Origin of the sequence: Streptomyces sp. NBC_00344 (assembly GCF_036088315.1) — a bacterium.
GTDB lineage: Bacteria > Actinomycetota > Actinomycetes > Streptomycetales > Streptomycetaceae > Streptomyces.
The window spans coordinates 3,796,481-3,854,151 of the sequence record NZ_CP107996.1 but is presented as its reverse complement, the minus strand read 5'-3'; the positions used below and the strand labels follow the sequence as shown (position 1 = coordinate 3,854,151).

Here is a 57,671-nt window from a genome sequence, read left to right as displayed (position 1 = left end):
CGCGCCACCGCCGCCGCGATCCTGCCTCTCGTGGGCGGCGCGCAGAACGTCACATCCGTCGCTCACTGCATGACGCGGCTCCGGCTCGGCCTGGCCGACCGGTCGCTCGTACAGGACGAGAGGCTGAAGGCGCTGCCCGCCGTCATGGGCGTGGTCGACGACGACACCTACCAGATCGTGCTGGGTCCCGGCACGGTCGCCCGCGTCACTCCTGAGTTCGAGGCCCTGGTGGCAGAAGGCGGGGCCGCCGCTCCGGCAGCCCCCTCGGCCCCCGCCGCCGCCACTTCCGCTGCGACTGCGACTGCCGAAGACCTCGCCGCTCAGGGCGCGGCGATGCGGGCCGAACGCAAGGCGAAGAACGCCACCCCCTTCAAGCTCTTCCTGCGGAAGATCGCGAACATCTTCGTCCCGCTGATCCCCGCCCTGATCGGCTGCGGCATCATCGCGGGCATCAACGGCCTGCTGGTCAACGCCGGCTGGCTGACCGGCGTCACCCCGGCGCTCGCCTCGATCGCCTCCGGGTTCATGGCACTGATCGCCGTCTTCGTCGGTTACAACACGGCGAAGGAGTTCGGCGGCACCCCGATCCTGGGCGGCGCAGTCGCCGCGATCATCGTCTTCCCGGGCGTCGCCAACGTCTCCGCCTTCGGCGAGAAGCTCTTGCCCGGGCAGGGCGGGGTGCTGGGCGCGCTGGGCGCCGCGGTACTGGCCGTGTACATCGAGAAATGGTGCAGGCGATGGATGCCCGAGTCCCTCGACGTCCTGCTCACCCCCACCATCACGGTTCTGTTCTCCGGTCTGGTGACCCTCTTCGGCCTGATGTACGTGGCCGGTGAGATCTCGACCGGCATCGGCGACTTCGCCACCTGGCTGCTCGCCCACGGCGGCGCGGGCGCGGGCTTCGTCCTGGGCGGTCTGTTCCTCCCGCTGGTGATGCTGGGGCTGCATCAGGCCCTGATCCCCATTCACACCACCCTGATCGAGCAGCAGGGCTACACCGTTCTGCTGCCCATCCTCGCCATGGCGGGCGCGGGCCAGGTCGGCTCGGCCGTTGCGGTCTATCTGCGGCTGCCGCACAACCCGTCGATCCGCAGGACCATCAGGTCCGCGCTCCCCGCGGGTTTCCTCGGGGTAGGCGAACCGCTGATCTACGGCGTCTCGCTCCCCCTCGGCCGCCCCTTCGTCACCGCCTGCGTGGGTGGCGCGTTCGGCGGCGGCTTCGTCGGCCTCTTCAACCAGCTCGGTGACTCCATGGGCTCGACCGCCATCGGGCCGTCGGGCTGGGCCCTGTTCCCTCTGCTCAAGGGCGACCACGGCCTGGGCACATCGGTCGCGATCTACGCGGGCGGGCTGGTGGCCGGCTATGTCGCGGGCTTCGTCGCCACGTACTTCTTCGGCTTCAGCAAGTCGCTGCTCGCGGAGTTCAACGCCGACCCGGCGGCGGTCTCCGCCCCTCTCCCGGCCACGGGTCCGGTCACCGGCCCGGCCACGGGTCCGGCCCCCGCGCCGTCCCGGGATGCCGGCCCCACCACGGGTGGCCCGGCCCAGGAACCGGCCGGTGTCTGACGTGTCCGACCCCGCGCGGGTGTCCGCCGGAACCTGAACCGGCTGCGCCACGGATGCGCAGCACGTCCGACCACCGCACGTCGCTCGAGTCCGCCCCGTGGCTGGAGCGACGGGCCGCTGCTCCTCCTTCCAGCGCCCCTTGCCCGAAACGCGTGAGCAATCACCACCGAAGTGTCATCCGTCGGCTCACCTGAGACGCCGGATGGCACTTCACGGCGGAACGTTCACGCTTTCCCGAAGGAGGTGCCCCCGCACACCCACGCCCCTCGAGCACCCGCGCCCGCTCAAGCCACGCCCACCGCATCCACACTCACGCGGCCAGGCCGGGAAGTCCCGCGAAGGCAGCTCTCCGGGTCCGCCGCCGACAGCGGAGCGTGACCAAAACGTCCCGAACCGGCGCAGCACTTCGCATGCGCACAGTCACCGCGGTTCGACCCCTTGTCTTCTTACTTACTAGTAAGTAAGTTCCGGGTGTCCTGCATCACAGGTCTCATCGTGGAGTCCCACATGCATGCCACAAAACGCCTGGTGGCCACCGCCCTGGTCACCGCCGCCTGTCTCGGCGCGTACGCGGTACCGTCGGTCGCCGCCACCGGATCGGACCATGAGGTGTCCCGAGGGGTCACCATCCCGTCCTTCTACAACCCGCCGGCCGAACTCCCGGCCGCCAACGGCGCACTGATCCGCACGGAGCCGCTGCCCCTGGATCTGAGCCTGCCCGGTCTCGACGGCCCGCTCCCGGGCAGGGCGACCCGGCTGATGTACAAGTCCACGGACTCCAACGGCAAACCGGTCGCAGTGACCGGCGCCTACATCGAGCCGTCGGCCGCCTGGTCCGGCGGCGGGGCGCGCCCGCTCGTCGCCTTCGCCTCGGGCACGATGGGCCAGGGCGACCAGTGCGCCCCCTCGATGGCGCTGCAGCACCCGCTGACGATCGGCAGCAACACGGTGTCCATCGGCTACGAGGACCTGGCGCTGTACCGGCTGCTCGCCAAGGGCGTGGCCGTGGTCGTCACCGACTACGCCGGACTCGGCGCGACGGACAGGCTGCACACCTACGTCAACCGCGTCGACTCCGCCCACGCCGTTCTTGACGCCGGCCGCGCCGCGCACACCGTGCCAGGAGCGTCCGTCGGCCCGGACTCGCGCGTCGGTCTCTACGGTTACAGCGAGGGCGGCGGAGCCACCGCCGCAGCCGCCGAACTCCAGCCGTCCTACGCTCCGGACGTCCCACTCTCGGGCACCTACGCAGGTGCGCCGCCCGCCGACCTCTCGGTGGTCATGAAGGGCATCGACGGCAGCGGTCTGGCCGGTGCGCTCGGCTGGTCCATCAACGGATTCATCCAGTCGGACCCGTCGCTCGCCGAATTCGCCGACACCCAGATCAACGCCACCGGCAAGGCCGCCCTCGCCGACCTCTCCACGATGTGCGTGGGGGACGCGGTCCTCGGCTACGGCTTCAGGAAGAGCACGTCCTGGACGACCAGCGGGAAATCCCTATCCGAGGTCATAGCGAACGCCCCGAACGTCCAAGCGGTGCTGGACGCACAGCGCATCGGATCGCTGAGGCCGGCCGGCCCGGTGCGGGTGGTGACCGGGGTCGCGGACGACATCGTGGTGCACTCGCAGGCACGTCAGCTGGCCGTGGACTGGTGCCGCAAGGGTGCGGACGTCACCTACAAGCCGATGAATCTGCCGAACCTCGGCAACGGCACGCTCCTCAACCACCTGGCCCCGGCCATCGCCGACCAGGGCTCCGCCATCTCCTGGCTGGCCGACCGGCTGTCGGGCAAGCCGACCTCGTCCAACTGCCCGACGATGCCGCTCCAGCCCTGAAGGACCGCATCCAGCCGAGCCGCGGAACGCCCGAGGGCGGCACCCCGCAATGGGGTGCCGCCCTCGGTCGTACAGCGAGCCGTGGAGCTACTGAGCCGGGGCTCAGAAGTCCATGTCACCGCCCGGCATGCCGCCCGGAGCGCCGCCGGCAGCGGCCTTCTCCGGCTTGTCGGCGATGACGGCCTCGGTGGTGAGGAACAGCGCGGCGATCGACGCGGCGTTCGCCAGCGCGGAACGCGTGACCTTCGCCGGGTCGATGATGCCCTCGGCGATCATGTCGACGTACTCGCCGGTCGCGGCGTTGAGGCCGTGACCGATGGGAAGGTTGCGCACCTTCTCGACGATGACTCCGCCTTCGAGACCACCGTTGACGGCGATCTGCTTCAGCGGGGCCTCGAGCGCGAGCTTCACGGCGTTGGCGCCGGTCGCCTCGTCACCCTCGAGGTCGAGCTTCTCGAAGACCGAGGAAGCCTGGATGAGCGCCACGCCACCACCGGCGACGATGCCCTCCTCGACGGCCGCCTTCGCGTTGCGAACGGCGTCCTCGATGCGGTGCTTGCGCTCCTTGAGCTCCACCTCGGTCGCGGCGCCGGCCTTGATGACGGCCACGCCGCCGGCCAGCTTCGCGAGACGCTCCTGGAGCTTCTCACGGTCGTAGTCCGAGTCGGAGTTCTCGATCTCGGCACGGATCTGGTTGACACGACCCTGGACCTGGTCGCTCTCTCCGGAACCGTCGACGATCGTGGTCTCGTCCTTGGTGATGACGACCTTGCGGGCGCGGCCGAGCAGGTCCAGACCGGCGCTCTCGAGCTTGAGGCCGACCTCCTCGGAGATGACCGTGCCGCCGGTGAGGATGGCGATGTCACCGAGCATGGCCTTGCGGCGGTCACCGAAGCCCGGAGCCTTGACGGCGACGGACTTGAAGGTGCCCTTGATCTTGTTGACGACCAGGGTGGAGAGCGCCTCGCCCTCGACGTCCTCGGCGATGATCAGCAGCGGCTTGCCGGACTGCATGACCTTCTCCAGCAGCGGGATGAGGTCCTTGACGCTGCCGATCTTGGAGTTGACGATCAGGATGTACGGGTCGTCGAGCGACGCCTCCATACGCTCCATGTCGGTGGCGAAGTACGCCGAGATGTAGCCCTTGTCGAAGCGCATGCCCTCGGTGAGCTCCAGCTCCAGACCGAAGGTCTGGGCCTCCTCGACCGTGATGACGCCTTCCTTGCCGACCTTGTCCATCGCCTCGGCGATGAGCTCACCGATCTGCGTGTCGGCGGCGGAGATGGAGGCGGTCGAAGCGATCTGCTCCTTGGTCTCCACGTCCTTGGCCTGCTCGAGCAGAGCGGCGGAGACGGCCTCGACGGCCTTCTCGATGCCGCGCTTGAGGGCCATCGGGTTGGCACCGGCTGCGACGTTGCGCAGGCCCTCACGGACCAGCGCCTGGGCGAGAACGGTCGCGGTGGTCGTACCGTCACCGGCGACGTCGTCCGTCTTCTTGGCGACTTCCTTGACCAGCTCGGCGCCGATCTTCTCGTACGGGTCCTCGAGCTCGATCTCCTTGGCGATGGAAACACCATCGTTGGTGATCGTGGGGGCGCCCCACTTCTTCTCGAGGACGACGTTACGGCCCTTGGGGCCGAGGGTGACCTTGACGGCGTCGGCGAGCTGGTTCATCCCGCGCTCGAGACCGCGCCGTGCCTCCTCGTCGAACGCGATGATCTTGGCCATGTGAAGTGGTCCTCCCGGACAGGGGTGGATACGTCGGACCGTTCGGCGCCCGCGACGGACGGCCTGCGAGCCTGATGGTTCCTTGCCCCACCTGGCCTGCGGGCCTCGCCAGCCCGGTCCTTCTGTCACTCTCACCAGGAGAGTGCTAAGCCCAATGATTAGCACTCGACCCCCTCGAGTGCAAGCGCCTTCGGCGAAGGCCGGGTGCCGGGCGGGCGGACGGACAGGCAGGTGGACGGGCCCGGCTCCCGCGGATCCGCGGGGCGGCCGCGGACGCACGAGAGGCCCGTACCCCACTGCGGGGTACGGGCCTCTCGGCGTGAGTGCGTCGGTGGCCGATCGCGCCGAGAATCAGACGGCGAGCTTGACCATGTCCGCCTGCGGACCCTTCTGGCCCTGCGAGATTTCGAACTCCACCCGCTGACCTTCTTCAAGGGTGCGGTATCCGTCCATCTGAATCGCGCTGTAGTGGACGAAAACATCCGCACCACCGTCGACCGCGATGAAGCCGTACCCCTTCTCCGCGTTGAACCACTTGACGGTGCCCTGAGCCATGCCTAACTCCCCTATTACTGGCCCTTGCACGGGCCCGCACTTCGCGGGACCCGGGTCAGACCTTGCGCCGGAACGCGTCGACCGCGGCTGAATGTATCTGCCCAACTGCCCTCTGCAACAGGTCAATCGGACGAGAATTCTGGGATTGGCCGAACGCCCCATTGGGCGGATTCCTCAGGATTCTCGGGCAAGTCGGGCCGGGCAAACGGCACTTACGACGCAAAGGGCTTCACTACTTTGTCCGCACCTTGTCGCGATCTCATATGCACGGGGCATGAACAGCGAAGGGGACTACCCCAACTCTACCGCGCTCAACCACACAGAATTACCCCCTCCGCTTCTCTTGCGGAGGGGGTAATCAGGGTGACCGTGCGGCGCCGGAAGAGCACCAGGAGAGGCTGTCAGCCGCCGGCGACGGCCGGAATGATCGAGACGCCCGCACCGTCCGGCGTTGCCGTCTCCAGACCCTGCTCGAAGCGCACGTCGTCGTCGTTGACGTACACGTTCACGAAGCGGCGCAGCTTGCCCTGGTCGTCCAGGACGCGGGCCGCGATGCCGGTGTGGTTCTTCTCCAGGTCGGAGATGACCTCGGCGAGAGTGCCGCCGTCGGCGGCGACCTCGGCCTGGCCGCCCGTGTAGGTGCGGAGGATGGTGGGGATACGGACCTTGACGCTCATACGGATTACCTTCCAGGAGACCGGGGAGTGGGCGGGACGGGGGGATTCAGCTCGCGGCCAGTCCGGCCTCGCGGAACGCGTCCAGGGTCGGGCGGATCGTCGCGGTGGGACCGGACGTCGGCGCGACGGCGTCCAGGGTCTTGAGGCCGTCACCGGTGTTCAGGACCACGGTGGACAGCGCCGGGTCCAGCAGACCCGCCTCGAGCAGCTTCTTGGTCACTCCGACGGTCACACCGCCCGCGGTCTCCGCGAAGATGCCCTCGGTACGGGCCAGCAGCTTGATCGCGTCGACGATCTGCTCGTCGTTGACGTCCTCGACCGCGCCGCCGGTGCGCCGGGCGATGTCCAGGACGTACGGGCCGTCCGCCGGGTTGCCGATGGCGAGGGACTTGGCGATCGTGTTCGGCTTCTGCGGCCTGACGACGTCGTGCCCGGCCTTGTAGGCGGTGGAGACCGGGGAGCAGCCCTCGGCCTGCGCACCGAAGATCCGGTAGGGCTTGTCCTCGACGAGACCGAGCTTGATCAGCTCCTGCAGACCCTTGTCGATCTTCGTCAGCTGGGAGCCCGACGCGATGGGGATGACGATCTGGTCCGGAAGCCGCCAGCCGAGCTGCTCGCAGATCTCGTAGGCCAGCGTCTTGGAACCCTCGCCGTAGTACGGGCGGAGGTTGACGTTGACGAAGCCCCAGCCCTCTCCGATCGGGTCGCCGATGAGCTCGGAGCAGAAGCGGTTCACGTCGTCGTAGTTGCCCTCGATGCCGACCAGCTCACCGCCGTACACCGCGGCCATCACGACCTTGCCCTGCTCCAGGTCGTGCGGGATGAACACGCAGGAGCGGAATCCGGAGCGGGCGGCGGCGGCGCCGACGGCGCCGGCCAGGTTACCGGTGGAGGAGCAGGAGAGGGTGGTGAAGCCGAAGGCGCGGGCGGCCTCGACGGCGATCGCGACGACACGGTCCTTGAAGGAGTGCGTCGGGTTGCCGGAGTCGTCCTTGATGTGCAGACCACCGGTGATACCGAGCTCACGGGCCAGGTTGTCGGCCTTGACCAGCTTGGTGAAGCCCGGGTTCAGATTGGGCTGGGACGCCACGTCGGCGGGGACGGGCAGCAGCGGGGCGTAGCGCCAGATGTTGTCGGGCCCGGCCTCGATGCGCTTCTTCAGCTCGTCGGGAGAGCCGCTCGGCAGGTCGTAGGCGACTTCGAGCGGCCCGAAACAGGAGGCGCAGGCGAAGATCGGTCCGAGGGCGAAACGCTCTCCGCACTCGCGGCAGGAAAGCGCCGCGGCGGGTCCGAGATCGACGGATCCGGCGGTGCTGGTGGTTTCGGCGACAGTCTGAGCAGCCATGGTGGCGAGGTCCCTTTCTCCTCATCTTCCTCGCGACGTACTTCGCCGCGAGACGGAATTGGCACCTTCCCCACCATGACCTCGCGGTCGGCGGAAGGTTGCCGGGACTTCAACGGGCCGTTCCCTCAGTCCCTCTGGATGAGCGCTGTGACACCGGCCAGGAGGCCCGTGTATTTGTTGTCGTACTCAACCGCGTACTGACCCCCGGCATGCGACGGTCATCCGCGTTGTTCAAGACTGTAACCGAAGGCCGGAACGATTGAGAGAGTCGTCCGCACCGCGAGATGACAGTCGGACAAGCCGCTGCCGCGGCGGGCACACCGAGGAGACACCCCGTGCTGGATGAGGTGGAACGCTGGCTGACCAGGCGTTCCTGGTCAGCTGCCGACCGACCGCTGGACCAGCTGGCTGCCGCCAAGCGTGGCACCAAGGTGAGTGTGGTGCTCCCGGCGCTGAACGAGGAGGCGACAGTCGGTGAGATCGTCGCGACCATCAGGCGGGACCTGATGGAGGCCGTACCGCTCGTCGACGAACTGGTCGTGATCGACTCGGGCTCCACCGACCGTACGGCCGAGGTCGCCGCGGCGGCGGGCGCCCGCGTGGTGCACCGGGACACCGTTCTGCCCCGGATAGCGGCGGTGCCGGGCAAGGGCGAGGTGCTGTGGCGCTCCCTCCTGGTGACAAGCGGTGAGATCGTTTGCTTCATCGACGCCGACCTCAAGGACTTCTCGGCGGATTTCGTGTCCGGCATCGTGGGGCCACTGCTGACCGATCCTGATGTGCACTTCGTCAAGGCGATGTACGACCGTCCGCTGGGCGAGACCCCCGGGCAGGGCGGCCGGGTGACCGAGCTGGTGGCCCGTCCGCTGCTCAATCTGCACTGGCCGCAGCTGGCCGGATTCGTTCAGCCGCTGGGCGGCGAGTACGCCGTCCGGCGTGAGCTTCTCGAACAGCTGCCCTTCCCTGTCGGATACGGCGTGGAGCTCGGCCTGCTCGTCGACGCCCTGCACACGGTGGGTCTCGACGCGCTGGCCCAGGTCGACGTCGGCTCACGCCGGCACCGCCACCAGGACGGTCTGGCGCTGGGCCGGATGGCTGCCGCGATCTACCGGACCGCGCAGCTGCGGCTCTCCCGGGGCCATCTGGTGCGTCCCGCGCTCACCCAGTTCGAACGCGGACCAGGCGGGTTCGTGCCGCGCACGCATCCGGTGGACACCGAGGAGCGGCCGCCGATGCGGGAGCTCGCGGAGTACGAGGCCCGCCGCGCCGCCTGAAAATCCGGGCCGTCCGGCGTTTGAGGCCATCTTCGAGCCGCACGTTTATGCGCCGCGGCCACGGGCTAAGTTCGCCCCATGGCCTCTCCGCACCGTGCAAACGTCCTGGTCGCCTCCAACCGGGGCCCCGTTTCGTACAGCCTGGACGAGGACGGCGGTCTCGAAGCAAAACGCGGCGGGGGCGGGCTGGTCTCGGGGCTTTCGGCGATCGGGGCCGACGCGGACTCGCTGTGGGTGTGCGCCGCGCTCGGCGACGGTGACCGCGAGGCGGTGCGGCGCGGGGTCGGTGAGACGGGTGTGCGGATGCTCGACATCGACGCCTCCGTGCACGCCGCCGCGTACAACGGCATCGCCAACTCCGTGCTGTGGTTCGTCCATCACATGCTGTACCAGACACCGCTCGAGCCGGTATTCGACGCGGAGTTCCGGCAGCAGTGGGAGGACTTCCGCACCTACAACAGGGCGTTCGCCGACGCGCTCGCCGCTGAGGCCGCCGACGGCGCTTCGGTGCTGGTGCAGGACTACCACTTGGCGCTGGTGCCCGGAATGCTGCGCGAACTCCGCCCCGACCTGCGGATCGGCCACTTCTCGCACACCCCCTGGGCACCCGTCGACTACTTCCGGCTGCTGCCCGACGACATCGGCGAGGAGTTGCTGCGCGGCATCCTGGGCGCCGACCGGGCCGCGTTCCTGACCCGGCGCTGGGCCGACGCCTTCACCGGCTGCTGCGCGGAGGTGCTCGGAGGTACCGGCAGCACGGCCATCGGGGTGCACGGACTGGGCGCCGACGCGGACTTCCTGCGGGCGCGGTCCCACGAAAAGGACGTGGACGGGCGCATGGCGGAACTGCGCGAGCAGATCGGCGGCAGCGGCGACCGGCGGACCATCGTCCGGGTGGACCGCACGGAACTCTCCAAGAACATCGTGCGCGGTCTGCTCGCCTACCGGGAACTGCTCGACACCCGGCCGGAGTGGCGCGGCCGGGTGGTGCACATCGCCCTCGCCTACCCGTCGCGCCAGGACCTCACGGTCTACCGCGACTACATGGCGGAGGTGCGGCGGGTCGCCGACGAGATCAACTCCCGCTACGGCAGCGCCGACTGGACCCCGGTCGTGATGCACCTCAAGGACGACTTCGCCCGCTCGCTCGCCGCCTACCGGCTGGCGGACGTCGCCCTGGTCAACCCGATCCGGGACGGGATGAACCTGGTCGCCAAGGAGGTCCCCGTGGTGTCGGACCTCGGGTGCGCGCTGGTGCTCTCCCGTGAGGCGGGCGCATACGAAGAGCTCGGCCGGGACGCGGTCACGGTGAACCCGTACGACGTGTCGGGCACCGCTGCCGCTCTGCACGAAGCGCTCACCATGCCGGACGCGGAGCGCGCCGAGCGCACCGAGCGGCTGGCCGCGGCCGCCACCGCGCTGCCCCCGCAGCAGTGGTTCATCGACCAGCTGCACGCACTGGCCGGGGCTACGGACTGACCACGCGCGCCAGCTCCGCCAGGAACGCGGCGACCGCGCCGGGGCCCGGCAGCGGCAGGTCGGCCCTGGCCGCGAGTTCGGGGACCTCATTGTCCCCGCTGCACACCAGCAGCCCCGGTACGCCCTCCGAGCGGAGCTTCCCGACCGCGTCGAACGCGGGCAGGTCGCCGAGGTCGTCCCCGGCGTAGACGACTGATCCGGCGCCCACCTCGCGCACGTACTCGGTCAGCGCGACGCCCTTGTCGACGCCGGGCGGCCGCAGCTCCAGGACCATCCGGCCCGGCTCCACGATCAGCCCGTGCCGTGCGGCGAGTACGGCCAGCGGCTGCCGGAGGGCTTCGAAGGCGGCCCGGGGGTCGGTGGCCCTGCGCGTGTGGACGGCGATCGCCTGGCCCTTGTCCTCGATCCAGGTACCGCGCCAGGCACCGATGCCGTCCAGGTACCCGGGAAGTCCGGCGCGGACCGCCGCGACGCCCGGATGCGGCGCCGGGGCGTTGACGGCGCCGCTGACGGCGTCCCAGCGCTCGGCACCGTAGTGGCCGAGGACCACGAGATGTTCCAGGCCGGACACTCCGGCGAAGCCGCCGTACCGTACGGCGACCCCTGCCGGGCGGCCCGTCACCACAGCGACGGATGCGACCCGCGGGGCGAGCGCGGCGAGGGCGGGGACCACATCCGGGTGGGCACGGGCCTGCTCGGGGTCCGGCACGATATCGGCGAGGGTTCCGTCGAAGTCGAGGGCCACGACGGCTTTTTCCGGCCTGGCCAGAAAAGCGGCGAGGCCTTCGCGGCCCGCTGCGGTGGCGGGGGTCGGCAGGGTGTTCGATGGGCTGCCCATGGTGCGACCTTAGCCGTGCGCGGCGGGCCCGGCACGGGCAACGGGGCAGCCGCCCGCCGGAGCTACCGCCGCTCGCGCCGCGCGTCCCGCACCCGTCGCAACCGGTTGACGGTGACGGGATCGTGCGCCAGCGCCCTCTCGTCGTCGAGGAGGGAGTTCAGGAGCTGGTAGTAGCGGACCGGCGAGATGCCCAGCTGCTCGCGTATCGCGCGTTCCTTGGCGCCGGGCCCGGGCCACGCCCGCCGTTCGACGGCGAGCACCGCTCGGTCCCGCTCGGGGAGCGGCGCGGGGCCCCGGGTCTCGTCGCCAGTCATATCAGTCAACGTACTGGGGAGCCGCCGGAGCGGGCTACTCCGCGCTCTGTGCGGCCGATGCGGTGTTCTGGATCTGGTTGAGGACGCTCTCGGGGTTGCCGTCGGGCTGGACGGCCTTGCCGATCTGCTTCTTGATCGTGTCGCTGACCTGCGCCCAGGACGTCTTGCCGACCGGCGGCAGCTGCGAGGTGGGCAGCTCGTCCAGGAACTTCTTCAGCTCCTTGTGCTTCGGGTCGTCGGAGAGCTTGTCCGACGCCGAGACGGTCGGCGGCAACAGGTCGTATGTGGTGGCGAACTCCAGGACGTTGCGGTCATTGAAGACGTAGTCGAGGAACTTCCCGATCTGCGCACGGTGGCCGTTCTGCCTGAACCCCATGATCCAGTCGGAGACGCCCATGGTGGTCTTGGCCGTGCCGTTGATGCCGGGCATCGGGACCTTGCCGACCTTGATGCCCTTGTCCTCGGCCTGCTGCATCAGCTGCGGGTGACCGTTGAGCATGCCGACCTGGCCCTTGGTGAACGCGGCGAAGGCGTCCTTGCGGTCGAGTTGCCCGGGTGTCACCGGACCGACCAGATCCTTGCCGACGAGGTGCGTCTTCAGCCAGTCGAGGGTCTTGATGTTCTGCGGCGAGTTGATGGTGTACGTGCCGACACCGTCGGTGTAGCCGTCACCGCCGCTGAGCAGCCACATCTGCGTCTCGGCCTGGGCCTCTTCGCTGCCGAGCGGGAGCGCGTACGGGTACTTCACGCCGCGCGCCTTGAGCACCGAGGCGTCCGACGCCAGCTGGTCCCAGGTCTTCGGCGGGGTGAGGCCGGCCGCGTCGAACAGCTTCTCGTTGTAGAAGAGCAGCCGGGTGGACGCGACGAACGGCATGCCGTACTGCTTGCGGTCCTGCTCGCCGGCGTCGGCGAGCGGGCCGAGGAAGTTGGCCTGCACGGGTATGGAGAGCAGGTCGTCGGCGCTGTAGAGCTTGCCCTGGGCCGCGTAGTCGGCGTACGCGCCGATCTGCGCGATGTCGGGGGCGTGGCCCGCCTTCACCATCTTGGCGACCTCGGAGTCCACGACCTTCCAGGACAGCACCTTCACATCGACCTTGATGCCGGGGTTGTTGTTCTCGAAAGTGCTGATCACGCCGTCCCAGTACTTCTGGGTCGAGTCGCCGTCGTTGGGGTCGTAGTTCGCGACCACCATGCTCAGGGTGGCGTCGCCGGCCGAGGATCCGCCGTCGCTGCCACAGCCGGAAAGACCTGCCGTCATCCCGAGCGCGGCGATTCCCGCGGTCAGTCCCATCAAGCGGCGCTGCACAGCCCTTTACCCACCCTTGTGTTCCAGTCGGTCCCCCGTGACGTCCTGTCGCAATAGGCTGCGATTTTTCCTCACGTCCCCCCACAAGGTCTACACCACACGGGTCTCGCTTCTGCAACGCACCCCCACACATCGCGCCGTCCTGGTCAACACCCGTTCATTAATGGGTGGTTGCTGGTTCGGACCAGTCGTAGCCTGTTGCCGCTCCAGCCATCGAGATGAATGAGGCATACAGCTATGCGCAACATCCTTCGGACGGCAGCAGTAGCGGGCGCCGGCGCCCTGCTCACCTTCGCCACCGCGACCAGCGCCTTCGCCGAGAGCACCTGGTTCGTATATTCGGCCAACAAGGCAGGATTCGGTGAATTCACTGACAACGGGGACAAGTTCGTCGCCTGCGACCACGCGGCCGACGGCTACGGCGTCTATCTGAAGATGACCGGTCAGGTCTACAGAGGGCCGGCCACCGGCAATGTGGGTGTCAGCGCCGCGACGTACTTCAGCATCGGCAACGGCAACTGCAGCAGCAACTGGGTCCCCTACGACCTGGCCGAGAAGACCCCGGTGACCCTGCAGGTCTGCCTCGGCAAGTCGATCAACGGCTTCGTCGAGGTGAGCGGCTGCGGCGCTGTGACGAAGATGACCGCCTGACACCTCGCGCGACCGCCCCGGCCCGGGATCGCACCGCCCGGCCGGGGCGACTTTGCCGGGGCTTTGTATGCGAGCGCAACAATCCAACACAGTGGACTAGACCTTTTCTGGTTCTCCGCGCCACACTGTCCGTGTGACTGCATTCTCCCGGGGGACGCCCTCCGGACACCCGGCCGGAAGCCATGTCATCGCCCTGGACGTGGGCGGTACCGGCATGAAGGCCGCCCTGGTCGGGGCCGACGGCGCCCTGCTCCACGAGGCACGGCGGGCCACCGGCAGGAAGCGGGGGCCCGAGGCCGTCGTCGCGTCGATCCTGGACTTCGCCGCCGAGCTGTACGCCTACGGAACCGGGCATTTCGGGGAGCCCGCCGCGGCGGCCGGGGTCGCCGTCCCCGGCATAGTCGACGCCGAGAGCGGTACAGCGGTCTACGCCGCCAACCTCGGCTGGCGTGACGTCCCCCTGCGGAAGCTTCTCAGCGACCGGCTGCACGGCATTCCGGTCGCACTCGGCCACGACGTGCGCACCGGCGGACTCGCCGAGGGGCGGATCGGGGCGGGCCGGGGCAGCGACCGGTTCCTGTTCATGCCGCTCGGCACCGGGATCGCGGGGGCCATCGGCATCGACGGCGCGATCGAGGCGGGCGCCCACGGATACGCGGGCGAGATCGGCCACGTCGTGGTGCGCCACGGCGGCGTCGCCTGCGGCTGCGGGCAGCGCGGCTGCCTCGAGCGGTACGCCTCCGCGTCCGCTGTCTCGCTGGCCTGGGCCGCGGCGTCCGGCGACCCGGAAGCGGACGCGGCCGACTGCGCCAAAGCGGTCGACTCGGGTGACCCGCGGGCCGCCGCCGTATGGCAGGACGCGGTGGACGCGCTCGCCGACGGCCTGGTCACCGCGCTCACCCTGCTCGATCCCCGTACGTTGATCATCGGTGGTGGTCTCGCCGAGGCCGGGGAGACCCTGTTCGCACCACTGCGGGCAGCGGTCGAGGAACGGGTGACGTTCCAGAAACTCCCCCATATCGTCCCGGCGGCCCTCGGGGACACCGCCGGCTGCCTGGGCGCAGGGCTGCTCGCCTGGGATCTTCTCTCCACGGAGGTATCCGCCTGATGGCCGGAAGCGAAGCAAGCACAGTTCTCTCCGGGGCCCGGGTGGTGCTGCCGACCGGGACCGTGGAGGGCGGCCGGGTCATCGTGGAAGGACCGCGCATCGCCGGAAGCTCCCGGGCCGACTCGGCCGTTGTCGACCTTTCGGGCCACTGGGTGGTTCCCGGTTTCGTCGACATGCATGTGCACGGCGGCGGCGGGAACTCCTTCACATCGGGGACGCCCGACGAGGTGCTCAAGGGCATCCACACCCACCGGCTGCACGGCACCACGACGATCGTCGCCTCCACCGTCACCGGCGACATGGACTTCCTCGCCGAGCGGGCCTCGCTCCTGTCCGAACTGGTCGAACAGGGCGACCTGGCGGGCATCCACTTCGAGGGCCCGTTCATCTCACCGTGCCGCAAGGGCGCCCACAGCGAGGCCCTGCTGCGCGACCCGGACCCCGCCGACGTCCGCAAGCTGATGGACGCGGCGCGCGGCACCGCGAAGATGTTCACCCTCGCCACCGAGATGAAGGGCGGCATCGACTCGGTACGGCTGCTCCGCGAACACGGCGTGATCGCGGCCATCGGTCACACCGACGCCACCTACGAGCAGACCGTCGAGGCCATCGAGGCCGGGGCGACCGTCGCCACCCATCTCTTCAACGCGATGCCGCCGCTGGGCCACCGCGATCCCGGCCCGATCGCCGCGCTGCTCGAGGACGAACGGATCACCGTCGAGCTGATCAACGACGGCACCCATCTGCATCCGGCCGCCCTGGAGCTCGCCTTCCGGTGCGCGGGCTCCCCGCGGGTGGCGTTCATCACCGACGCCATGGACGCGGCGGGTTTCGGCGACGGGATCTACCACCTCGGCCCGCTGGAGGTCGAGGTCAAGGAGGGCGTCGCCCGGCTGGTCGAAGGCGGCTCCATCGCCGGCTCCACCCTCACCCTGGACACGGCCTTCCGGCGGTCGGTGACCGTGGACAGGCTTCCGGTGGAGGACGTCGTGCGGTCCATCGCGGCCAACCCGGCCCGGCTGCTCGGTGTCTACGACAGGGTCGGCTCGCTGGAGCCCGGCAAGGACGCCGACCTGGTCGTGCTCGACGCGGACTTCGCGCTGACCGGGGTGATGCGCAAGGGCGAATGGGTGGTTGACCCGCGGTAGCCCGATTTGCCGCAGCAGCGGACGTCGCCGTAGCCGAAGCGGCAGGTCCTTGGGTCTGGGCCTGCCGCTTCCGCTTTGGCATGATCGTTTCTGTGCTGCTGACCGTCACCCTGAACACCGCCCTGGACATCACCTACCGCGTCCCCGCCCTCACCCCGCACGCCAGTCACCGAGTCGAAGCGGTCACCGAACGGGCCGGAGGCAAGGGTCTGAACGTGGCCCGGGTGCTGTCGGCGCTCGGCCACGAGACGGTGGTGACGGGCTTCGCCGGAGGCCCCACCGGCGCGGTGCTGCGCGGGCTCCTCGCGGAGCTGCCGCCCATCGACGCCCTCGTGCCGGTCGCCGGGACCACCCGCCGCACGATCGCCGTCGTCGACACCGCGTCGGGCGACACGACTCAGCTGAACGAGCCGGGCCCGACGATCTCGTCCACCGAGTGGGAGGCCTTCCTCGGCTCCTACGCGCACCTGCTGAGGAAGGCCGAAGCGGTGGCCCTCTGCGGCAGCCTGCCGCCGGGTGTCCCGGTCGGCGCCTACGCCCAGCTGGTGCGCCAGGCCCGCGCGGCCGGTGTGCCCGTCCTGCTGGACACCAGCGGCGAACCACTGCGCCGCGGCATAGCCGCCCGCCCCGGCCTGATCAAGCCGAACGCCGATGAACTGGCCCAGCTGACCGGCTCCCGCGAGCCTCTGCGCGCCACCCGCGACGCCCGCCGCCGGGGCGCGGACACCGTGGTCGCGTCGCTTGGCGCGGACGGAATGCTCGCCGTGACCCCGGACGGCAGCTGGCAGGCCGCGCCCCCGGCCCGCTTCCCCGGCAATCCGACCGGCGCGGGTGACTCGGCGGTGGCCGGACTGCTCTCGGGCCTGGTGGAACAGCTCCCCTGGCCGCAGCGCCTGGCCCGCGCGGTGGCGCTGTCGGCGGCGACCGTACGGGCGCCCGCGGCGGGCGAGTTCGACCGCACAACGTACGAGGACCTGCTTCCGCAGGTCCTCGTCACCGATCTCACCGAGCCCGGCTCCCGGGCCGGGTAGCTCTCCTACCGGGCCTCAGCCCTGCTGACCGGCCTTCAGCTTGAGCTGGTCCAGGTTGACACCGCACTTGTCTCCCTGTTCACAGGAGATCTTGATGGTGTTGGAGCCCTTCTTGAGGTTGATGTAGTTGAAGGTGTTGGTCCACCCCTTCGACGCGTCGCCCTCGGGCGCGTGCGCGAAGTTCTTCATGTTGACCGAAGCAGGCTTGGCCGCGTCGTTGACCGTGAGAGAGGTCTTGGCGTCGGTGCCCGGCACGCCGTAGTCGATGGACAGGGTGTACGCCCCGCTCTCGGGCACATCCACGGTCCAGGTCGCCGAGTCGCCCGGCTGGGCGAGCACCACGTAGGCGCCACCCGCCGCCTTGGCACCCGGCACGTCCTTCCCGGTGGTCGCCGCGCCGCCCAGCGTCAGCGTCGCCGCATCCTGCTTCGGCAGGTCGGCCTCCGCCGGCTTGGACGCGCTCTCGCTTGGCTTGACCGACTGGGCCGCGGTCCGGCCGCCGGAACCACCCGGCTGGGCGCCCTTGTCCTTGTCGCCGCCGCTGGTCATCAGCGCGGCTCCGATCCCGATCACCACGACCGCTACCACCGCGACCGCGCCGATCAGCAGGCCCTTGTGCTGGGGTCCGTTGCCGCGCCCGCCGCTGCCGTTGCCGTACTGGGCCGGGGGCGCCGGCGGCGGTGCTCCCGGGTAGGTCTCCGGTGCCGCGTACTGCGCGGTCGGCTGCCCGTACTGCTGCGGCGGTGCCTGCTGCTGCCCGTACTGCTGCTGGGGCGCCTGCTGCCCGTACTGGCGCTCGCCGACCGTACGCACATGGTTGTACGACGTCCGGGGCACCCCGGGCTGGCCGCCTGCCGACGGTCCCGGGTAGCCGTATCCGCCGCCTCCGGGCGGGGGAACGGCACCTGCTGCCCGGCCGTCCTCGTACAGATAGCCGAACGGGTCGTCGTCCTCGGGCGTGCTCGTGCCGTTGTTGCCGGCCGTCATTCCCTGGTACTCCTCACACATCGCTGACCCGGGCGAGCCTACCCCGTACGGGCGAACGCAAGGGCCGGTCCGCCGGGCAGCGGCGGCCCGGAGTGTGCGGTGTCACAGCGGCTATCCGGCCCGTCGGTGCACCTTCGCCCGGGAGCGCTTTTCGATGTACATCCGCTGGTCGGCGGAGCGCAGGACCTCTTCGACCGACATCCCGCAGACCGCCCAGCCGATACCGAAACTGGCTCCGACGCGCACCGCCCGGCCGTCCACCCTGATAGGCGGAATAATGGCATTTCTCAGCCGTACGGCCAGGTCAGCGGCGTCCGCGGCGCCGAGGCCGTCCGCCAGCACGACGAATTCGTCACCTCCGAGCCTGGCAACGGTGTCACCGTCCCGCACGCCGGTGGTCAGACGCCGCGCGACCTCGATGAGCACCGCGTCACCGGTGTGGTGCCCGAAGCGGTCATTGATCGACTTGAAGCCGTCGAGGTCGCAGAAGAGCACCGCGAGCCCCTTCGTACCGTCGTCGACTTCGCTCGTCGGGGCGACCAGGTGGATGGGGTGGTCATAGGCGGCGGCCGATCCGGCGCCGAAGTCGAAACGGTGCGCACCGGAGTCCGTGGTGGACGCGCCCTGTTCGTAGGCCGCGTCCAGCGCCTCGATGGCCGTCTCGCGGGCCGCGTCGGGGCGGGCGCACAGCCGGGCACTGAGCCGGGCGCGCAGTTCGGCACTGTTGGGCAGTCCGGTCAGCGAGTCGTGCGATGCGCGGTGGGCGAGTTGCAGCTCGTGGCGCTTGCGCTCCTCGACGTCCTCGACGTGGGTGAGGAGGAAGCGGGGGCCGTCGGCGGTGTCGGCCACCACCGAGTTGCGGAGCGAGACCCAAACGTACGAATCGTCACGCCGCCGCAGCCTCAGCTCGGCGCGCCCGCCCTCGGCGGAGGTACGGAGCAGGGTGCCGACGTCCTCGGGGTGGACCAGATCGGCGAAGGAGTAGCGCCGCATCACGGACGCCGGCCTGCCCAGCAGTCTGCAGAGCGCGTCATTGGTTCTGAGCAGCCGGCCGTGCTGGTCGCCCCCCATCTCCGCGATGGCCATCCCGCTGGGGGCGTACTCGAAGGCCTGGCGGAAGGATTCCTCACTGGCACGCAGCGCCTGCTGCTCGCGTTCCAGCCTCACCAGGGCGCGCTGCATATTGGCGCGCAGCCGGGCGTTGGTGATCGCTATGGCGGCCTGGAAGGCGTACATCTGGAGCGCCTCCTGCCCCCAGGCGCCGGGGTGTCTGCCATTGCGCGGGCGGTCGACGGATATGACCCCGACGAGATCGCCGCCGGACGCGTCGGTGGCGTACATCGGGGCGAAGAGCCGGTCCGCCGGGTGCCACTCGTCCTCGAAGCGCGGCTCGGGGCCGTCGTTGTACCAGTGCGGCACGTCGTCGTGGTCGAGGACCCAGCCCTCGGTGTAGGGGATGAAGCGGAGGTCTCCCCAGGACTCGCCCATGGCCAGCCTGCGTTCCCAGGATTCGCGCGAGCCGACCCGGCCCGTCATCAGCGCGGCGGCGGAGTCGTCACCGGCGAGGGCCGCGACGATCAGATCGCCGTCCGGGCGTACGAGATTGACGCAGGCCAGTTCGTAACCGAGCCCGGACACGATGCCGTCGGCCACGGTCTGCAGGGTGTCCGCCAGGCTGCGTGCCTGATTGAGGTTGGCGACCGCTTGATGCAACTGCCGCAGGGTCGCAAGACGGACGTACGGCTCCGACTCGGTCTCCATCGTTCGCTCTCCCCGAGACCTCGACAGCAACTCCAGGGTTCTCCATCAGCGCTCTTGGTGCAGTATCTCCGCCACTGAATCACAGCGAGCTGTGCCCCAGGTACACAGGGTCAACAATTTATGCCGGTCGTGACTCAAGTCACATCAGGGTATGAAGGGTTGAAGGAGTAACAGCGGAGAACCCCTGTTTTTTCTTGAACGCTGAACAAGAGCTGAACAAGAACGGCCGCGCCGGGGCACCCTCCGGGGGTCCTAGGACCGGCCTGGTCCTCAGGCCCGATGCGGACGCGGCGCGTCCGCCGCTAGCGTTCCTGATGTGTTCCAGACGATCCCCACCCCGCGCTCCGAGCCCATCCCCCATCCTGAGGGGGTGAGCAACGACGACTTCCGTGCCGCCATGTCCCGGCTCAGTGCGGGCGTGGTGCTGGTGACGGCCCATGACGCGGACGACGGACCGCGCGGCGAGGACGTCGGGATGACGGCCACCGCGTTCACGTCGGTGTCGCTGGACCCGCCCCTGGTGATGGTGAGCGTGCGGAACGGCTCACGGATGGACGATCTGCTCGCGGAACAGCCGCTCTGGGCCGCGTCGCTGCTCTCCGAGAACCAGCGTCACATCGCGGGCCGCTTCGCGATGAAGGGGCGTATCAGTGACCGTCTGCTCTTCGAGGACATCCCCTTCACCCGTGGCGACGAGTCGGGCGCGCCGTTGATGGAGGGAGCCCTGGCGAACCTGGAGTGCTCGACCGAGCAGCGCGTCGTGGCGGGGGATCACACCCTGGTCATCGGACGGGTGCTGACGGCGGCCGTGCCGACCGGGGATGCGGGACCGCTGACGTACTTCCGGGGGCGTTACCGGCATCTGGGCTGAAGCCCCGGGACCGGGCTGACTGGTGCCAGGCCGCGGCGGGGAGGCTGAGGGTACGGGCCGGGACCGGGCGGGAGACCGGACCAGGCGTCCCAGCCGGGCGGCCGTCAGTCCCAGCCGCGCCCCGCGCGGCCCCGCTTCGTGTCGCTGCGCTGCTTCTTGTTGCGCAGGCGCCGCTCGTTGATCCCGCGGGGAATCTTGGTCGCCCGCCGCGGCTTCGGCGGCGGCGCCGTCGCCTCCGCGAGCAGCGAGGCCAGCCGCACCGCGGCCATCTCCCGGTTGCGCCACTGCGACCGGTGCTCGGAGGCGCGCACCGCGATCACGCCGTCCACCAGCCGGGCTGACAGCCGCTCCAGGGCGCGGTCCTTCCAGACCTGCGGCAGCGCGTCGGTGTTCGCGAGGTCGAAGCGGAGCTCCACCTGTGAGTCGGTGGTGTTCACGTGCTGGCCGCCGGGTCCCGACGACCGCGAGAAACGCCACATCAGTTCGGCCTCCGGCAGGGAGACGGAACCGCGGATGACATAAGGACCGGACATGTGATCCATGGTCGCTGCTGCGGACGCCTCCCGTCACCCACTTTTCGGCTGCCGGGTAAAGATTGCAAAGAGACCTGGAACCAGGCGGTCCCCTGCCGACGTTATGCCGGATGACGGTAGCTTCGTGACCGCACGGAGCCCGCACACCGAAACGGAAAGGGACATCCCCATGGCTGTAAGCCTGTCCAAGGGCGGCAACGTCTCCCTCACCAAGGAGGCCCCGGGCCTGACCGCCGTCACGGTCGGCCTCGGCTGGGACGTCCGCACCACCACCGGCACGGACTTCGACCTCGACGCCTCGGCGATCGCGGTGAACCCGGCCGGCAAGGTCTACTCCGACAAGCACTTCGTCTTCTTCAACAACAAGGCGACCCCGGACCAGAGCATCGAGCACACCGGTGACAACGTCACGGGCCAGGGCGAGGGCGACGACGAGCAGATCAAGGTCAACCTGGCCGCCCTGCCCGCCGATGTCGAGAAGATCGTCTTCCCGGTGTCGATCTACGACGCGGAGAACCGCTCGCAGAACTTCGGCCAGGTCCGGAACGCCTTCATCCGCATCGTCAACCAGGCCGGCGGCACCGAGATCGCCCGCTACGACCTGAGCGAGGACGCCGCCACCGAGACCGCCATGGTCTTCGGCGAGCTCTACCGCAACGGCGCCGAGTGGAAGTTCCGCGCCGTCGGCCAGGGTTACGCCTCGGGCCTCGTCGGCATCGCCCAGGACTTCGGCGTCAGCGTCTGACGTACGCCCTGCCGCACAGCAGCTGAGCCCCCGGCACCCGCCGGGGGCTCAGCTGCTGGAGGGCGTTGCCCCGCGAGTCACGAACCCGGCCTGACTGAGGCCAATGTGGCCTTCCCGCTAGGACCCGGGGCCTTACGTCACCCGGGGAGGGGCCATGGCCGGGGGGCCGAGCAGTGAGCCGAGCAGTCCGCAGGCCATCGAACTGGTGTACCAGCCATCTGTGAAGGACGTCATTCCGCACTACGGGCCCGGAGCCAGGTCAGCGCGCAGGCACACAGACAGCGCAGAACCACCCCCATCCACCTGCCTCTGATCCTGCCCTGCCTGCTCATTTCCCTCATCCTCTCCTCGGAGGATCCAACGGCTTTCCGGTCCCACTGATCGTGATGTTTGTGGCCATGCCCTTCGCAGCGCCCTGGCTGCAGGCCTACCCCAGCTCCACTCGCTGGCCAAGAAGCGGGGTGAACCGAGCACGCTCGTCTCGCACGCGGGAGCGCGGACAGCCTCGGAGCACACATCCACCGTCATGACCTGGGAGGCACAGCCCCGCTATGCGGAGGGGCGCGATGTCTTCGTGCTGCTCAGTTCCGACAAGAACGCGACCAGCTTCACCATGCTGCCCAAACGCGCACTGCGGACTCCGGCGGAGGTCGACCAGCTGCGCTCACTGCTCGACCAGCACGCGGCCCGCGGCTGACTACCCATGGGACAGCCGATGTGACAGGCGCCCCCGATGAACTGCCCCTACCGTGCGGACGCACTCTGACTCGACCTCGCCAAGTAGTTGCGCCAGCAACGAATTTGGCCCCATCGAGGTGAGCAGCCTCACTTACCCGCCCTCGTGCAAATCGCAGATGGGACGCATGTTCGATGAGTATGCTTTCGACTCCAATGAGTGGTGGGCCGTGTGCACTTGTTCACGGCTCGTGCAAGTCGTAACGGGGGGGTGAGCTCATTGAAGTTCGACATGGGATCCACGACTCTGTCGGATCTGGGAAAGAGCACGTCTGGGTCGAGCAGTGATCTCGGCGTACTGATCCAGCAGTTGATCGCTGCGGCGGCACCGCTGGAGGGGAAGTTCAACGGGGCGGGGAAGACCGCATTCGACACGTTCAAGCATCACTCGGACGAGATCACCGCTGCGTTGAACGGTTCGCTGCACTCGATCCTGGGCGGCCAGTCCGGAATGAACACCTCGTTCGTGACGGGCGATCAGGAGAGCGCGGACAACGCGCAGCAGCACATGAGTGCCGCGAACTTCGATGCTGCCCGGTTTTCCGGGCGATAAGGGGAGCCGTCGTGACGAGCCAGGACCGCACGAGTTATGACACCGGAGCCTCGGTCGAGGTACAGGGCGGACTACAGGGAATCATCGGCCGGCTGGAACTCGTACTCAGCGACCGGGACCGAGCGGTGAAGGCCGCGATGGCCGACTTCGCCGCGGATGGCGTCTCCGACGAGTACCACGGCAAGGAAATCCGCTGGAACCGTGCCGCCGACGAGGTGCGCAACATTATCCGTCTGCTGCGCAGCACGCTGGAGAAGAACGACGGGACAGCCCATTCGACCCTGTCGAGGGCGAAGGCCGCAGTCGACAACATCGGCTGATCACAGGGCCGGTGCGGGAACCGGGGCGGCTGGGGAGCGGCCCCGACTACGGGGAACAGGGGCCAGGGGTTTCATGACGGCTTGGGACATCAGCGTGTCGGGGGTGCAGGGCGTCCTGGACAGGACGGCCACTGCGGCCGAGGGGCTGTCCGACGCGGGCAAAGCGCTGGACAAGACGCTGCCGAGTGCCGCGACTTCGGCAGGCACGATCTCCGGCACCTACTGCGGCGCGGGACCGCCCAGTGGGCCGGTCGCGGGTGCCCTGGCCGAATTCTTCAACGCGAAACAGCGGGACCTCCTCTATATAGCGAAACGCACCACCAAGTCGTTGAACGGTGCGGCCGAAGCCACCCGCGAATACGTCAAGGGCGACCTCACCATGGCCGCGGACACCCAGCGCAAGACGATCCAGGAACCCACAATCGATCTGCCGGGAGACACGAAGAAGGGGGCGAAGTGAGCGACCACTCGCTGATCATCCCCTCGGGCATCCCTCAGTTCACTGGTGATCTGGATCAACTGGAAACCGACACACTGGCGTTGACCGCCGAGGCTGTACTGTTCCGGACCTCAGGCGCGTCCGTGCACTCCACGTTCCAGGGCCTGTCCGCGTTCTACAAGGCTCCCGAGGCGGAGCAACTGTTCGCGACCACCGCCCCGGTGGCCACCAAGGCGGATTCCTTCGCGGATGACCTGGAGACCGCAGCGTCGGCGCTCAGTGCCTACAGCACCGAGGTACGCCCCCTGGTGGCACGGCTCAAGAGTCTCAAGGGCGACGCTCTCTCGTTCGTGGACAGCGTGCAGGGCGACGATCACTGGCACAGGGACCAGGACAAGGTCGATCACAACAACGATCTGTGGCACGACGTCAACGCCGCCGTGGCTGCCTTCCAGGCCGCCGAGGTCACCTGCCACGACAAGATCACCGCACTCGTCGCCGGTGGTACGCATCTCATAGCCGACGACGGCACCCACAAGCCGAACATGTACGGCTACTCGGCCGACACCCTCAACCACGCCGAAGAAACGCCGTGGGGCGCGCCGGCTGAACGTGAGTACACCGGTCTGGCCTGGCTCGGCCACCAGGCGAAGAGCTTTCTGTGGGACGGCTTCGTCGTCGACGGAGTCTGGGGCACGGTCAAAGGCCTGGGCACTCTCTTCGACGTGACCGACCTGGACAAAGCGGGACAGGCGTGGGAGGGACTGGCCAAGCTGGGCACCGGCCTCGCCCTCTCCACCCCCGGCATCGCCCAGATCTACTGGACCACCCCCGCCAAAGAACTGCCCTCCTGGCTGCGCGACAGCCGCAAGGCCGTGAAAGACACCGGCAAAGCGCTCGTCGCCTGGGACGAATGGGGCAAGAACCCCGCCCGGGCCGCCGGTGCGGTCACCTTCAACATCGTGACCACCGTCTTCACCGAGGGGGCAGGCACCGCCTCGAAAACCGGTGCGCTCGCCAAGACCGCCTCGGTGGTCGGCAAGGCGGGGCGCCTCGTCGACCCCATGACGTACATCGCCAAAGCCGGCAAGGTCGCCACCATCAAGGTCGGCGACCTCTTCGCCGGCCTCAAGAACATCCACACCGGCGGCTACAACGACATCCTGTCCGGCGCCGGCCGCCTCCAGCCCGACGGCACCGTACTCAAACTCGGCAACGACGCCCCCGTCGTCACCGGCAGCCACATCGAATGGCCCGACGGAACCCGCCTCAACCTCGACGATGGTTCCGTCATCCGCCCCGACGGCACCACCGCCCCGGCCCACGTCGAACTCTCCGCCGCCGACCGTGCGGCGCTGGAGAACTCGCTCCCGCACCGGCAGCCCGAATCGGTGCAAGTCGGTTCTCATGTTGCTCACACCGCTTCAGATACGTTCGGCCGGGCCAAAGGTGACCTGCCAACCACCGAGACGATCACAGTGCCCAACGATCTACCCGGTCACATACCGAGTGGCGGTGCCAATCATGTCGCGCATGGCCCGGTGGGGAGCCATGACCCCAGCAACCAGCACGCGCCGCAGAGGAACTCAGGCACCGGTGCTCACCCGACGGGTGGAAGCTCTTCAAGTCACAGCAGCAACGGAAACCATGTCCCCGGACATCAGGCCGCCGCCACACCCCCGGGTGCATCATCTGGGGGCAGCGGTAACGCATCGCTTGGAACGCACGGTAGCTCGGGAGCAAGTTCATCTTTGGATCCGAAATTCGTCGATGAGCGAATCAAGGAACTCGATGACCGTCAAGGAGGTCAGGGGCATGCACCTGGGCGCCACCTCTACCCCGACGATGAAGCTCTGCGCAACCGACTCGGCACGGTGCAGACCGACACAGGTGGAACACCCAAGGTCTACGGACCGAACTCAAGCAATCCCGGGCTGCTAAAATCCGAGAACAATATTGATCCACTCACTGGAACGACTGTAGATGGCGTTCACGGGGGATCTCACAGGGTGGGGCCGTACGCAACTCGCTTTGACAACGCAGAAGATATGGTACGTGCGGATGCTTACTTCCGTGACGAACTCGCACGCACGGGCGCACCTCCGGCGGAGACATCAATCGATGATGTTCTCGGGATAGATGGATACAGACGCCTGACTGGCTACTATCGGGATCCCATCAATCCAGACAATTTTCTTCCCGTTGATTTTGAGGGTGGAACGATCCAGCCGGTATACAGGATGCATGACGGGAAGTGGAAATTGCACACAATGTTCACCAACCCTGCCCCCGGCCGCCACCCTTAAAGGAACACAACGTGAATAGCGAACTGGAAACATTCATCAAAACCTACCTACACCTAGAGCAAGCATATGACACGAGCGGGTATCTTCGACCGACACTGACGGCTTTTAGCGATTCGTATACACGAAGTGTACGTAATGGTCTCTCAGAAATCCTGCGCAGTGGAAGCTTGACAGTAGCCGACTACGAACGACTGACAAATATTGAATTTCCCGACGAAAACTCTCTCTACGACTATCTTCAGCAGGTGTATTCATATCTATTCGAAGGAGCTCCAAAGCAGCCTTCACCCCCGGAGTAACTGTTAACATCGGAGAGCTGAGGTAAAAGCAGCAGCATTCATCGAGGAAGTCACCAGGAAATCACCATCAGCCGACGCAAGTGAAAGGGGAACCGGCCTGGTGGCCAGCGACAGGACGGGGAGAAACGCCACCAAACAGTCGGGTGAGAACTTGGATCACTACGCCGGACGGATCATCGGCGTGCCCGGAGCGTTGTTGATCAAAGAGGCTGACATTACTCACAACGCCGCCCCACAACGCCTGGCCAGCTGGACTCAGCGACCAGATACCGCCTCACCGCGAAGTTCACCCGTATACGGCACCTGTTGGGACTGGCTGCAGACTGATGGCACATGACTACGACAGCCAGCTGCTGGAATCCGTCGCGGTCCGGCGGCGGCGGATGCGCGATGCGTTGCTGTTCGGGACCGAGCGGCGGCGCCGTTCGGCGGATGAACGGCTGGGGAAGGTCTTCGCCGGGATCGTGATCGCTGCGGTGCTCTGCGCGGGCTGTGTCGGCTGGTCGTTCGTTTCTCATCGGGTGATGGGAAAGTCACCCCTGAGTCCGTCCATACAGCAGAGTTCGCCGCCCGTGTCGCCTTCGGCTCGATGATAGGTTCGAACGCGTGGTAGCTACGGGGTCATTGAGCGTTACGGCGTTGAGTCGGGTCACGCTGGTCGGTGAGCGGCGGCGGGTTGACCTGGTTCTGCCGTCGCAGGAGCCCATTGGCCTTCTTCTGCCAGAAATTCTGAAGCTGCTGGGCGACAAGCCCACATCCCGGCCCCTGTTGCGGCATCTGGTCACAACCGACGGTTCCGCGCTGGCGCATGACAGCACCCTTGAATCGGCGCGCATACCGGACGGTGCGGTGCTGCGGCTGGTGAAGGTGGATGACGCGCCGTCCGCTCCGGTGGTGCATGACGTCACTGATGAGACCGCCGATGATCTGGACGTCCGCGCGTGGCGATGGCAGCCCCGGGTACGACGGATCGTGGCTGGACTGGCGACGGTCGGCTGGTCGGTAGCGGCCGGTGTGCTGGCCCGTGGTGAGTTCGCGTTGTCCGCTGTCGGCGGCGTACTGGTTGCTGTCGCCGTCGTGGCCGCAGCCGTTGGCGTTCTCTGCGGCAGGGCCGGATCGCGCGGGTTGGCCGCCGCCTTCGTCGTCACGGCCGGAGCGGTGGGCGTACTCGGGGCATGGACGCTGTCCGATGCGTACAGCTGGTCCGGTGGGGTCCGTCTGGCCTGTGTGGTGACGCCCGTGGTTGTGGTGTTGCTGCTTCTGGGCAGCGGATCCTCCACTGTGGGCCGTGGGGCTCTGACCGGTGGGGCTGCCGTTGCCGGGAGTGCGGTCTGCTGGGAGGCCGCACTGTGGCTGCAGTCCGGAGGCGGCCGGATCGAAGGGCAGGTTCACGCGGGCGCACTGCTGACCGTCGTTTCGGTCCTTGTGCTTGGGGTGTTGCCACGGCTGGCGCTGACCTCTTCCGGTCTTTCGGGTCTTGATGACCGGCGTTCCGGTGGAGCGTCGGTGAGCCGGTACCAGGTGTCGACTGCGCTGGCGGCCACTCACCGCGGTCTGGCGCTCGCCACTGTGGTGATGGCCGTATCAGCGGCGGTGGCCGCCCTGTTGGTGCTCCGGTCTCCGTCTGTGTGGACGGTTCCGCTCGCCGTGGGCGTCGCCGGGGTGCTCGCGTTGCGGGCGCGGGCCTTCCCCCTCATTACCGAGGTGGTGGCGCTGCTGGTCGCCGCAGCTGTGGTGACCGTGCGGCTGGCATGGGTGTGGGCGGAGCGTTCCGGTGCTGCGGGGCCGCTGGCACTCCTGGTCGTCCTGGCGCTGCTTCCACTGTTGGTGCTGTCGGTCCAGCCCGCGGAGCACGTCCGGGTGCGGCTGCGCAGGTTCGGGGACGCCCTGGAATCGGCAGGCGTGATCTCCCTGTTTCCGCTGGTCATCGGGGTTTTCGGGGTGTACGGGCGGTTGCTCGGCACATTCGCGTGAAGGTGCGGGGACGGGATATGACGCAGGGCGACTGGCAGCACGATGTGCTGCGGGAGCTGGGGGAGCGAACTCCGTCTCCGCCGCCGATACCGATACCGACGCCGGCATCGAAGCCGGTACCGACCACAGTGGAGTCCGAAGCACCTTCATCGGAACCCACGCCCCCACGCCCGGCCCCTCCAGCAGCGAGGGACCCGCGCCTGACGATGGCCACCCCGGAGTCCGTGCCAACCGTCGATCCTCGGCTGACCCACGCGATGAGCCCCCCGCGACACGGGGATTCGCTCCCCCGCCGTACCGCACGCTCGCTGCGCAACCTCACCGCATCCGCCTCCCAGGAGGTGACCGAGGAGTCGCGCATCGCCCGGGAGCTGCAACAGCCGGTCACCACGGGGCGGGTGATCGCCGTGACCTCCATCCGCGGCGGAGTGGGCAAGACCACCACATCCGCGCTGCTGGCCCGGACGTTCAACCACTACCGGCACGACCCGGTGCTGGCGCTGGACACTGATGCCGCCCTGGGCACCCTGCCCGTTCGCCTCGGTGCGGAGACAGTGCGCTGGTCCTGCCGTGAGCTGGCCGAACTACTCACTCCTTCCATGCAGTTGACCGACGTCACCGGCTACCTGGTGCCGGTCGCGGACGGCGGGTGGCTGCTTCCCGCGAGCCAAGGAAGGGTGGGCGCGCCACTGGACATGCGAACGTACCGGACGGTGACCCTCGCACTGCGCCGGTATTTCGCGGTCACCGTCGTGGACTGCGAGTCCCTGCCGGGCGAAGTGGCGCGTACCGCGATGGACACCGCCCACGCGCGGGTCGTGGTCGCCCCACTGACGGCCGAGGGTGTCAACGGCACCCGTGCCGTCCTGGACTGGCTGGCCCAGCTGCCGCACCGGGCCCTGGAAACCACAGTCGTCGCGCTGATGTCCAATTCACCCGACCTGGTGCTCGATCCGAAGGTCGCAGCCACCCATCTGCGGGAAACCGGAGTCACTGTCGTGCCCGTCCCCTACGACCGTCACCTGGCCGGCGGAGGGCCTATCGACTCCGCCCTGCTCGGCCGGGCCACCCGAACGGCAGCCACCCGCCTGGCCGCTGAAGCCATGGGACGGGCGGTCAGCACGCGATGACCCAGCAGTTGATCCACCGGCCTGCCCGCTCCACCAGGCCGTCGGCCCCGACACCGCCCCGCACGATCGAGCCGCCGCCCAATCTGCCGGAGGGCAAGTCAGGCGGTGGAGCAAGGGCGCTGCTGCCGATGGCCGGTGTCATGAGCTCGGTCGTCATGATGACCGTGATCCGCAACAGTCAGTTCGCCGGTCTGGGCGCCGTCGTTCTGGTCGTTGCGCTCCTCGGTGCCGTTGCCCTCTTCCTCTCCCAACGGGGCAAGGCCCAGCGCACGAGGCGTACCCAGCGGGAGAGGTACCTGGAGCACCTGGAAGAGCTGCGCGAGGAACTCGGGACAGTCGAACGCACCCGGCGTCTGGCGGCCCGCCTGCTCAATCCCCCACCCCAGGCTCTGTACGACCTCGTACGCGACCCGGCACGGCTGTGGGAACGCCGCCGTGCCGACACGGACTTCCTCCGGATACGCGTCGGCACGGGCGAAGTACCGGATCAGGACCTCGTGATCGGCCAGAACAGTGCCGGAGGGGTGCTGACACCGCCGGACCCGTTCATGCTCAACGAGGCCCGCGCGCTGCTGTCCCGCTTCGCCACGACGACGGAATTTCCTCTGACGGTGCCGCTCGACGGCGCAGGCAACGTCAGCATCATCGGAGACCGCGAAGGGGTGCTGCGCATCGCACGCGCCCTGCTGACGCATACCGCGGTCACGCATGCCCCGGGCGACGTGTCCATCGCGCTGGCGGTGCCCGGCGAACAGCTCGGCCAGTGGCAGTGGGCCAAATGGCTGCCGCATGTTCTGGACAGCGAGGAGCAGGATGGCCCTGTGGCCGCACGCAGGATCGCGCCCAGCCTGCCGCAGCTGGCCGACCTGCTCCACGCGGACCTGCGGCGGCGGGCCTCCTATGCCGCGGAAGTACGACGCGGGCTGGCCGGCAGGGATGCTCTGAAGCTTGCCGGCCGGATGCTCGTCGTCCACGACGCGTACGGAGACACAGCCGCCGAACTGCCCCGCCCGGACGAGGCGGTCGACCAGGCGGACATGGGCATCACTGTGCTCCATCTGCTCGAACAGCAAGTGCATGAACCTGATCAGGTGTCCGTACGCATCAGCATCGACGGCGATCTCGTCACCGTCGTGGACCTGCGCACCCCCGACACATGCCCGGCAATCGGCATCCCCGACGAGGTGGGTCTCGCCAACGCCGAAGGGATCGCACGCATGCTGGCTCCCCTGCGCCTGTCGGCCGAGTCCCTGGCCGAGGGAACCCCGGTGTCCGGCCCGGTCGGCTTTCCGGCTCTCCTGGGCATCGACGACCCGTCCGCGCTGGACCTCGGCCGGTTGTGGGCACCCCGCAGCGAACGATCTTTTCTCCGGGTACCGATCGGCGTCAACGACCGCCACGAGGCGGTCCTGCTCGACCTCAAGGAGTCCTCCGAACTCGGCATGGGTCCGCACGGTCTCTGCGTCGGTGCCACCGGGTCCGGCAAGAGCGAACTTCTGCGCACGCTCGTCCTCGCGCTGGTCTCCTCGCATCCGCCTGAGGACCTCGCGATGGTGCTGGTCGACTACAAGGGGGGCGCGACCTTCGCCCCCTTCGACGGCCTCCCGCATGTCGCCGGTGTCATCACCAACCTGGAGAATCAGGCCGGGCTCGTGGAGCGTGTCCACACCAGCCTCGCCGGCGAGGTCAAACGCCGCCAGCAGGTACTGAAGGACGCGGGCAATGTCGCCGACATCGGACACTACGCCGCGCTGCGGGAACGCGACCCCGGCCTTGATCCGCTGCCCCATCTGTTCGTCGTCATCGATGAATTCGGTGAACTGCTCACCGCTAAGCCGGACTTCATCGATCTGTTCCTGTCCATCGGGCGTATCGGCCGGTCGATCGGCGTTCACCTGCTGCTCTCCAGCCAGCGCATCGAGGGAGGCAAACTCAAGGGCCTCGACACCTACCTGTCGTACCGACTGGGGTTGCGCACCTTTTCCGCCGACGAGTCGCGCACCGTCCTGGACACCACGGACGCCTTTCACCTGCCACCGCTGCCAGGCTTCGGGTACCTCAAGGTGGACACGTCCACCTACGAACGTTTCAAAGCGGGCTTCATCTCCGGGCAGCAGCGCGGACCGGCCTTGCTCGAAACAGCGGACACCGGACCCTTCGTGCTTCCCTACTCCACGTTCCACGCCCCTCAGGTGCCGGTGGGTATCACTGAGCCGGAGGCCGAAATGCGGGAGCGGGAGACCGGGCCGACCGTGATGTCGGTGATGGTCGACCAGATGCGAACCGCTGCAGCACCGGTGCGCCGTGTGTGGCTGCCCCCACTGCCCGACAAGCTCACCCTCGACGCAGCTGCCGGCCCTGTTCAGGTATCCGAGCGAGGCCTTGGCCTCGCCGGCCGTCCCGGCTCTCTGCGGGTGCCGCTCGGGCGTCTCGACGATCCCGCCCGGCAGTGGCAGGGCCAATGGAACCTCGACCTCACCGTGGCCGGCGGCCATGTCGCTGTCATCGGCGGCCCGCAGTCCGGCAAGACGACCCTGCTGCGCACCCTTGGGCTCTCGCTGGCCATGACACATACCCCGCAGGAAGTGGCCATGTACGGCCTCGACCTGGTCGGCGGCGGTCTCTCCGCGCTGTCCGGACTGCCCCATGTGGGCGGTATCGCCGGACGGGCCGACCGTGAGCGCGCCGCACGGACCGTCGCCGAGGTACGCACGATGCTGGCGGACCGCGAGCGGCTGTTCCGCGAGCACGGCATCGACTCCGTCGACCAGCTCCGACGGCTCAGGTCCCAGAACGAGCTGCCCGAGTACGGATCCACCGACATCGTTCTGCTCATCGACGGCTTCGGGGCGCTGCGCGAGGAGTTCGCCGACCTCGACGACGATGTGGCCGATCTGCTCAAGCGCGGCGGCGGCTACGGCATTCACGTGGTCGCGGGCATGCTCCGCTGGAACGAGGTCCGCATCGCCACTCAGTCGATGTTCGGGACCCAGCTGGAACTGCGGCTGAACGACGCCGGCGACTCCGCCATCGACCGCAGACTCGCCGGAACGATGAGCGCGGAGACCCCCGGCCGCGTCCTCACCCAGAACAAGCTGTTCGCCCAGGCCGCCTTGCCCCGTATTGACGCGGTACCCGGCACCGACGATCTCGGCACTGCCCTGGAGGAAGCGGCCCGCACACTCGGCGCCACCTGGCACGGGGAGCTCGCCCGGCCGGTCCGGGTACTGCCCTCCCGCCTGTCCGCAACCAGCCTGCCGTCCTTGGCGGCCGAGCCCGGACGGGTCCCCATCGGGATCGATCAGGATGCTCTTGATCCCGTACTGCTGGATCTGTTCGAGCGCGACCAGCACCTGCTGATCCTCGGCGACAACGAGTGCGGAAAGACCAATCTGCTGCATCTCGTCGCCCAGCAGCTGATCGAGCGCTTCGACGACGACGAGCTGGTCTTCGCGGTCTTCGACCCGCGCCGCGGGCTGCGCCGAACAATTCCGGAGCCCTACCGCGGCGGATACGCGTACAACGCGAAGGTCAGCGCCGGGCTCGCCGGGGGCATAGCGGCCGAACTCGAGAAGCGCCTGCCCGACACGAACGCCGACCTCGACGCCCTCGCCGACGGGCCCGCCTTCGCCGGACCACGCATCGTCGTGCTCGTCGACGACTACGACATCCTCACCACCGCCGGGCAGCAGCCTCTGGCGCCGTTCCTGCCGTATGTCTCCTCAGCCCAGGACATCGGCCTGCACTTCGTCATCGCCCGCCGGGTCGCCGGCTCGTCGCGGGCCCTGTACGAGCCCTTCCTGACAACTCTCCGCGAATCCGGAACCGCCGCCCTGCTCATGACGGGCGATCGCACGGAGGGCCAGCTCTTTCCGGGGCTCTACGCCTCCGCGCAGCCGCCCGGCCGAGGCACCTTCGTCCGCAGGGGGCAGCGCCACCGGCTCGTCCAGACGGCCCTGGCACCGGAAAGCTCAGGAGACGGCTCATGACCAAGGACGTCATCGCTCTCACCCGTAAGATGCCGGACATCTGGACCATCCTTGCCGGTCTTTACGCGGGCGGCCCTGATCTGAACGTCAGTTCCGCCCATGACGGCGCGGTCATCCAGCTCCGTGCCCGGGGCGGCCGTCCCCTTGTCTCCATCGAGGCTCCGTTCCTGGTGCAGGTACCCGGCGAAACCGAGCGACTCCTCGGCGCAGGTGTCCAGCCTCCCGGTCAACCGTTCTGGTGGACGGACATACGCGCATCCACCGCCATCCCCGAGGCCGAAGCTCTCGCCGGCTCGGTGGCCGCACGCCTCAACGCACTGCTGGGCGGCACCGTCTGGCCGCCTTCGGCCGCCGGTACCGGCGTGGTCGGTACCCCGGCGGACGACGACGTTGCCGCGCATCCCGCCCCGGACAACGCCGAACCGGCCGTGGACCTCCTCACGGACAGCACCGCCGTCGTACTGTCCGACCGGCCGGTCATCGCCCTGACGACCTGGTTCTCCGATGTCCTGCGTACGTCCATCGCGACCGGCCGCGCCCTGCAGATCGTGACGCCACCACACGTGCGCCTCAGCCTTCCGCTACGCACCGCGCTGACCGGCGTTCCCAACCGGTGGGTCGTGCAGGACCCCGTCTGCGGCTACTACGACGGGCTCTCCGGGGCCGTGCTGAGCTGGCAGAACGGCACTTTCGCGCCGACTCGCACCGAAACCGGCGGGACGACCGTCGCCGAGGCCTTCACCCACACCGCCGGCACCCGCGAACGCCAGCTGATCGTCTCCTTCCGTACCCTGCACCAAGCTGACAGCTGTCTCGTGCTCGGCCGTTCGCTGGAGGCTGCCTGGCAGGCGCTCACCGGCAGCCCGCCTGCCGGCTGGGGTACCGCGGAGCCCGTCAGCCTTCCGTGGTCCACGCGGCAGTTGACCGACCTGGCCCGGCAGCGCGCCCCGGAGCCCACTCAGCTGACGGCCGTCGGCCACCCTGACCGGCCGGCACTCGCCACCCACCGGACCAGCCGCGCCAAGGACGGCGTCGCACAGGACATCACCCTCACGTTCGGCTACCGCGATGGCGAAACCCCGCCGTTGGAAGCAATCAAACCCCTGGCCGCGGACCTGGTCACCGGACATGGCCTCACCACGATGCTGGTGTCGCTGCGCCCCGCACGCCGTGACCTGACCGTTCCCCCGAGCTTCGAAGAGCCGCCGATCCCGCTGTCCTTCACTCTCGGCGCCACCGACGTACGTGCCATAGGCCTCACCCATGCCCGCCGGCCACCGCTGCAACTCCGGCCCGAACTACTGGGGCCGCCCGGCGGACCGGCGCTGCATTACCCGCTCGGTGAGGGTACCGATTCCGGCGCCTGGTCTGTCCTGCAGCAGCTCGCCGCACACCTCGGGGCCGTCCAGCGCGTCTGACTGACCGGTGCCGGCGCCCCCACCGATTGCCTGTCACGGCCTGACCGGCCGGTCCTTGCCGTAGAGCCACGCGTCCCAGAGGGCGCTCAGGTCGGCGCCGGTCTTCTTCTGCGCGTAGCGGGTGAAGTCCTGTGTCGACGCGGTGCCGTACCGGTGGTCCTTCGTCCAGCCGCGGACCATCGCGAAGAAGGCGCGGTCGCCGACCGTCCGGCGGATGCGGTGGAGGACCATGGCGCCGTGGCCGTAGACCGGCGAGGCCGAGATGTACTTCGGGGACGGCGGTTTCGCGGGCGGGAACGCCCAGTTGGAAGCCTGGTCGTACGCCTCGTCGAAGTGCGCCTGGACCGACCGGCCGCCGTGGTCCGCGTCCCAGAGCCACTCCGCGTAGGTCGCGAACCCCTCGTTCAGCCACATGTCCTGCCAGGACGCAGGGGTGACCGAGTCGCCGAACCACTGGTGCGACAGCTCGTGCACCAGCGTCGGCAGATCACACTGGTTGGCGGGGAGCACCGGTTTGGTCTGGGTCTCCAGCGCATAACCCGCGGACTCTGCGGGGGCGATGACCGCTCCGGCGGACGCGAAGGGGTAGGGGCCGAACTCCTTGCTCTCCCAGGCGATGATCTCCGGGATACGGGCCAGCACGGCGGCGCTGCGCTTTTCGGCGGCGGGGTCGACCGCGGTGAAGACCTGCAACCCGGCGGGGGTCGTGGAGGAGTGAGTCCGGTAGGGACCGATCGCCACGGTCGCCAGATAGCTGGCCATCGGCTGCGCGGTGTGCCAGTGGAAGGCGGTACGTCCCGCGGTGGTGGTGCGCGACGCCAGCACGCCGTTGGACACGGCCTGGAGGCCGGCGGGCACGGTGACCGTGATGTCGTAGGCCGCCTTGTCGGAGGGATGGTTGTTGCCGGGGAACCACGCCATCGAGCCGGTCGGTTCACCGAGGGCGAGCGCCCCGTGGGCGTTCGGCAGCCAGCCCTCCTCGGAGGAGTCCGGGTCGGTGATGGTCTTCGGGACGCCGGAGTAGCGGACGACCGCGTGGAAGGTGTCACCGCGGCGCAGGTCGTGGTGCGGCCGGAGGGTGAGCTCGTCGCCGGCTCGGTTGGCCGGGGCATAGGCGCCGTCGACGGTGGCGCCGGCCACGGTCAGCCCCGCGAAGTCCAGATTGAACGCCGAGAGGTCCTGGGTGGCCCGGGCGGTGATGTCGGCGGTGCCCTTGAGACGGCCGGAATCCGGGTCGTAGTCGAGCTTCAGGCCGTAGTGGGCGACGTCGTAGCCGCCGTTGCCGAGGCGGGGGAAGTACGGGTCGTGCAGCCCGGCGGCGCCCGGCTTGCCCTGCACACCGGCGCTGCACGCACTCAGGACGAGCAGCAGGACGGCGGCTGCCACTGCGGGAACGCCCGTGCGGCGTATGCGCTGATCCACACCGATGATCCTATGAGCGCATGGCCGGTCCCGCCTCCCCCTGACCCGTGACACCATCGGACCGTGCTCGACATCGGCTACTCCCTCTCCCGGCGCTTCCCGGACCCCCCGCAGACCGACTACCGGCGCGCGGACGTCCGCGCGCTGCGGCACGACCTCTTCTGCGGTGACGTCTACCTCGCCGACACCAAGGCCGACCGGGAGGTGTCCACAGCCTGGGGATGGGTCCCGGTTCTCGACTTCGCGTGGGCGCTCTGCGACATCGTCGAGCAGCTCGACCGGGATCCCCGCGGCAACCGCGCCTCCCGGCCGCAGCACGCGGAGCTGGACTTCACCGAGTCCTCGGACCGGATGTTCTTCGAACGGCGGTTCGGGTGGGTGGACGTGGCCGCGGACTGGATGCCCGCGGAGGAGGACCCGCTGACCTTCGGGCACACGGTGCTCCGGCGCGAGGCACGGGATTTTCTGCACGATCTGATCGCGGACCTCGCGGACATGCACGAGGGGCTGGCCGACAGCCCGGTGATCTGGGACCTGCAGGCCCGCTTCCCGCGGGTGTAGCCCACACCGCCGGGGCGACGGGCCCGGCCCGCCGCCGGGCCCGCGCGGGGCCCGGCGGCACAGGACCGGAGCCGGGCGGTCACCCCCCGGCCGCCTCCACCCGCACACCCACCTGTGCGGCGAAGGCCGGCGCCAGCTCCAGCAGCTGCGCCGGGCTGATCACCGCCCCGGCCAGCCGCTCGACGCCACGCGCGATGTCGAGCTCGGCGACCGTCCGCAGATCCACGTCCTTCATCCGGACGCCGGTGAAGTCGACCCCCCGCAGCGAACAGCCCACGAACTCAACCCGCTCCAGCCGGGCCGCTCCGAAGTCCGGCTCCGAGAGCACACAGCCCTCGAAGACGACATCCTTGAGCCGCGCCTCCCGCAGATTCAGATAGTCGATCTTCCCGCCGCGCACCACCACCCGCTCCAGCACCGCGCCGTGCATCTGGACGCCGCCGAGCCTGGCGTCCACCACCTCCACATCGCGCAGGGAGGCACCGGCGAAATCCGTGCCGACCCCTCTGGCGCCGGTCAGCAGGGAATCGATGAAACGGGACCGCACAAGCTCCGTGCCGTCCAGTACGCAGTCCTTGAGCGCACAGTCCATGAAACGCGCTCCGGCACCCGACTGCCCGGTGAAATTCTCCGCGGTGAATTCAAGTCCGTCATAGTCCCCATCCGGTTCAAGTCCGTGTCCCTGAAAGGGGCTCAGTGGCGGAAGACGCACTTCCGGCCGCCTCACCAGTGGTGTCCTCTGCGCACCGCTCCTCGCTGCCATACCTCCCATGGTGACCTACACCGCTGACATCGCGACCATCCGGATGTCACATCCATGCCAACGAATTCCGTCTTGTCACCCGGAGGAATTTCATTGAAAAGGGGACGGACATGCAACGCATCACTGTCATAGGCGGCGGATTCGCCGGACTCACCGCGGCCATCACCGCAGCCGAGTCGGGCGCCCGGGTGACCTTGTGCGAGGCGCACGACACCCTGGGCGGCCGGGCCAGGACGGCCCAAGGCCGCTATCTGACCAACGAAGGCCCGCACGCCCTCTACCGGAGCGGCGCGCACTGGACCTGGCTGAAGCAGCGCGGTCTGCTGAAGCCGGTCGCCCCCGTCCCGTTGCCCGCCATCCACCGGATACGACTGCACGTGGGCGGCACACTGCGCAGGACACCGCCGCTCGCCCTGGTCAGGCTGCTGCGCAGGACGGCCGAACAGGCCCCGGTCGAAAGGGACTTCCTGGGCTGGGCCACCGACGAGGTCGGCTCGGAGGGGGCCCGCGCCGCCGCGCACTACGCGGCCGTCGCGCTCTATCACCACGACCCGGGCTCGCTGTCCGCGGCGTTCGTGCACGCCCGGCTGCGCCGCGCGACATCCATGCCGCCCGGCGCGCACTTCCCCCGCGGCGGCTGGGGCGCGCTCATCGAGCGGATGGCCGCCAGGGCCTGGAATCTCGGCGTACGGATCGAGACGTCCGCCCGGGCGCACGATCTCCCCACCACGCACGGGCCGGTGGTCGTGGCGACCTCGCTGGACGCGGCCCGGCGGCTGCTCGGTGACGACAGCCTGCGCTGGGAGAGCGGCCGCACCACCCTGGTGGACGTGGCACTCAGGGCCCGGCGCGGCGACGCCTGGGTGATATCCGATCTGGACGCCCCCGGCTGGATCGAACGCTTCTCCGCCCAGGACGGCACTCTCGCCCCGGCGGGCGAGCAGCTGGTCCAGTGCCAGCTGCCCATCGCTCCCGACAGGTCGAGGGCGGACGGCGTCGCGCACGCCGAACGGCTCCTCGACGCCGGCTTCACCGGCTGGCGCGAGCGGCTGACCTGGCGCCAGTCGTCCGTCGCGGCCGGGCGCACCGGCGCCGTCGACCTCCCCGGCCTCACCTGGCGTGACCGACCCGCCATCCGCAGAGGCGACGGCGTCTTCCTCGCGGGCGACCAGGTCGCCGCGCCCGGCATGCTCGCCGAGGTCTCCTTCAACAGCGCGATCGAAGCCGCCACGCTGGCGCTGGCCTCGACCGGCCCCCGGTTCCACTCGTAGGCGGAGCGCACCGCAGAACCGGCGCGCACCGGATGCCCGAGGAAGGGCGAACGGGGGCGTTCTGTGCTCTGCTGGAACGATGAGCGACCCGGCGACAACCCCTCCGGGAACCCCGGAAGCAAGCGCCCCCGACCCCCACCGCTGGTGGGGGCTGGCGGTCATCGCGGCCGCCCAGCTGATGGTCGTTCTCGATGCCACCATCGTCAACATCGCTCTGCCGTCCGCACAGCGCGACCTGGGCATCACGGACGCCAACCGCCAGTGGGTGATCACCGCGTACACCCTGGCGTTCGGCGGTCTGCTACTGCTCGGCGGCAGGGTCGCCGACTTCGTCGGCCGCAAACGCACGTTCGTCATCGGCCTCATCGGGTTCGCGGCGGCCTCCGCTCTGGGCGGCGGGGCGGTCAACGGCGGGATGCTCTTCTTCGCCCGCGCCCTCCAGGGGGTCTTCGCCGCCCTCCTGGCACCGTCCGCGCTGTCGCTGCTCACCACCACCTTCTCCATCGGCAGGGAACGTGCCAAGGCCTTCGGGATCTACGGTGCGCTCGCCGGCTCGGGCGCGGCCATCGGGCTGCTGCTCGGCGGCATCCTCACCGAATACCTGGACTGGCGATGGTGCCTGTACGTCAATGTGCCCATTGCCATGCTGGCGGTCACGGGCGCCACGCTGCTGCTGCACGACCGGGCCGGCCACAAGGAGGCCCGTCTCGACATCCCCGGGGTCGTCCTCGGCTGCGGCGGCCTCATCGCCATCGTCTACGGACTGAACGAGGCGCAGACCCACGGCTGGACCTCGAAGCTGGTGCTCTCACTGCTCATCGGAGGCGTCGCGCTGCTCGCCGTGTTCACCTGGTGGCAGACCAGGGCCAAGCGGCCGCTGCTGCCGCTGCACATCGTCCGGAACCGCAACCGCGGCGGCTCGATCCTCACCATGTGCCTGGCCACCATCGGCCTCTTCGGGCTCTTCCTTTTCATGACGTACTACCTGCAGACCATCCTCGGCTACAGCCCGATCAGGGCGGGCTGCGCCTTCCTGCCGATGTCCGCGATGATCATCATCGTCTCCACCCAGGTCTCGGCCCGGTTGCTGCATTTCGTGCCGCCCCGGCTGCTGATGGGGCCGGGGATGCTGATCGCCGCGGGCGGACTGTTCACGCTCACCTTCATCGGCACCCACTCCGGCTATCTCACGCACATCCTTCCCGGCACCCTGATGCTCGGCCTCGGGATGGGCCTCACCTTCATGCCGGTGATGGCGACAGCCACGTCGGGGGTGGCCGAACGGGACTCGGGCGTCACATCGGCGACCGTCAACACCGCTCAGCAGGTGGGCGGTTCCATCGGGACGGCGCTGCTCAACACCCTCGCCACCACCACCACGGCCGACTGGCTGGCGAGCCGGCTGCCGTCCGTCACCAGCAAGGCCGAGAAGACCCAGACCGTGAAGAGCGGCGTGGTGCACGGCTTCACCGTCGCGACCGGCTGGGCCTCGCTGATCATGCTGGTGGGCGCGGTGATCGCCACGGTGCTGGTGACGGCGCCCTCCCCGAGGAGCACCGAGGCGGAGGCGGAGGCGGCCGGGGCGGGGACGCACTAGGGGCCGGGGCGCACTGGCCCGTCGGCCACCGGGCACCGGCGGGCACCGCGGCCAGTGCGCCCCGGCCCGGCGCACTGGCCCGTCGGCCACCGGGCACCGGCGGGCACCGCGGCCAGGAACGGTGCCTGCGGTTCAGCTCTCAGGAGCCCAGCGCCGCCAGTGCCTCGTCCGTGAGCCGGTACACCGTCCACTCGTCCTGCGGCAGCGCACCCATCGCCCGGTAGAAGTCGACCGACGGCTGGTTCCAGTTGAGCACGGACCATTCCAGGCGCTCGTAACCGTGCTCCACGCAGGTCCGCGCCAGCTCTCTCAGCAGCGCCTTGCCGTAACCGCCGCCGCGCAGCCGGGGGCGGACGTACAGATCCTCCAGGTAGATCCCGTGCACCCCGCGCCAGGTGGAGAAGTTGAGGAACCACAGCGCGAAACCGGCGGTCGCCCCGTCCGGGGTCTCCGCGATGAAGGCGAACGCGGCAGGACGCTCCCCGAACAGCGCCTCGCGCAGCTGCGCCTCGGTCGCCCGGGCCTCATCCAGCGCCTTCTCGTACTCGGCGAGCTCACGGATCATCGTATGGATCACAGGGACATCGGAAGGGGTGGCTTGGCGAATCATGACCGCAGACTAAACGGGCCCGCGGCCACCGGCCGAGTCGCCTCCAGCGGGTGGACACCGTCACCGGATCCGGTCCTACTGCGGTCAACAGACGGACATCCAGTCCACTCTTCCGCCCCGCATACTCACCCGACTGCCGGTCATCCGGCTGACGGCACTGCTCGTTCTTCTCGTGTGACACCACTCGAATCCTCGCGCCGGCAGACGGGCCCATGGCCCGCATCCGCCTCATTCCGCCCGCCTGCCCGCGTCCGGCGGGCGCCGGCAGCAGGGCGGTCCGTACATGTATGACCGCCGGGAGATGTTCGAGCCGTACCAAGGACCGTTCTACGGGCAGCTGGACCCGGACGACGTCATCCTGCCCCTCGCCCCTTATGACGAGGTGGTGCACTCTCAGGAGACCTTCACGCCGCAGGATGTGCACGACTTCGGGCAGGTTCTCGACCTGGACGAGGAACTGGCCCAGTTCATGCGCGCATCCGCGGCCGAGGCGATTCCCACCCCCGCCGTCCCGCCCGATCCGCCATTTCCCCGCGCCGGCTCCCATCACCACCGCAAGCAGCGCGCACCACGCTTCCGCCGGCCCGCCGGGTGGTCGTGGGTGCGGATGGTCAGCTTCGCCCTGGCAGCCCTCACCGCGGTCATCGTCGCCATGGTCAGCGCTTTCGGCGCCGTGGTCTCCTACGACCCGCTGCGGGTCATCGCCGCATCCGCGGTTCCGGAGGATCTGGCCCGCTGCTGGCCGCTGCTGATCTTCGGCCCCTGGCTGGTGGCCTCACTGTGCGTGCTCCGCGCCACGCTGCACCACCGTCCCGCACCGCAGTCCTGGGCTCTGGTGGTGCTGTTCTCCGCCCTCGCCGCGGTCCTGTGCGTCAGCCACGCCGACCGGACACTCGCCGGCATCTCCGTGGCCTGCCTGCCGCCGATCACCGCCCTGACCTGCTTCCACCAGCTGGTCAGACAACTGACCCTCACCCGTACCCGCCGGCCGGCCGGTACGCGCTCCCACCGCGCGGCCTCCTGAACCCGGTCCACGGCCCCCGGGCTTCCCAGCGCGGACCCGGCCCCACCCCGGACCGGGCCCCCGGCAGCACCTCGTACCGCACCGGGAACCCGCGCCGCCTCGACGCTCCGCGCAGGGCACGCACCCGAAGCCCCCTCACCGCGGGCCCTTCACCCCCAGCGCGCCTGCGATCTCCCGCATCTCGGCAGGCAGCGAACGCTCGCCCTGCCCGACCGCCCACAGACAGTTCTGCAGCACCCGGCCCAGCGTCCAGGCGCGTGCCCGCTCCCGGTCGAGGCCGAGGGACCCGGTCAACACATCGAAGCGGCGCGGCAGCAGCCCTTCACCGAGGCGGTTCCACAAGGCGGGCATCAGCTCGAAGCCCGGATCACCGGCCAGTGGCTTCGGATCGATGACCAGCCAGGGCTCCCGCCCGGCCGCCAGCACATTGTCGAAGTGCAGGTCCCAGTGCAGCAGCCGGTCCCCCGGCTCACCCGCCACTTCCCGCACCGCCGACGCACAGCTCCTCAGCAGCCGCCGGTCCCCCTCATCGGCCAGGAGATCCACCGCCTCAGGTACCTCGTCGAGCATCCGGGCCGCGATCTCCCCGAGCCGGCGCATTCCCCCGGGAGCCGGGCGGCAGGTGAGCCGCGCGAGCAGTCCCGCGATGATCCCGGTGGCCTCCAGCACATCCGGAACGCACGCCAGCGGGCGGCCCTCGTCGAGGCGCTCGAGGAGCAGCGTCCCGGTCGCCGCATCGGCATCGATGAGCCGCACGGCCCCGTCCCCCGCCCAGATCCGCAACGCGACCGGCTCCCCCACCGTCTCCTCGTCGACATGCTGCATCTTCAGCGCGGCCCGCGTCCCGTCGGACGTACGCACCACCGGCAGCACGACCGCGACCCGCCCGCGCATCGGCGGCCCCTCCTGGCGCAACCCCCAACGCCGGAGAAAATCCGTCCCGCCGGCCGACATTCCGGTCATCGTCCGTTCCCTTCCGTCATCCGTCCGGCGCGTGCGCGCCGCGCCCCGAAGCCGCGGCCAGCACAATCGGCATCATGACCCGCGCCGCCACCGCCGTCCGCTCGTTTCTGCGCAGCGCCCCCGGCACCTGTGTCTGGCTGCTGGTCCTGCTCTGCACCACCATCGCCCTGCACCAGATGTCGCCGGGGTCCGCGAGGGACTTCCTCGGCAGGCGCTCCACCAATATCCATGAGCTGTCCGTCCATCCGGTCCGGGTGCTGATCCAGAGCGCGATGTGGATCGACAGCGGCCACTGGCTCCCCTATGCCGTGCTCTACGCCGTGTTCCACGCCGAAGCCGAACGCTGGCTCGGCACCGCTCGCTGGCTGGCGGTGGCCGCCGGCGCCCACATCGTCGCCTCCTTCATCAGCGAAGGCGCGCTCCTGTGGGCCATCCGCATCGGCCAGGCCCCCCAGTCCGCCGTCAACACCCTTGACGTGGGGGTGAGTTATGCCCTGGCCGGCATCGTCGGTGTACTGACCTACCGCATCGCACCGCCCTGGCGCTACGGATATCTCGCCGTCGTCCTGACCCTCTGCACCACACCGCTGATCATCGGCCGCACCTTCACCGACCTCGGGCACTTCATCTCCGTCCTGACCGGCCTCGCCTGGTACCCGGTCACCCGCGGGCGCCCGGTACGCAACCCCCGAGGCGCGCTGCGGGCAGCCTGGCGCTACGCTCCCGGCAACCGCCGGCGGGACACCGAGCGGTCCGGATCCAGCAATCAGAGGCTTCTATGAGCACCGTCAACGGCGGCATATCGTTCTGGTACGCGGACCAGGGCACACCCCTCGCACGCGAACCGCTGCCCGGCGACGCCACAGCGGACGTGGTCATCGTCGGCGGCGGCTACACCGGACTGTGGACCGCCTACTACCTCAAGAAGGCCGTGCCCTTCCTGAGCATCACCGTCCTGGAAGCCAAATTCTGCGGATACGGCGCATCGGGCCGCAACGGCGGCTGGCTGTACAACGGCATCGCCGGGCGCGACCGCTACGCGAAACTGCACGGCCACGACGCCGCGGTCCGCCTCCAGCAGGCCATGAACGACACCGTGACCGAGGTCATCACCACCGCCGCCGACGAGTCCATCGACGCCGACATCCACCGGGGCGGTGTCCTCGAAGTCGCCCGCACACCCGCCCAGCTGCAGCGCCTCAAGGACTTCTACTCGGTCGAAGTGGCCTTCGGCGAGAAGGACCGCACCCTGCACGGCGCCCGCGAGACCGCCGAGCGGATCAGGGTCACCGGCGCGGTCGGCTCCACCTGGACACCGCACGGCGCCCGTCTGCACCCCGTGAAACTGGCCAAGGGGCTCGCCGAGACCGTCGAGGCCCTGGGCGTCACCATCCATGAGTCCACCCCGGTCACCGAGATCCGGCCGAAGCACGCCATCACCCCGTACGGCACGGTCCGCGCCCCCTATGTGCTGCGCTGCACCGAGGGCTTCACCGCCGGCCTCAAGGGCGCCCGCCGCACCTGGCTCCCGATGAACTCATCCATGATCGCCACCGAGCCCCTGCCCGAGTCCCTCTGGGACACCATCGGCTGGGAGGGCCGCGAAACACTCGGCGACATGGCCCATGCGTACATGTACGCCCAGCGCACCGCCGACAACCGGATCGCGATCGGCGGGCGGGGAGTGCCGTACCGCTTCGGATCGAAGACCGACAACGACGGCCGCACCAGCCCCGCCACCATCGAGGCGCTGCGCGAGATCCTGGTCCGCTTCTTCCCCACCGCGGCGGGCGTACGGATCGACCACGCCTGGTCCGGCGTCCTCGGCGTCCCCCGCGACTGGTGTGCCACCGTCACCCTGGACCGCTCGACCGGTCTCGGGTGGGCCGGCGGCTACGTGGGCTCCGGCGTCGCCACCGCCAACCTCGCGGCCCGCACCCTGCGCGACCTGATCCAGCAGGACTCCGGCCAGTCGGGGCCCACCGACCTCACCACCCTCCCCTGGGTCAACCACAAGGTCCGCAAGTGGGAACCCGAGCCACTGCGCTGGCTGGGAGTCCACGGGATGTACCGGGCCTACCGGGCCGCCGACCACCGCGAACTCACCCGGCACGGCACGACCACCGACCGCATCGCCACCATCGCCGACCGCATCGCCGGACGCTGAACGGCCAACTCCGCTTGTCCGGTGGGTCCGACGGTCACCGTCGTCCCGATATCGGGAGTTCGGCGCACCCCCATTCGTGGTAAACACACAGGAACGGGGCGTCGCCGCAGGCACCGGCCCGCGATCAATGGGGGAGGGCGCGCCGAGGCGCGCCCGACGACTGGGGGGAGTCGCCATGTCCGGGGACCAGCAGGACAGCGCAGAAAACGAATCCGACCGGCGGGCCGGATTCGGCCCGCCGCCCGGGCCCGGCGGATACGGCGGCGCCGGGTTCCCCTTCGGTGCGCCGCCGCCCCCGCCCGTACCGCCGCGGATACCGCCCGGGCCCGCCGATCCGCTCCGGGCCGCCGCCGTGGCGTTGCTCAACCTCAGCGGCCTCGGACTCGGTTACGCCCTCATCCGCAACTGGCTCGCGCTGGCCGCGTGCTGGATCGCGACCGGCATCCTGCTGCTGGTCGCCCTGCCGGCGGACCCGGACGGCGTCCCGGGGGCCGCCCTGCTCGGCTACCTCGCCGTCCTCGTACTTGCCGCCGTGCACGGCGCGGTCCGCGGCCTGCGCACCCCGCTGTCCTGGCCGCCCAGGGCCCCGCTCGCCGTACTGCTCGGCGTGGTCCTCCTGGCCGTCCCCGCCGGCGGCGTCGCGTCCTACGACGGCGCACGCGACGAGGCCACCGAGCAGATGCTGCTCGACCGCCTCGACACCGCCGACGAACTGGTCACCACCGCCGCCGCCAAACCGTTCACGACCGCGCGGCCCGACTACCGGACAGCGCTCGTCACCTACCACGACCTGGATGCCAACCACCCGGACTCCCGCGCGGCCGGACGGGTCCCGGCCAGCATGAAGGCGTACTACGCAGCGGTCGGCACCCCGTACAGCCGGCAGAAATACTGCGACGCGATAGAACCGCTGACCTATCTGCGCACCGTCCCCGGCACGTTCGGCAGCAAGCGTCTGGGCTCGCTGGCCGACTGGCCGGACGATCGCCTGGCCACCTCGCTCTACACCTGCGGACTCGCCGGCCTCGGCACCGAAGGTGACGTCGCGTCACCGACCGGGAACCTCGGCGAACTGCTGGCCACCTTCCCCGGGTCCCCGCAGGCCGCCAAGGTGGAACCGGCCGTCAGCTCCGCGATCGGCAAGGCCGCCAAGGATGTCGCAGGCGACCAGCCCTGCGCGGCCACCGACCGGCTGCGCACCCTCGGCAGTCAGGCGCGCCAGCTGCAGAGCGGAAAGACCGGCAGTGCGGAAGCGCTGACCAGGGACGCCGCCGACGCCGACCGGAAGGTCCAGTCGGGTACGTACGCATGCGGCGTCGACCAGTACAAGGACGGCGACTTCGACGCGGCGCTCACCACGATGAACGACTTCACCGGCACCTACCGGCACGACAGGAACCGGGCGCGCGCCCAGAAGATCGCCATCGCCGCCGAGATCGCCAAGAAGGAGCCGGCCGCGGGCACCCACCTGCCCTCCCTGGCCTCCGGCGGCGGCATCCCCGTCACCATAAGCAACGACAGCCCCGACAAGGTCGAGATCCTCTACACCGGACCCGTCACCGGCAGCTTCGAACTCAAGGCGTGCGGCAGTTGCTCGACCTACTCCAGCGACGTCTCCGCGCAGCTCAGCGCCTGCAAGGGCAGCAAGAGCTACCCGAAGAGGACCATCACCCTTCCCCCCGGCACCACGTACTTCCTGCACAAGTCCGCGGACAGCTCGGTGACCACCGCCGGAAGCAACAGCGCCAGGATCCGGTCCGGTTACACCTACACGGAATGCGCCTACGTGGTACGAGGCCTGGGATCGGGCTACTCCTCGTAGCGCCCCTCCCCGGCCGGACCGGCCGCGCGTTTCAGGACGCGACCGGTTCGGCCCGGACGTCGACGGCGTCATGGGCCGGATCACCGACGCGCCAGATCCTGAGAATCTTGATCGTGACGCCGTAGTCGGTGATCGTGTCCCCCTGCCTCACCGTATGGAAGTGCGCCTTGCCGGTGTCACCGCCCACCAGCACATCGATCCGGGCGGTGTGCGGCGCCGTGCCGTCGTAGCGCTTGAGCAGTCCCAGTCCCACCTTGGTGCCGTCGGCGAGAGTGACCCCACCGGTCGGATCGGAGGGGTTGCCCACCGGTATCACCGTGAGGCGCTGCACACCGGCAGCAGGCGAACCCAGGGGCGGTGGCCGGTCGGCGGTGCCGTTGTGCGCACCGGAGGACCTGGAAACGACGACACCCACGACGGCGGCGGCCACGGCCAGCAGCACCACCACCGGGATGATCCACCGGGCACGACGGGAAGGGCTGACTCTCACTGCTGGGGCTCCCGGTCGAGGGTGAAGGCGATATGGCCGTCCCTGGTACCGGGGACCACCTCGGTGAAGACGAGGACATGAACGCCGATACGAATTTCGTCGCCGACACGGACATCCCGGATCTCGCCGTAGTCCGAACCGCGGTCGACGATGTTCAACCGGGCGTACGGATCCTCCGGGTCGGTGCCGGTCCGCACGATGCCCAGCGTGAGGTCACCGTGGCTGAACTGGCCACGCCGACCGAGGCGGAAGGTCTCGGGCATGGGGGTCAGACTCCCGTCCTGGTGAGGCCGATTTCGTCGAAGTTCCTGCGGTACTCGTCCTGGGTCAGAGTGATCTCCTGCGGCATGACCTTGCCGTTCTCCACGCCCCCACTGCCCCAGGGATTGAGCAGAGTGATGGTGGGGGGATCAGCGTTCATGTCGACCCGCTCCACGGAGTACTCATGTCCGCTGACGATACGGTCGTCATGCACGTCCCCGTCGCCCCGGGTGCCGGAGGTGACGGCCTGGCCGTCCTTGATCTTTTCGCTGATGTCGGACAACGACAGGTCGCCGGTGTCCGTGCGTTGCGTGGGCTGCCCGGTGAGGTCACGCAGACCGACGTCGCCCCAGCCGCCGTCGATCTTCCCGTAGCCGCCGCGGTACTGCGCGTACGCCTTCTCGTAGATCGCCACCCACATCACCTGATCGGGCGCTTTGGCGTACGCCGGGCCGCCGTCGGAACCCGTGGGCAGTCTGTTGTCGACGGTGATCTCGACGGGCCGCGCGGGCATCCCGGGGAGCGGGCCCTGCTGGTAGAAGGTGACGGTGTACGTCCCGTTCGGGTTCTGCGTGATGTGCTGCTGGAAGAACGACGGGTCCCGCTCGGAGATGGCGGCGAGCGAGGAGAGGAACCAGCAGTCACCGTCCTGGCCCTGGTGCAGGTCGTGCTTGATGTCCACACCGTTCGGGCCGAAGAGTGTGCCGTCCACGGGCTGGTACTTCAGCCCGTCGGTGTACTGGGTGTCCGAGTCGGGCTCGAACCGCAGGTTGGACAGCTCGGGTGTGATCCTGGCCAGCGTGGCCGGACCGAGGCCCTTCGTCAGCATGTTGACCCACTGGGCCTTGACGCTGCCGTCCGCGCCGCCCGCACCCCACCACGAAGAGCCCTCGCCCAGCTGGCTGTTGAGCTGCTGAACCTGCTTTGGGGTCATACGGCTCATCACTGCGTCGAGTTCGGCGGGCGACAGGGCCTTGAAGTTGTCCAGCACCTCCTGCGCACCCTGAGCCGAGTTGGACCACAGGAAGCCACCGGAGTCGTCGATGTGGTCATCGAAGTACGAGAGGGCGTCATCGATCTTCTTCTGGTCCGGCGCGGACTCGTCGTCGAAATACAGGCTGGGGTCGACGTGATAGCCCTTGAGCTCCAGCTGCTGAATACCGTCTATCTGGGCGCAGCGCCGGGACAGCGAGGCCGACGTGTCGTCGAGTTCCGGGTGGAGCGATGCCGGCAGCCCCGAATAGAACAGCGGCAGGATCTGTCCGACCAGGGGTTCAAGCCGCGGACTGGTCGTCGCCGGTTTCCCGTCCAACAGGCCCTGCGCCTCCCGCAGAACACCCGCCACGTCGCCGTGCAGCCTGCGGGCGCCCGGCCCGATCTTCTTCATATGGCCGGCCATGGCACGTATCTGCCCACTGTCGAAACCGCGGAAGGTCATCAGTGCTGCCCTCCGGGCTTCTTGGCGGCCTGTTTCGTCGCCTCGTTCTCGATCCGGCCGGCCTCGGACTCCCAGCGGGCCACGTCCTTCAGGAGGTCATCGGCCATGTCGCGCAGATACCTCTGGCGCTGAGCCAGCGTCACTGTGGTGCTCTCCGCATAGGGACCGGCCCATATGGGGGGCGCGGCGGTCGCCTGGTTCACCGTCTGGTCCAGATACGGTCCGAGCGCCCCCGCCAGTCCACGCGCGCGGCGCGCGCAGTCCCGCAGTTTTGTTGCCCGTTGCTTCATCTGCTGAGGCGTCTCGGCCTGCGCGTCCTGGTGTGCCACCCGTTCCCCCGTATCCCGTCCGGTCTCGGACTGCCCAAGGATCGTACGGGGCAACGTCATTGGCGGCGACGACGGCGGGCACCCTGCGGGTGTTCAGAGCCCGGTGCCGTCCATGAGCACATCGCGGACGGCGGCTGCGGGCGCATCCGGGCCGTCCGCGGCCTCGGTCAGCGCCCGCAGGCCGACGACAAGGCCGGACCGCACATCGACGGGCAGCCGGTCCACCAGTGCTGCGATCTCCCGGTGCCGGTGCTCCAGAACGGTGGCCACCAGACCCGCGCCCTCGTCCGTGGTGCGGAGCACGACCTCCCGCCGGTTCTGCGGGTTGACCTTGCGGTTCACCAGGCCGCCCGCCTCCAGCCGGTCGACCATCCGCATCGCCGTCGACGCGTTGACCCCCAGCGTGGCCGCCAGCGCCGCGAGCTTCACCGGTCCACTGCTGTCGAGCACCACCAGCGTCCGCAACTGCGGAAGGGTCAGCGCGCTGCCCACCTCGGCGAGCGCCCGCGCCGAGAGCCCGACCAGCAGCCGCGCGGCCGCCATCACCGCCGCTGTCACCTCGTCGGCGGTGTCCTGCGTATGACCGGTCACCCCGGCCCGGCCGCCCGGCCCCTGCGGCTCGCCTGTCATCGGTCCGTCCACCGTTCTGCTCACCCGGCTGCCCATGGCACGGTCCACAACTCGGCCAAGGCGCGCGGCTCATTGAACTGCCGGTCGCACTGCTCATCGGCCGCGACCATCATTGCAGTCTGCAATGGTAGCGTTGGCCCCGTCGTTCCATCACCCCAGTATCCGGGCATCCACGTACGGCGCCGCAGCGCGCCGCGGACCGCCCACACCGTTCTGCCGCCCTCCGCACGGGGCATCGGCAGCTCCCAGGGCAATGACGCCCGCCCCGCCATCGCGTGAGCCACCCGCAGGCGCCGGCACCGCACATCCGCGGACGCCGACCGCCTCGTCCGTGCGCGCCCGTGACGGCACTGCCCCTGCCTGCACCGTCCCACGGAGGTACCCCGTGACCACACCCGACCACGCCCGGAAACCGAACCACGGCCCCGGCGAACGGGCCTCACCGAAGCTGTCGGCCAAGCCGCATCCCGCCGCGCGGAAGATCGCCGGGCTGGGCGACTTCCACGTCCCGCCCCGGGTCGCACTGATCGCCGTACTCGCCGTGCCGGTGGGCGTGGCGGCCGCCCTGGTCGCGGTGGGCCTGCTCAAGCTGATCGCCCTGTTCACCAACCTCTGCTTCCACGGGCAGTTCTCCTTCGGCGCCACCACACCCGGCTCCACCTCGCACTGGTGGCTGATCCTCCTCATGCCCGTCGCCGGCGGCCTGGTCATCGGGGTGATGGCCCGCTACGGATCGGAGAAGATCCGAGGTCACGGCATGCCGGAAGCCATCGAGTCGATCCTGGTCGGCGGCAGCAAGGTGCAGCCGCGGCTGGCCGTCCTCAAACCGGTGTCGTCGGCCATCGGCATCGGCACCGGCGGACCGTTCGGCGCCGAGGGACCGATCATCATGACCGGCGGCGCTGTCGGTTCGATCCTCGCCCAGTTCCTCCACGTCACCACCGACGAACGCAAGACGCTGCTGGTCGCCGGGTCCGCCGCCGGTATGGCCGCCACCTTCAACTCCCCGCTGGCCGCGATCCTGCTCGCCGTCGAACTGCTGCTCTTCGAGTGGCGTCCCCGGTCGTACATCCCCGTCGCCGTCGCCGCCGTCGTCGCGACCCTGGTCCGGGGCCCGATCCTGGGTACCGCACCGCTGTTCGGCGGCGCCCACGTCCCGGCTCACCTGCCGATGTCCGCGTACGGCCTGTGCGTGGTCTCCGGACTCGCCGCGGGCCTGCTCGCGCTCGGCGCGACCGCCATCGTCTACTTCTCCGAGGACATGTTCGCCAAGCTCCCGCTGCACTGGATGTGGTGGCCCGCCATCGGCGGCCTGATCATCGGCACCGGCGGACTGGTCGAACCCCGCGCCCTCGGCGTCGGATACGACGTCATCGACCAACTCCTCACCGGCCGGGCCACCGTGGGTCTGATCGTCGGGATCCTGGTGGTCAAGACCCTCATCTGGGGCCTCTCCCTCGGTTCCGGTACCTCCGGCGGCGTTCTCGCCCCGATGTTCATGATCGGCGGCGCGCTGGGAGCCGCCGAAGGCCTCGTCTTCACCACGGTGAGCCCCGGCTTCTGGGCTCTGGTCTCACTGGCCGGCGTGCTGGGCGGAGTGATGCGCTCCCCGCTGACCGGCATCGTCTTCTGTCTCGAACTGACCCATGAGATGAACGCGATGCTCCCCATGGTGATCACCGCGTCCTCCGCCTACCTGCTCTCGGTGATCGCCCTCAAGCGGTCGGTCCTCACCGAGAAGATCGCCCGCCGCGGACTGCACCTCACCCGGGAGTACTCGGTGGATCCCCTGGAGGTCCATCTCGTACGCCAGCTGGAATCCCCGATCACCGCCACGTTCCGTACGGACGAGACCGTGGCCGACATCAAGCGGGAACTGGCCGCGCCCCGGGGCAGCCACGATGTCGCCGGATTCCTCGCCCAGCGGCTCTACCCGGTCATGGACCCGGCCGGACACCTGGCCGGTGTCGTCACCCGCTCCGACTTCCTGGACAGCGCCCCGGACGACCGCACCCCGCTGGGCGCACTCGCCAGGCCCGCGGTGACCGCGTACGACGACGAAACGCTCCGGACCATCGCCAACCGGATGGCCACCCACCACGTCACCAGGGTCGTGATCATCAACCGTGACAACCCCGACCGGCTCGAAGGCCTGCTGAGCCTGCGCCAGCTGCTGGAGGCCCGCCGGATCGACCAGCACGAGGAGCATCACGCGGAACGCTTCCTCACTCTGGTCCCGCGGCGCTTCCGACCGGCCACCGCACCCGCCCCCAGCCTGGTGGTGGCCCACTCGGACACGGTGGTGCCGGAGCAGCGGGACGCGGTGACACAGGAGGCATGAGGCCGGGCAAGGGGATGAGCGGGCCCGGGCCACGGGCCGCGACCGGCATGTCCCGATGACCACCGCCCGGACAGCCGCGCGGCCCGCTCCCGACGATCCCGCCGCATCCTGTGACGACGAAAGCCCAGGTCAGATGACATCTGACCTGGGCTTTCACAGAGCCTCCTGTCGGATTCGAACCGACGACCTACGCATTACAAGCTGTCCGGGCTTGTTCCAAGAAGGTCCACAGTAGTCCGCTCATGGCCTCGCATCGCAGGTCAGGCAAGGTACTGGACCACCATGGACGAGTACGGCCGGTGCCGGATAGGGCATCAACCGAGACTAGAACTGAGACTGAACTTGGCGGTCCCCGCCGACCAGTCGAGTGGAAGGCCGCTGCTGCGCGAGGACTTCACTCACCACCCCCATTGCGGATGCAGTCTGAGTTCGAACAAGTCGACAGACCTGGCAGGTACAACGGCTCGCCAGAGCTGCCGGTGTTGGACCGAACCCAGTCCAACGTCTGCTTGCCACCACAGCTCTGGCACGGCGCTGGCTCGTAGTTGGGGATCTCCGTCTTGACGTACTCACGGTCTTCGTCGGGCATACCTCGACGGTAAGCCTGTGCGCCTCTTGACGCCCTTCGAGTCCGTGGTTCCCCCGGCCTGGAGGGACCGAGTGCCGAGGTTCGTCAAGCCCACCTCGGAAGCGTCCTGCACTCGCTACTTCTGCTGCCCCGGGAGTGATCTAGTAAGGGCACTTTCGATTGTCCCCCTTGCGGTACTCGTCCCGGGAATCAGCGTTAGCGCCGCAGTAGCAATTAGAAATACGCGAACAGAACTCGCCGCTTCATTCGCGCCCGGCAGCAGAGGTATAACTACCGCGAACAACATCATCGCAACAGCGGGAGCCACATGGCGAGCCACGCGGGACAAGCGAGAGGACCGTGAAACGTCTGGCGCACTCTCCACGAGTCCAGGAAGGTTTCCGTCGATAGCCAAGAACAGCCCCGCAAGCATGGCGTCGCGAATTTCCTTGTGCTCTTCCGCACTATTGGCTACAGCGAGTTTCCGAGCAAGACTACGCATAACTGCGGCGACTTTCGCGCGATCGGATCTTATTTCGGAACGCAGCTTCTTCTCATGCTTCCATGTGAACAGTAGTGGAGTCGAGTCGGCTTCTACACTACCTGCTGCATTATACATGCTAGCCCGAACACGCATCCTGAAACGACGGTCGTCACACCCCTCGAACCGGGACATAAAGAATAGCGCAGTTGTGGCATCAAAAAGGCAGCAGACCAACCTATCAAGCACGCGCACAGTCCCGGGCGTGGAGCGAATGAATAGGCAGCCCAGAAAGACCAAAGAGAGCTTTCCAGCGGCATACCCAATCAGGATGTTGGAAACAAGCATAGTCAGCCAGCCGGCGGGCCATTCCCCCCAATATTCCCAAACAGTTAGCGCGGAAAGACCCGCAAACCCTGACCATGCCAATGGCAAGTAATGATGAAATTCCTCAATTGGTGGTCGCCTATTTTTCACCCGCTCTAAGCGGCTAGCACGCGTCCGTCCGGTATAAACCCGAACTATCGCGTACCTTCGCTGAAACATCAGACCGAGAAGTGAAAACCCAATAGCTACAAATCCCAAGACGAGCTCGGGGGCACCGAATGAGCCCGCGCCACCCTTCCCGTGTGGTGCCAATTTTCGTAGCGAATCATAATTCGCAAACACGACCAGGGCGCCATCTCCCAGTATGATTAGCGCACAACACAGAGCGCACGCCCATCTCTCTTGATCACGCAATCGTCTGGGATGAACCAAACACCGGACGAGCGCCTCATTAACAGCCGCACCGACTTCACGAAAGCGAGCGCCGTGCACTTCCTCTGCTAAGAAAGACATGCGCTGCCAGACCGTATTTCTTAGCTCATAGAGACGTTCTGTAAGCTCTTCGTCCGCAGAGTCGCTTGTGGCCTGATTGTCGATCACTATCCCCCGGGTCGCTGGCGCATTCATGGACTAAACACACTTGCAGGACACGTCACAGTGAATCCGTACTCAAGCTACGGACCACAGCCTCTTTGGCAGGGGGGTTGGTCCGCGAAGCCATGGTCGGCCGGTCGCGCCGCCCGCTGCGCCAGCCATCCGGAGACCCTAGGTCCTCCATTCACCGCTGCCCCCTCATGGACCGTACGTACATGCTCGAAGCCATGCGCAAGGTAGTACCGCTGGAGTGCCCCATTTTCGGTCCAGGCGTCCAGCCGAAGCCACTGCGCGCCTGAGCGATGCGCGCGATCGCCAGCCCAGTCGAGCAGTCGGCCGCCCAGATCCTGACCGGCGTACTCTCGGGCAACTGTCAGCTTATTGACGAACATTGACGGCTCGGTGAGCTCGTTGTCCGTCCACAGCCCTGCTTCAGCATCCGGGGTGAGCGTGATCGTGCCCGCAGTCGTATGGCCGTCCCGGAGCATGAACACCGTCCCCGCCTCGATGGTGGCCAACAGCTTGTCAGCGGGGTACGGACGGCTCCACTGATCGGACCCAAGACCCCGCAACCAAGCCGCCGCCTCCTCGCGAAAGGCAAGCAGCTTGGTCACGTCGTGCGGTTCAGCAACAGCGATGATCACGCGTTCTCGCTTCGGGCGGCCAGTTCGCCAATCTCGTAGTTCATGCGATTCAGGTCCCCTCGGAACGTCGTGATCGTGCATCGGATCGGGCGGTCTGTCGAGTAGCCCGTTCGCGTCCAGATCATCACCGGCACTCCAGCTCCGATCTCCAGGAGGCGGGCCTCCTCCGGCGTGGGCATCCGAGCTGCGATCTCGTCGAAGTACCCGACCTGCTCGATCCCCCGCGATGACAGGTAGCGAGTCGTGCCCTCCTCGATGTCTCCTGGCTCAGCCAAGCGCGGTGAGACGTCGACCAGCCACGACGGATAGTAGGTCGCCTGCGTGGACCAAGGGACGTCGTCAACGTAGCGATGACAAAACCGCAACACGGCCTTCGTGCCCGCAGGGACCTTGAGCCTTTCAGAGACATGGTTCGAAGCTGGCAGCATCTCCACCCGGAAGGTCTGATGGGGCCGGCGGCCGGCGTTCGTGACGTCTGTGCTGTAGGCATCCCCGTTCTGAGGGAAGGTCAGATTCTCGAATCGGGACGCGTTCAGCTCGAACACCTCGTGCGACTTGACCTCGTACCCCAGCCCTTGGCTGGACGTGATCAGACCTTCACTGACCAGCAGGCTTAGCCCGTTGCGAACCGTGTTCCTGGACGCGTCAAACCGCTGCTGCAAGTCGTTCTCCGAGGGCAGCCGCGCCCCCGGCGCGTAGGTGCCGTTGTCGATCTCGCGGCGCAGGATGTCAGCGACTTGCCGGTACTTCGGCTGCTTGGTCATAGCCCCATCATGACGCACTCGCGCAACTTGTTGGTACATGTAGGCGCAACCCCCTTGACGTCTCACTGTCCGTGGGTGCAGCATCACTGCATCAGCTTGTACCAACAAGTTGAGCAGGTGGTGCAACACCATTAAGCATGTCTGCCTGCACTGACAGTGCTCGGTGAGTACCCGTGAAGACGGGAGCCCCTGATCAGAGGGCTACCAGGCTCATCGGAGCGGCCGTTCTTTGACAACTGAATGGGGATCACGCCGCCTCTCCTCGGCCAAGTAGGCGGCCTCGCGGGTTCTCCCGCGTGACGTACAGCGCAACCCCAACCCTCCGCAGCTCACCTGCTGCGGGCCGGTTGCCTCCGCTGCTCGTCTCGTACGAGCAGCGCTGAGGGGAGCCGGATCTACCGACTTCAAACGGCGCGCGGCCCCGGTGCTCTAACACCGGGGCCGCTGTTCGGGCCGAACCTGTCTGAGAGGAACACGACCCAATGAAGTACATCGTTACTGTTCAGGACGCTGTTACCGCATTCGAGCCCTGGATGGAGCCGACGGATGCGGAGCTGGACGCGATCGAGACCGAGATGCCGGTCATCCTCGCGGACATCGAGTTGATCGACGCTTACATCATCACCATGGACCGGGTGCCGTCCGAGCTGGACGCGCGCCGAATGCGCAGGGCCCGTCGTCGGGCGCTGGCCGCGCGAGTGGAGCTGACCCGCCAGTCAGCCAAGCGCAAGGGCATCGGCGCATGAGTGCGCTCGGCTCCCTGTCTCCGGAGCAGATCCGCTCCGCTGAGAAGACGCTCTCGTACGGGACGTGGGCCATCACCGCCGGTGCGGTGTTGTTCTCCGTCCTCACCGTCACGCCCCTGGTCGAACGGGTCACCCCGGACGGATGGGAGCCGACAGCGCCGATCCTGCCGCTCGTGGTCGACACGGCCGTGGTCATCGTGGTCCGTCTCGACGCGACCGTGGCCCGGCTCGGGGGAAGTTCCGGTGCGTGGCCGGCCGTGCTGCGGTGGATGACCGGCCTCATGACGCTGCTCCTGAACATCGGGGACAGCGCGTTGGACGGTGACGCGGTCGGTGTCGCGGTCCACTCCGTGGCGCCGCTCCTGCTGATCGTCACCGCTGAGGCGGGCCTGGCCTACCGGCGGGCGATCAACCAGGCCGTGGAGAAGATCGAGCGTTCACGGACCGCTGAGACCAAAGAACGTGAACAGCAGCAGCAGGCCTACCGTGAACGCGAACGGGCGGACCGTGAACAGCGTGAACAGTCCGCCCGGGATCACGCCGAAAACCTGGAACGAGAACGTGCCGAGCGGGAGGCTTCCGAGCGGACCGCAGAGCGCGACCACAACGCCCGCATGGAGCGTGAACGCCTCGACCGCGAGGCTGAGACCCGTCGTGAGCAGCGCGAATACGACGAGCGCGTCCGGCAGAACGCGCGACAGCACGAGGACGCGGTGCGGCGTGAACAGCGTGAACAGGCGGACCGTTCACGGAGCGAGCAGCAGGCCCGCGAGGTCGTCTCACTGACCACCCGCGAGGCAGTCGAGCGGCAGAGCATGAACACCGTGAACGGCGGCGTGAACACCGCCGTGAACAGTCGCCCGACCCCGTTCACGAAGATGCCCGAGGACGAAGCTCGCGCCCACCTCCGGTCGTTCAGGGAGGGCGAGAAGTCGGTGCGGC

General features: G+C 68.6%; 51 protein-coding genes, 1 pseudogene and 1 riboswitch (2 of these 53 running past the window's edge). Of the genes and pseudogenes, 31 read left to right on the top strand and 21 right to left on the bottom strand.

Annotated features, from left to right (window positions below):
• Together OHS16_RS17405 and OHS16_RS17400 are read left to right on the top strand one after the other, a co-directional pair.
• Positions 1-1,566: the 3' portion of a PTS transporter subunit EIIC gene (locus OHS16_RS17405; RefSeq protein WP_328538122.1), read on the top strand. 24 nt of this gene lie to the left of the window's left edge; 1,566 of the gene's 1,590 nt are visible here — the last part of the coding sequence; its start codon lies off the left edge, out of view; its stop codon occupies positions 1,564-1,566.
• 507 nt (positions 1,567-2,073) lie between these two features.
• The gene (locus OHS16_RS17400) at positions 2,074-3,402 is read left to right on the top strand and encodes a lipase family protein (protein ID WP_328538121.1); all 1,329 of its coding nucleotides are present in this window, start codon (positions 2,074-2,076) and stop codon (positions 3,400-3,402) included.
• 102 nt (positions 3,403-3,504) lie between these two features.
• Here OHS16_RS17400 and groL read toward each other — a convergent pair whose 3' ends face one another.
• The 4 genes from groL to thrC form a co-directional block, all read right to left on the bottom strand.
• Entirely contained in the window at positions 3,505-5,130 is a 1,626-nt protein-coding gene (gene groL, locus OHS16_RS17395; protein ID WP_328538120.1) for a chaperonin GroEL, read from the bottom strand.
• A 351-nt stretch (positions 5,131-5,481) separates the two neighbouring features.
• Positions 5,482-5,685, bottom strand: a complete 204-nt coding sequence (locus tag OHS16_RS17390) for a cold-shock protein (RefSeq protein WP_005315736.1) — start codon at positions 5,683-5,685, stop codon at positions 5,482-5,484.
• 401 nt (positions 5,686-6,086) lie between these two features.
• Complete coding sequence (locus OHS16_RS17385) at positions 6,087-6,362, bottom strand: MoaD/ThiS family protein (protein WP_328538119.1); 276 nt, start codon at positions 6,360-6,362, stop codon at positions 6,087-6,089.
• 46 nt (positions 6,363-6,408) lie between these two features.
• On the bottom strand, positions 6,409-7,707 hold the full coding sequence (thrC, locus tag OHS16_RS17380; protein ID WP_328538118.1) for a threonine synthase: 1,299 nt from the start codon (positions 7,705-7,707) through the stop codon (positions 6,409-6,411).
• Positions 7,708-7,725: 18 nt separating this feature from the next.
• Positions 7,726-7,852, bottom strand: a riboswitch (SAM riboswitch).
• A gap of 190 nt (positions 7,853-8,042) precedes the next feature.
• Between thrC and OHS16_RS17375 the strand changes: the two genes are divergently transcribed.
• Positions 8,043-8,981 carry a glucosyl-3-phosphoglycerate synthase gene (locus OHS16_RS17375; protein WP_328538117.1) on the top strand — a complete coding sequence of 313 codons (939 nt, stop codon included), beginning with the start codon at positions 8,043-8,045 and terminating at the stop codon, positions 8,979-8,981.
• A gap of 78 nt (positions 8,982-9,059) precedes the next feature.
• Positions 9,060-10,460: an alpha,alpha-trehalose-phosphate synthase (UDP-forming) gene (locus OHS16_RS17370; protein WP_328538116.1), complete on the top strand. Its 1,401-nt coding sequence runs from the start codon at positions 9,060-9,062 to the stop codon at positions 10,458-10,460.
• Here OHS16_RS17370 and otsB read toward each other — a convergent pair.
• The 3 genes from otsB to OHS16_RS17355 form a co-directional block, all read right to left on the bottom strand.
• The gene (gene otsB / locus OHS16_RS17365; RefSeq protein ID WP_328538115.1) at positions 10,450-11,298 is read right to left on the bottom strand and encodes a trehalose-phosphatase; all 849 of its coding nucleotides are present in this window, start codon (positions 11,296-11,298) and stop codon (positions 10,450-10,452) included. The genes OHS16_RS17370 and otsB overlap by 11 nt on opposite strands.
• A 62-nt stretch (positions 11,299-11,360) precedes the next feature.
• On the bottom strand, positions 11,361-11,612 hold the full coding sequence (locus OHS16_RS17360; protein WP_328538114.1) for a DUF3263 domain-containing protein: 252 nt from the start codon (positions 11,610-11,612) through the stop codon (positions 11,361-11,363).
• Positions 11,613-11,646: 34 nt separating this feature from the next.
• Positions 11,647-12,918 (bottom strand): extracellular solute-binding protein, encoded by a 1,272-nt coding sequence (locus OHS16_RS17355; RefSeq protein WP_443042638.1) that lies wholly within the window; start codon positions 12,916-12,918, stop codon positions 11,647-11,649.
• 237 nt (positions 12,919-13,155) lie between these two features.
• Between OHS16_RS17355 and OHS16_RS17350 the strand changes: the two genes are divergently transcribed.
• The 4 genes from OHS16_RS17350 (at position 13,156) to OHS16_RS17335 (ending at position 16,856) form a co-directional block, all read left to right on the top strand.
• The gene (locus OHS16_RS17350) at positions 13,156-13,569 is read left to right on the top strand and encodes a hypothetical protein (protein ID WP_328538113.1); all 414 of its coding nucleotides are present in this window, start codon (positions 13,156-13,158) and stop codon (positions 13,567-13,569) included.
• Positions 13,570-13,702: 133 nt separating this feature from the next.
• Complete coding sequence (locus OHS16_RS17345) at positions 13,703-14,677, top strand: ROK family protein (RefSeq protein WP_328538112.1); 975 nt, start codon at positions 13,703-13,705, stop codon at positions 14,675-14,677.
• Positions 14,677-15,825, top strand: a complete 1,149-nt coding sequence (gene nagA, locus OHS16_RS17340; RefSeq protein ID WP_328538111.1) for an N-acetylglucosamine-6-phosphate deacetylase — start codon at positions 14,677-14,679, stop codon at positions 15,823-15,825. Before OHS16_RS17345 ends, nagA begins: the two co-directional genes overlap by 1 nt.
• 92 nt (positions 15,826-15,917) lie before the next feature.
• The gene (locus OHS16_RS17335; RefSeq protein ID WP_328540880.1) at positions 15,918-16,856 is read left to right on the top strand and encodes a 1-phosphofructokinase family hexose kinase; all 939 of its coding nucleotides are present in this window, start codon (positions 15,918-15,920) and stop codon (positions 16,854-16,856) included.
• A 15-nt stretch (positions 16,857-16,871) separates the two neighbouring features.
• On the opposite strand, the gene OHS16_RS17330 is transcribed toward OHS16_RS17335, so the two are convergent.
• Together OHS16_RS17330 and cdgB are read right to left on the bottom strand one after the other, a co-directional pair.
• Positions 16,872-17,843, bottom strand: coding sequence for a CBM35 domain-containing protein (locus OHS16_RS17330; RefSeq protein ID WP_328538110.1), 972 nt, complete (start codon positions 17,841-17,843; stop codon positions 16,872-16,874).
• A gap of 111 nt (positions 17,844-17,954) precedes the next feature.
• A complete protein-coding gene (gene cdgB, locus OHS16_RS17325; protein WP_328538109.1) occupies positions 17,955-19,604 on the bottom strand; it encodes a diguanylate cyclase CdgB in 1,650 nt (549 codons plus the stop codon).
• A gap of 316 nt (positions 19,605-19,920) precedes the next feature.
• On the opposite strand from cdgB, the gene OHS16_RS17320 reads away from it, so the two are divergent.
• On the top strand, positions 19,921-20,475 hold the full coding sequence (locus OHS16_RS17320) for a flavin reductase family protein (protein ID WP_328538108.1): 555 nt from the start codon (positions 19,921-19,923) through the stop codon (positions 20,473-20,475).
• A gap of 104 nt (positions 20,476-20,579) precedes the next feature.
• On the opposite strand, the gene arfB is transcribed toward OHS16_RS17320, so the two are convergent.
• Positions 20,580-21,017, bottom strand: a complete 438-nt coding sequence (arfB, locus tag OHS16_RS17315; RefSeq protein WP_328538107.1) for an alternative ribosome rescue aminoacyl-tRNA hydrolase ArfB — start codon at positions 21,015-21,017, stop codon at positions 20,580-20,582.
• 160 nt (positions 21,018-21,177) lie between these two features.
• On the opposite strand from arfB, the gene OHS16_RS17310 reads away from it, so the two are divergent.
• The 12 genes and pseudogenes from OHS16_RS17310 (at position 21,178) to OHS16_RS17255 (ending at position 34,916) form a co-directional block, all read left to right on the top strand.
• Positions 21,178-21,753 (top strand): TerD family protein, encoded by a 576-nt coding sequence (locus OHS16_RS17310; protein WP_328538106.1) that lies wholly within the window; start codon positions 21,178-21,180, stop codon positions 21,751-21,753.
• Between the two features lie 526 nt (positions 21,754-22,279).
• Complete coding sequence (locus OHS16_RS32135) at positions 22,280-22,450, top strand: hypothetical protein (protein WP_443042637.1); 171 nt, start codon at positions 22,280-22,282, stop codon at positions 22,448-22,450.
• Between the two features lie 258 nt (positions 22,451-22,708).
• Positions 22,709-23,041 carry a hypothetical protein gene (locus tag OHS16_RS17300; RefSeq protein WP_328540878.1) on the top strand — a complete coding sequence of 111 codons (333 nt, stop codon included), beginning with the start codon at positions 22,709-22,711 and terminating at the stop codon, positions 23,039-23,041.
• Positions 23,042-23,052: 11 nt separating this feature from the next.
• Positions 23,053-23,361 (top strand): pore-forming ESAT-6 family protein, encoded by a 309-nt coding sequence (locus OHS16_RS17295; protein WP_328538105.1) that lies wholly within the window; start codon positions 23,053-23,055, stop codon positions 23,359-23,361.
• 73 nt (positions 23,362-23,434) lie between these two features.
• A complete protein-coding gene (locus OHS16_RS17290) occupies positions 23,435-23,821 on the top strand; it encodes a DUF6507 family protein (RefSeq protein ID WP_328538104.1) in 387 nt (128 codons plus the stop codon).
• Positions 23,818-26,106, top strand: a complete 2,289-nt coding sequence (locus tag OHS16_RS17285; RefSeq protein WP_328538103.1) for a hypothetical protein — start codon at positions 23,818-23,820, stop codon at positions 26,104-26,106. The genes OHS16_RS17290 and OHS16_RS17285 overlap by 4 nt, the downstream gene beginning before the upstream one ends.
• Before the next feature lie 429 nt (positions 26,107-26,535).
• Positions 26,536-26,732: pseudogene (locus OHS16_RS17280) on the top strand (HD domain-containing protein); the annotation flags it as partial.
• Positions 26,732-26,998: a hypothetical protein gene (locus OHS16_RS17275; RefSeq protein WP_328538102.1), complete on the top strand. Its 267-nt coding sequence runs from the start codon at positions 26,732-26,734 to the stop codon at positions 26,996-26,998. The pseudogene OHS16_RS17280 and the gene OHS16_RS17275, both read left to right, overlap by 1 nt.
• Positions 26,999-27,044: 46 nt before the next feature.
• Positions 27,045-28,379 carry an EsaB/YukD family protein gene (locus OHS16_RS17270; RefSeq protein ID WP_328538101.1) on the top strand — a complete coding sequence of 445 codons (1,335 nt, stop codon included), beginning with the start codon at positions 27,045-27,047 and terminating at the stop codon, positions 28,377-28,379.
• Between the two features lie 257 nt (positions 28,380-28,636).
• On the top strand, positions 28,637-29,509 hold the full coding sequence (locus OHS16_RS17265; protein ID WP_328538100.1) for a MinD/ParA family ATP-binding protein: 873 nt from the start codon (positions 28,637-28,639) through the stop codon (positions 29,507-29,509).
• The gene (gene eccCa, locus OHS16_RS17260; RefSeq protein ID WP_328538099.1) at positions 29,506-33,498 is read left to right on the top strand and encodes a type VII secretion protein EccCa; all 3,993 of its coding nucleotides are present in this window, start codon (positions 29,506-29,508) and stop codon (positions 33,496-33,498) included. The genes OHS16_RS17265 and eccCa overlap by 4 nt, the downstream gene beginning before the upstream one ends.
• Positions 33,495-34,916: a DUF6177 family protein gene (locus OHS16_RS17255; RefSeq protein ID WP_328538098.1), complete on the top strand. Its 1,422-nt coding sequence runs from the start codon at positions 33,495-33,497 to the stop codon at positions 34,914-34,916. Before eccCa ends, OHS16_RS17255 begins: the two co-directional genes overlap by 4 nt.
• Before the next feature lie 33 nt (positions 34,917-34,949).
• Here the strand turns inward: OHS16_RS17255 and OHS16_RS17250 are convergent, their stop codons facing one another.
• Positions 34,950-36,338 carry a M1 family metallopeptidase gene (locus tag OHS16_RS17250; protein ID WP_328538097.1) on the bottom strand — a complete coding sequence of 463 codons (1,389 nt, stop codon included), beginning with the start codon at positions 36,336-36,338 and terminating at the stop codon, positions 34,950-34,952.
• 63 nt (positions 36,339-36,401) lie between these two features.
• On the opposite strand from OHS16_RS17250, the gene OHS16_RS17245 reads away from it, so the two are divergent.
• Positions 36,402-36,899 (top strand): hypothetical protein, encoded by a 498-nt coding sequence (locus OHS16_RS17245; protein WP_328538096.1) that lies wholly within the window; start codon positions 36,402-36,404, stop codon positions 36,897-36,899.
• Positions 36,900-36,978: 79 nt separating this feature from the next.
• Here OHS16_RS17245 and OHS16_RS17240 read toward each other — a convergent pair whose 3' ends face one another.
• Entirely contained in the window at positions 36,979-37,671 is a 693-nt protein-coding gene (locus OHS16_RS17240) for a pentapeptide repeat-containing protein (protein WP_443042636.1), read from the bottom strand.
• A gap of 83 nt (positions 37,672-37,754) precedes the next feature.
• Here OHS16_RS17240 and OHS16_RS17235 point away from each other — a divergent pair, with 83 nt between their 5' ends.
• Positions 37,755-38,933, top strand: coding sequence for an FAD-dependent oxidoreductase (locus OHS16_RS17235; protein ID WP_328540877.1), 1,179 nt, complete (start codon positions 37,755-37,757; stop codon positions 38,931-38,933).
• A gap of 79 nt (positions 38,934-39,012) precedes the next feature.
• Positions 39,013-40,530: an MFS transporter gene (locus OHS16_RS17230; protein ID WP_328538094.1), complete on the top strand. Its 1,518-nt coding sequence runs from the start codon at positions 39,013-39,015 to the stop codon at positions 40,528-40,530.
• Positions 40,531-40,669: 139 nt separating this feature from the next.
• On the opposite strand, the gene OHS16_RS17225 is transcribed toward OHS16_RS17230, so the two are convergent.
• Entirely contained in the window at positions 40,670-41,140 is a 471-nt protein-coding gene (locus OHS16_RS17225; protein WP_328538093.1) for a GNAT family N-acetyltransferase, read from the bottom strand.
• Between the two features lie 283 nt (positions 41,141-41,423).
• Between OHS16_RS17225 and OHS16_RS17220 the strand changes: the two genes are divergently transcribed.
• Positions 41,424-42,164 (top strand): DUF2637 domain-containing protein, encoded by a 741-nt coding sequence (locus tag OHS16_RS17220; protein WP_328538092.1) that lies wholly within the window; start codon positions 41,424-41,426, stop codon positions 42,162-42,164.
• A gap of 135 nt (positions 42,165-42,299) precedes the next feature.
• Here OHS16_RS17220 and OHS16_RS17215 read toward each other — a convergent pair whose 3' ends face one another.
• Positions 42,300-43,127, bottom strand: coding sequence for an aminoglycoside phosphotransferase family protein (locus OHS16_RS17215; RefSeq protein ID WP_443042635.1), 828 nt, complete (start codon positions 43,125-43,127; stop codon positions 42,300-42,302).
• Between the two features lie 74 nt (positions 43,128-43,201).
• Between OHS16_RS17215 and OHS16_RS17210 the strand changes: the two genes are divergently transcribed.
• The 3 genes from OHS16_RS17210 to OHS16_RS17200 all read left to right on the top strand — a co-directional run bounded on the left by OHS16_RS17210 (position 43,202) and on the right by OHS16_RS17200 (position 47,116).
• Positions 43,202-43,909, top strand: coding sequence for a rhomboid-like protein (locus tag OHS16_RS17210; RefSeq protein ID WP_328538091.1), 708 nt, complete (start codon positions 43,202-43,204; stop codon positions 43,907-43,909).
• Positions 43,906-45,294, top strand: a complete 1,389-nt coding sequence (locus OHS16_RS17205; RefSeq protein WP_328538090.1) for an NAD(P)/FAD-dependent oxidoreductase — start codon at positions 43,906-43,908, stop codon at positions 45,292-45,294. Before OHS16_RS17210 ends, OHS16_RS17205 begins: the two co-directional genes overlap by 4 nt.
• Positions 45,295-45,469: 175 nt before the next feature.
• Entirely contained in the window at positions 45,470-47,116 is a 1,647-nt protein-coding gene (locus OHS16_RS17200) for a hypothetical protein (protein ID WP_328538089.1), read from the top strand.
• Between the two features lie 31 nt (positions 47,117-47,147).
• Here the strand turns inward: OHS16_RS17200 and OHS16_RS17195 are convergent, their stop codons facing one another.
• From OHS16_RS17195 to OHS16_RS17175, 5 genes are all read right to left on the bottom strand, one after another.
• The gene (locus OHS16_RS17195; protein ID WP_328538088.1) at positions 47,148-47,606 is read right to left on the bottom strand and encodes a hypothetical protein; all 459 of its coding nucleotides are present in this window, start codon (positions 47,604-47,606) and stop codon (positions 47,148-47,150) included.
• The gene (locus tag OHS16_RS17190; protein ID WP_328538087.1) at positions 47,603-47,869 is read right to left on the bottom strand and encodes a hypothetical protein; all 267 of its coding nucleotides are present in this window, start codon (positions 47,867-47,869) and stop codon (positions 47,603-47,605) included. Before OHS16_RS17190 ends, OHS16_RS17195 begins: the two co-directional genes overlap by 4 nt.
• 5 nt (positions 47,870-47,874) lie before the next feature.
• Complete coding sequence (locus OHS16_RS17185; RefSeq protein WP_328538086.1) at positions 47,875-49,305, bottom strand: C2 family cysteine protease; 1,431 nt, start codon at positions 49,303-49,305, stop codon at positions 47,875-47,877.
• Positions 49,305-49,634 (bottom strand): hypothetical protein, encoded by a 330-nt coding sequence (locus OHS16_RS17180; RefSeq protein WP_328538085.1) that lies wholly within the window; start codon positions 49,632-49,634, stop codon positions 49,305-49,307. The genes OHS16_RS17185 and OHS16_RS17180 overlap by 1 nt, the downstream gene beginning before the upstream one ends.
• 93 nt (positions 49,635-49,727) lie before the next feature.
• Complete coding sequence (locus tag OHS16_RS17175; RefSeq protein WP_443042634.1) at positions 49,728-50,264, bottom strand: MarR family winged helix-turn-helix transcriptional regulator; 537 nt, start codon at positions 50,262-50,264, stop codon at positions 49,728-49,730.
• Positions 50,265-50,649: 385 nt separating this feature from the next.
• Here OHS16_RS17175 and OHS16_RS17170 point away from each other — a divergent pair, with 385 nt between their 5' ends.
• A complete protein-coding gene (locus OHS16_RS17170; protein ID WP_328538084.1) occupies positions 50,650-52,605 on the top strand; it encodes a chloride channel protein in 1,956 nt (651 codons plus the stop codon).
• Between the two features lie 2,050 nt (positions 52,606-54,655).
• Here the strand turns inward: OHS16_RS17170 and OHS16_RS17165 are convergent.
• Together OHS16_RS17165 and OHS16_RS17160 are read right to left on the bottom strand one after the other, a co-directional pair.
• Positions 54,656-55,219, bottom strand: coding sequence for a GNAT family N-acetyltransferase (locus OHS16_RS17165; RefSeq protein ID WP_328538083.1), 564 nt, complete (start codon positions 55,217-55,219; stop codon positions 54,656-54,658).
• Positions 55,216-55,983: a GntR family transcriptional regulator gene (locus tag OHS16_RS17160; RefSeq protein WP_328538082.1), complete on the bottom strand. Its 768-nt coding sequence runs from the start codon at positions 55,981-55,983 to the stop codon at positions 55,216-55,218. Before OHS16_RS17160 ends, OHS16_RS17165 begins: the two co-directional genes overlap by 4 nt.
• 482 nt (positions 55,984-56,465) lie before the next feature.
• Between OHS16_RS17160 and OHS16_RS17155 the strand changes: the two genes are divergently transcribed.
• The gene (locus tag OHS16_RS17155) at positions 56,466-56,729 is read left to right on the top strand and encodes a DUF6284 family protein (protein ID WP_328538081.1); all 264 of its coding nucleotides are present in this window, start codon (positions 56,466-56,468) and stop codon (positions 56,727-56,729) included.
• Positions 56,726-57,671, top strand: the 5' portion of a protein-coding gene (locus OHS16_RS17150; protein ID WP_328538080.1) for a DUF2637 domain-containing protein. Its footprint extends 95 nt past the window's final position; the window shows 946 of its 1,041 coding nt (coding positions 1-946); it begins with the start codon at positions 56,726-56,728; the stop codon falls past the right edge of the window. The genes OHS16_RS17155 and OHS16_RS17150 overlap by 4 nt, the downstream gene beginning before the upstream one ends.

Excerpts from the sequence above, each read along its gene's own strand:
- OHS16_RS17230 (WP_328538094.1), top strand. The coding sequence starts at position 39,013 with ATGAGCGACCCGGCGACAACCCCTCCGGGAACCCCGGAAGCAAGCGCC.
- arfB (WP_328538107.1), bottom strand. The coding sequence starts at position 21,017 with ATGGATCACATGTCCGGTCCTTATGTCATCCGCGGTTCCGTCTCCCTG.
- OHS16_RS17160 (WP_328538082.1), bottom strand. The coding sequence starts at position 55,983 with ATGACCAAGCAGCCGAAGTACCGGCAAGTCGCTGACATCCTGCGCCGC.
- OHS16_RS17185 (WP_328538086.1), bottom strand. The coding sequence starts at position 49,305 with ATGACCTTCCGCGGTTTCGACAGTGGGCAGATACGTGCCATGGCCGGC.
- OHS16_RS17215 (WP_443042635.1), bottom strand. The coding sequence starts at position 43,127 with ATGACCGGAATGTCGGCCGGCGGGACGGATTTTCTCCGGCGTTGGGGG.
- OHS16_RS17370 (WP_328538116.1), top strand. The coding sequence starts at position 9,060 with ATGGCCTCTCCGCACCGTGCAAACGTCCTGGTCGCCTCCAACCGGGGC.
- thrC (WP_328538118.1), bottom strand. The coding sequence starts at position 7,707 with ATGGCTGCTCAGACTGTCGCCGAAACCACCAGCACCGCCGGATCCGTC.
- OHS16_RS17290 (WP_328538104.1), top strand. The coding sequence starts at position 23,435 with ATGACGGCTTGGGACATCAGCGTGTCGGGGGTGCAGGGCGTCCTGGAC.
- OHS16_RS17275 (WP_328538102.1), top strand. The coding sequence starts at position 26,732 with ATGGCACATGACTACGACAGCCAGCTGCTGGAATCCGTCGCGGTCCGG.
- OHS16_RS17175 (WP_443042634.1), bottom strand. The coding sequence starts at position 50,264 with ATGACAGGCGAGCCGCAGGGGCCGGGCGGCCGGGCCGGGGTGACCGGT.
- OHS16_RS17200 (WP_328538089.1), top strand. The coding sequence starts at position 45,470 with ATGTCCGGGGACCAGCAGGACAGCGCAGAAAACGAATCCGACCGGCGG.
- cdgB (WP_328538109.1), bottom strand. The coding sequence starts at position 19,604 with ATGGAGACCGAGTCGGAGCCGTACGTCCGTCTTGCGACCCTGCGGCAG.
- eccCa (WP_328538099.1), top strand. The coding sequence starts at position 29,506 with ATGACCCAGCAGTTGATCCACCGGCCTGCCCGCTCCACCAGGCCGTCG.
- OHS16_RS17240 (WP_443042636.1), bottom strand. The coding sequence starts at position 37,671 with ATGGGAGGTATGGCAGCGAGGAGCGGTGCGCAGAGGACACCACTGGTG.
- OHS16_RS17390 (WP_005315736.1), bottom strand. The coding sequence starts at position 5,685 with ATGGCTCAGGGCACCGTCAAGTGGTTCAACGCGGAGAAGGGGTACGGC.
- OHS16_RS17220 (WP_328538092.1), top strand. The coding sequence starts at position 41,424 with ATGTATGACCGCCGGGAGATGTTCGAGCCGTACCAAGGACCGTTCTAC.
- OHS16_RS17210 (WP_328538091.1), top strand. The coding sequence starts at position 43,202 with ATGACCCGCGCCGCCACCGCCGTCCGCTCGTTTCTGCGCAGCGCCCCC.
- OHS16_RS17155 (WP_328538081.1), top strand. The coding sequence starts at position 56,466 with ATGAAGTACATCGTTACTGTTCAGGACGCTGTTACCGCATTCGAGCCC.
- OHS16_RS17330 (WP_328538110.1), bottom strand. The coding sequence starts at position 17,843 with ATGACGGCCGGCAACAACGGCACGAGCACGCCCGAGGACGACGACCCG.
- otsB (WP_328538115.1), bottom strand. The coding sequence starts at position 11,298 with ATGGGCAGCCCATCGAACACCCTGCCGACCCCCGCCACCGCAGCGGGC.
- OHS16_RS17205 (WP_328538090.1), top strand. The coding sequence starts at position 43,906 with ATGAGCACCGTCAACGGCGGCATATCGTTCTGGTACGCGGACCAGGGC.
- OHS16_RS32135 (WP_443042637.1), top strand. The coding sequence starts at position 22,280 with ATGACCTGGGAGGCACAGCCCCGCTATGCGGAGGGGCGCGATGTCTTC.
- OHS16_RS17310 (WP_328538106.1), top strand. The coding sequence starts at position 21,178 with ATGGCTGTAAGCCTGTCCAAGGGCGGCAACGTCTCCCTCACCAAGGAG.
- OHS16_RS17265 (WP_328538100.1), top strand. The coding sequence starts at position 28,637 with ATGAGCCCCCCGCGACACGGGGATTCGCTCCCCCGCCGTACCGCACGC.
- OHS16_RS17360 (WP_328538114.1), bottom strand. The coding sequence starts at position 11,612 with ATGACTGGCGACGAGACCCGGGGCCCCGCGCCGCTCCCCGAGCGGGAC.
- nagA (WP_328538111.1), top strand. The coding sequence starts at position 14,677 with ATGGCCGGAAGCGAAGCAAGCACAGTTCTCTCCGGGGCCCGGGTGGTG.
- OHS16_RS17350 (WP_328538113.1), top strand. The coding sequence starts at position 13,156 with ATGCGCAACATCCTTCGGACGGCAGCAGTAGCGGGCGCCGGCGCCCTG.
- OHS16_RS17385 (WP_328538119.1), bottom strand. The coding sequence starts at position 6,362 with ATGAGCGTCAAGGTCCGTATCCCCACCATCCTCCGCACCTACACGGGC.
- OHS16_RS17400 (WP_328538121.1), top strand. The coding sequence starts at position 2,074 with ATGCATGCCACAAAACGCCTGGTGGCCACCGCCCTGGTCACCGCCGCC.
- OHS16_RS17225 (WP_328538093.1), bottom strand. The coding sequence starts at position 41,140 with ATGATTCGCCAAGCCACCCCTTCCGATGTCCCTGTGATCCATACGATG.
- OHS16_RS17255 (WP_328538098.1), top strand. The coding sequence starts at position 33,495 with ATGACCAAGGACGTCATCGCTCTCACCCGTAAGATGCCGGACATCTGG.
- groL (WP_328538120.1), bottom strand. The coding sequence starts at position 5,130 with ATGGCCAAGATCATCGCGTTCGACGAGGAGGCACGGCGCGGTCTCGAG.
- OHS16_RS17190 (WP_328538087.1), bottom strand. The coding sequence starts at position 47,869 with ATGCCCGAGACCTTCCGCCTCGGTCGGCGTGGCCAGTTCAGCCACGGT.